The sequence below is a fragment of the Streptomyces glaucosporus genome (genome assembly GCF_039533345.1).
Lineage (GTDB): Bacteria > Actinomycetota > Actinomycetes > Streptomycetales > Streptomycetaceae > Streptomyces > Streptomyces glaucosporus.
Genome location: NZ_BAAATJ010000004.1, coordinates 113,875 through 169,451 on the forward strand (window position 1 = coordinate 113,875; position 55,577 = coordinate 169,451).

Annotated in this window: 50 protein-coding genes and 6 pseudogenes (2 of these 56 only partly in view); 20 read left to right on the top strand and 36 right to left on the bottom strand. The window is 74.7% G+C overall.

Annotated elements, in window-relative coordinates; genetic code table 11:
* The 9 genes in view from ABD358_RS06565 to ABD358_RS06605 are tightly spaced (at most 29 nt apart) and all read right to left on the bottom strand, a layout consistent with a single transcriptional unit that may run on beyond the window.
* Positions 1-141, bottom strand: the beginning of a protein-coding gene (locus tag ABD358_RS06565; protein ID WP_344629894.1) for a PIG-L deacetylase family protein. Its footprint begins 690 nt before the window's first position; 141 of the gene's 831 nt are visible here — the first part of the coding sequence; it begins with the start codon at positions 139-141; its stop codon lies off the left edge, out of view.
* Positions 142-170: 29 nt separating this feature from the next.
* Positions 171-1,451, bottom strand: a complete 1,281-nt coding sequence (locus ABD358_RS06570) for a glycosyltransferase family 4 protein (RefSeq protein WP_344629895.1) — start codon at positions 1,449-1,451, stop codon at positions 171-173.
* Positions 1,448-2,341 (bottom strand): sugar phosphate isomerase/epimerase family protein, encoded by an 894-nt coding sequence (locus ABD358_RS06575; protein WP_344629896.1) that lies wholly within the window; start codon positions 2,339-2,341, stop codon positions 1,448-1,450. The genes ABD358_RS06570 and ABD358_RS06575 overlap by 4 nt, the downstream gene beginning before the upstream one ends.
* The gene (locus ABD358_RS06580) at positions 2,338-3,813 is read right to left on the bottom strand and encodes a YcaO-like family protein (protein WP_344629897.1); all 1,476 of its coding nucleotides are present in this window, start codon (positions 3,811-3,813) and stop codon (positions 2,338-2,340) included. The genes ABD358_RS06575 and ABD358_RS06580 overlap by 4 nt, the downstream gene beginning before the upstream one ends.
* A complete protein-coding gene (locus ABD358_RS06585) occupies positions 3,810-4,637 on the bottom strand; it encodes an MBL fold metallo-hydrolase (protein ID WP_344629898.1) in 828 nt (275 codons plus the stop codon). Before ABD358_RS06585 ends, ABD358_RS06580 begins: the two co-directional genes overlap by 4 nt.
* Complete coding sequence (locus tag ABD358_RS06590; protein WP_344629899.1) at positions 4,634-5,839, bottom strand: Gfo/Idh/MocA family protein; 1,206 nt, start codon at positions 5,837-5,839, stop codon at positions 4,634-4,636. Before ABD358_RS06590 ends, ABD358_RS06585 begins: the two co-directional genes overlap by 4 nt.
* A complete protein-coding gene (locus ABD358_RS06595; protein ID WP_344629900.1) occupies positions 5,836-7,029 on the bottom strand; it encodes a class I SAM-dependent methyltransferase in 1,194 nt (397 codons plus the stop codon). Before ABD358_RS06595 ends, ABD358_RS06590 begins: the two co-directional genes overlap by 4 nt.
* Entirely contained in the window at positions 7,026-8,006 is a 981-nt protein-coding gene (locus ABD358_RS06600; protein ID WP_344629901.1) for a hypothetical protein, read from the bottom strand. The genes ABD358_RS06595 and ABD358_RS06600 overlap by 4 nt, the downstream gene beginning before the upstream one ends.
* Positions 8,003-9,247: an inositol-3-phosphate synthase gene (locus tag ABD358_RS06605; protein WP_344629902.1), complete on the bottom strand. Its 1,245-nt coding sequence runs from the start codon at positions 9,245-9,247 to the stop codon at positions 8,003-8,005. The genes ABD358_RS06600 and ABD358_RS06605 overlap by 4 nt, the downstream gene beginning before the upstream one ends.
* A gap of 835 nt (positions 9,248-10,082) precedes the next feature.
* Here ABD358_RS06605 and ABD358_RS06610 point away from each other — a divergent pair.
* Complete coding sequence (locus ABD358_RS06610) at positions 10,083-11,048, top strand: AraC family transcriptional regulator (protein WP_344629903.1); 966 nt, start codon at positions 10,083-10,085, stop codon at positions 11,046-11,048.
* 419 nt (positions 11,049-11,467) lie between these two features.
* Entirely contained in the window at positions 11,468-12,085 is a 618-nt protein-coding gene (locus ABD358_RS06615) for an NAD(P)H-dependent oxidoreductase (protein ID WP_344629904.1), read from the top strand.
* A 173-nt stretch (positions 12,086-12,258) separates the two neighbouring features.
* Here ABD358_RS06615 and ABD358_RS06620 read toward each other — a convergent pair whose 3' ends face one another.
* From ABD358_RS06620 to ABD358_RS06630, 3 genes are all read right to left on the bottom strand, one after another.
* Positions 12,259-12,459, bottom strand: coding sequence for a hypothetical protein (locus ABD358_RS06620; RefSeq protein WP_344629905.1), 201 nt, complete (start codon positions 12,457-12,459; stop codon positions 12,259-12,261).
* 373 nt (positions 12,460-12,832) lie between these two features.
* Positions 12,833-15,250 (bottom strand): ABC transporter permease, encoded by a 2,418-nt coding sequence (locus tag ABD358_RS06625; RefSeq protein WP_344629906.1) that lies wholly within the window; start codon positions 15,248-15,250, stop codon positions 12,833-12,835.
* A complete protein-coding gene (locus tag ABD358_RS06630; RefSeq protein ID WP_344629907.1) occupies positions 15,247-15,939 on the bottom strand; it encodes an ABC transporter ATP-binding protein in 693 nt (230 codons plus the stop codon). Before ABD358_RS06630 ends, ABD358_RS06625 begins: the two co-directional genes overlap by 4 nt.
* Before the next feature lie 220 nt (positions 15,940-16,159).
* Here ABD358_RS06630 and ABD358_RS06635 point away from each other — a divergent pair, with 220 nt between their 5' ends.
* The 3 genes and pseudogenes from ABD358_RS06635 to ABD358_RS06645 form a co-directional block, all read left to right on the top strand.
* Positions 16,160-17,458: a sensor histidine kinase gene (locus tag ABD358_RS06635; protein ID WP_344629908.1), complete on the top strand. Its 1,299-nt coding sequence runs from the start codon at positions 16,160-16,162 to the stop codon at positions 17,456-17,458.
* Positions 17,455-18,141, top strand: a complete 687-nt coding sequence (locus ABD358_RS06640; protein ID WP_344629909.1) for a response regulator — start codon at positions 17,455-17,457, stop codon at positions 18,139-18,141. Before ABD358_RS06635 ends, ABD358_RS06640 begins: the two co-directional genes overlap by 4 nt.
* A 43-nt stretch (positions 18,142-18,184) precedes the next feature.
* Positions 18,185-18,628, top strand: a pseudogene (locus tag ABD358_RS06645) (transposase family protein); the annotation flags it as partial.
* Between the two features lie 53 nt (positions 18,629-18,681).
* On the opposite strand, the gene ABD358_RS06650 reads toward ABD358_RS06645, so the two are convergent.
* The 4 genes and pseudogenes from ABD358_RS06650 to ABD358_RS06670 form a co-directional block, all read right to left on the bottom strand.
* A complete protein-coding gene (locus tag ABD358_RS06650) occupies positions 18,682-19,170 on the bottom strand; it encodes a GNAT family N-acetyltransferase (protein ID WP_344629910.1) in 489 nt (162 codons plus the stop codon).
* A 126-nt stretch (positions 19,171-19,296) separates the two neighbouring features.
* Positions 19,297-19,713, bottom strand: a pseudogene (locus tag ABD358_RS06655) (transposase); the annotation flags it as partial.
* Positions 19,714-20,001: 288 nt separating this feature from the next.
* A pseudogene (locus tag ABD358_RS06665) lies at positions 20,002-20,297 on the bottom strand (hypothetical protein); the annotation flags it as partial.
* Between the two features lie 88 nt (positions 20,298-20,385).
* Complete coding sequence (locus ABD358_RS06670) at positions 20,386-20,778, bottom strand: MerR family transcriptional regulator (RefSeq protein ID WP_344629911.1); 393 nt, start codon at positions 20,776-20,778, stop codon at positions 20,386-20,388.
* Positions 20,779-21,125: 347 nt separating this feature from the next.
* On the opposite strand from ABD358_RS06670, the gene ABD358_RS06675 reads away from it, so the two are divergent.
* The gene (locus tag ABD358_RS06675; protein ID WP_344629912.1) at positions 21,126-21,920 is read left to right on the top strand and encodes an alpha/beta fold hydrolase; all 795 of its coding nucleotides are present in this window, start codon (positions 21,126-21,128) and stop codon (positions 21,918-21,920) included.
* Between the two features lie 80 nt (positions 21,921-22,000).
* Here the strand turns inward: ABD358_RS06675 and ABD358_RS06680 are convergent, their stop codons facing one another.
* Positions 22,001-23,893, bottom strand: a complete 1,893-nt coding sequence (locus tag ABD358_RS06680) for an SMI1/KNR4 family protein (protein ID WP_344629913.1) — start codon at positions 23,891-23,893, stop codon at positions 22,001-22,003.
* Positions 23,894-24,078: 185 nt separating this feature from the next.
* The gene (locus ABD358_RS06685) at positions 24,079-24,666 is read right to left on the bottom strand and encodes a TetR/AcrR family transcriptional regulator (RefSeq protein ID WP_344629914.1); all 588 of its coding nucleotides are present in this window, start codon (positions 24,664-24,666) and stop codon (positions 24,079-24,081) included.
* A gap of 70 nt (positions 24,667-24,736) precedes the next feature.
* On the opposite strand from ABD358_RS06685, the gene ABD358_RS06690 reads away from it, so the two are divergent.
* Positions 24,737-25,630: an NADP-dependent oxidoreductase gene (locus ABD358_RS06690; RefSeq protein ID WP_344629915.1), complete on the top strand. Its 894-nt coding sequence runs from the start codon at positions 24,737-24,739 to the stop codon at positions 25,628-25,630.
* Positions 25,631-26,002: 372 nt separating this feature from the next.
* On the opposite strand, the gene ABD358_RS06695 is transcribed toward ABD358_RS06690, so the two are convergent.
* From ABD358_RS06695 to ABD358_RS06705, 3 genes are all read right to left on the bottom strand, one after another.
* The gene (locus tag ABD358_RS06695; protein ID WP_344629916.1) at positions 26,003-26,407 is read right to left on the bottom strand and encodes a VOC family protein; all 405 of its coding nucleotides are present in this window, start codon (positions 26,405-26,407) and stop codon (positions 26,003-26,005) included.
* A gap of 237 nt (positions 26,408-26,644) precedes the next feature.
* Positions 26,645-27,643: a type I glyceraldehyde-3-phosphate dehydrogenase gene (gene gap, locus ABD358_RS06700; RefSeq protein ID WP_344629917.1), complete on the bottom strand. Its 999-nt coding sequence runs from the start codon at positions 27,641-27,643 to the stop codon at positions 26,645-26,647.
* Positions 27,644-27,742: 99 nt separating this feature from the next.
* Entirely contained in the window at positions 27,743-28,699 is a 957-nt protein-coding gene (locus ABD358_RS06705; RefSeq protein ID WP_344629918.1) for a GlxA family transcriptional regulator, read from the bottom strand.
* A 138-nt stretch (positions 28,700-28,837) separates the two neighbouring features.
* On the opposite strand from ABD358_RS06705, the gene ABD358_RS06710 reads away from it, so the two are divergent.
* From ABD358_RS06710 to ABD358_RS06720, 3 genes are all read left to right on the top strand, one after another.
* Complete coding sequence (locus tag ABD358_RS06710) at positions 28,838-29,782, top strand: RNA polymerase sigma-70 factor (RefSeq protein ID WP_344629919.1); 945 nt, start codon at positions 28,838-28,840, stop codon at positions 29,780-29,782.
* 148 nt (positions 29,783-29,930) lie between these two features.
* Positions 29,931-31,130 carry an NAD(P)/FAD-dependent oxidoreductase gene (locus tag ABD358_RS06715; RefSeq protein WP_344629920.1) on the top strand — a complete coding sequence of 400 codons (1,200 nt, stop codon included), beginning with the start codon at positions 29,931-29,933 and terminating at the stop codon, positions 31,128-31,130.
* Between the two features lie 138 nt (positions 31,131-31,268).
* Positions 31,269-31,913: a TetR/AcrR family transcriptional regulator gene (locus ABD358_RS06720; RefSeq protein WP_344629921.1), complete on the top strand. Its 645-nt coding sequence runs from the start codon at positions 31,269-31,271 to the stop codon at positions 31,911-31,913.
* Positions 31,914-31,925: 12 nt separating this feature from the next.
* On the opposite strand, the pseudogene ABD358_RS06725 reads toward ABD358_RS06720, so the two are convergent.
* Positions 31,926-32,078: pseudogene (locus tag ABD358_RS06725) on the bottom strand (SMP-30/gluconolactonase/LRE family protein); the annotation flags it as partial.
* Positions 32,079-32,198: 120 nt separating this feature from the next.
* Positions 32,199-33,260, bottom strand: a complete 1,062-nt coding sequence (locus tag ABD358_RS06730) for an SDR family NAD(P)-dependent oxidoreductase (protein ID WP_344629922.1) — start codon at positions 33,258-33,260, stop codon at positions 32,199-32,201.
* A gap of 198 nt (positions 33,261-33,458) precedes the next feature.
* On the opposite strand from ABD358_RS06730, the gene ABD358_RS06735 reads away from it, so the two are divergent.
* The 3 genes from ABD358_RS06735 to ABD358_RS06745 all read left to right on the top strand — a co-directional run bounded on the left by ABD358_RS06735 (position 33,459) and on the right by ABD358_RS06745 (position 37,103).
* Positions 33,459-35,273, top strand: coding sequence for a flavin-containing monooxygenase (locus ABD358_RS06735; protein WP_344629923.1), 1,815 nt, complete (start codon positions 33,459-33,461; stop codon positions 35,271-35,273).
* 114 nt (positions 35,274-35,387) lie between these two features.
* Positions 35,388-36,056: a HEAT repeat domain-containing protein gene (locus ABD358_RS06740; protein WP_344629924.1), complete on the top strand. Its 669-nt coding sequence runs from the start codon at positions 35,388-35,390 to the stop codon at positions 36,054-36,056.
* 6 nt (positions 36,057-36,062) lie between these two features.
* The gene (locus ABD358_RS06745) at positions 36,063-37,103 is read left to right on the top strand and encodes a MerR family transcriptional regulator (protein WP_344629925.1); all 1,041 of its coding nucleotides are present in this window, start codon (positions 36,063-36,065) and stop codon (positions 37,101-37,103) included.
* Between the two features lie 44 nt (positions 37,104-37,147).
* Here the strand turns inward: ABD358_RS06745 and ABD358_RS28390 are convergent.
* The 4 genes and pseudogenes from ABD358_RS28390 to ABD358_RS06755 form a co-directional block, all read right to left on the bottom strand.
* A pseudogene (locus ABD358_RS28390) lies at positions 37,148-37,279 on the bottom strand (hypothetical protein); the annotation flags it as partial.
* A 138-nt stretch (positions 37,280-37,417) separates the two neighbouring features.
* Positions 37,418-37,684: a DUF6545 domain-containing protein gene (locus ABD358_RS28395; protein WP_425576268.1), complete on the bottom strand. Its 267-nt coding sequence runs from the start codon at positions 37,682-37,684 to the stop codon at positions 37,418-37,420.
* A 769-nt stretch (positions 37,685-38,453) separates the two neighbouring features.
* On the bottom strand, positions 38,454-38,909 hold the full coding sequence (locus ABD358_RS06750; protein WP_344629926.1) for a helix-turn-helix domain-containing protein: 456 nt from the start codon (positions 38,907-38,909) through the stop codon (positions 38,454-38,456).
* A 1,065-nt stretch (positions 38,910-39,974) separates the two neighbouring features.
* Complete coding sequence (locus ABD358_RS06755; RefSeq protein ID WP_344629927.1) at positions 39,975-41,993, bottom strand: serine/threonine-protein kinase; 2,019 nt, start codon at positions 41,991-41,993, stop codon at positions 39,975-39,977.
* 116 nt (positions 41,994-42,109) lie between these two features.
* On the opposite strand from ABD358_RS06755, the pseudogene ABD358_RS06760 reads away from it, so the two are divergent.
* Positions 42,110-42,262, top strand: a pseudogene (locus ABD358_RS06760) (response regulator transcription factor); the annotation flags it as partial.
* A gap of 231 nt (positions 42,263-42,493) precedes the next feature.
* Positions 42,494-43,060, top strand: coding sequence for an AMIN-like domain-containing (lipo)protein (locus ABD358_RS06765; RefSeq protein ID WP_344629928.1), 567 nt, complete (start codon positions 42,494-42,496; stop codon positions 43,058-43,060).
* A 129-nt stretch (positions 43,061-43,189) separates the two neighbouring features.
* Here ABD358_RS06765 and ABD358_RS06770 read toward each other — a convergent pair whose 3' ends face one another.
* Positions 43,190-43,726, bottom strand: coding sequence for a DUF4396 domain-containing protein (locus tag ABD358_RS06770; RefSeq protein WP_344629929.1), 537 nt, complete (start codon positions 43,724-43,726; stop codon positions 43,190-43,192).
* A 656-nt stretch (positions 43,727-44,382) separates the two neighbouring features.
* Between ABD358_RS06770 and ABD358_RS06775 the strand changes: the two genes are divergently transcribed.
* Positions 44,383-45,000, top strand: coding sequence for a TOPRIM nucleotidyl transferase/hydrolase domain-containing protein (locus ABD358_RS06775; protein ID WP_344629930.1), 618 nt, complete (start codon positions 44,383-44,385; stop codon positions 44,998-45,000).
* Positions 45,001-45,480: 480 nt separating this feature from the next.
* Here ABD358_RS06775 and ABD358_RS06780 read toward each other — a convergent pair whose 3' ends face one another.
* Positions 45,481-45,984 (bottom strand): hypothetical protein, encoded by a 504-nt coding sequence (locus ABD358_RS06780; protein ID WP_344629931.1) that lies wholly within the window; start codon positions 45,982-45,984, stop codon positions 45,481-45,483.
* Between the two features lie 142 nt (positions 45,985-46,126).
* On the opposite strand from ABD358_RS06780, the gene ABD358_RS06785 reads away from it, so the two are divergent.
* Both ABD358_RS06785 and ABD358_RS06790 read left to right on the top strand, forming a co-directional pair.
* On the top strand, positions 46,127-47,098 hold the full coding sequence (locus tag ABD358_RS06785; RefSeq protein ID WP_344629932.1) for a pentapeptide repeat-containing protein: 972 nt from the start codon (positions 46,127-46,129) through the stop codon (positions 47,096-47,098).
* 483 nt (positions 47,099-47,581) lie between these two features.
* Positions 47,582-48,250 (top strand): pyridoxine/pyridoxamine 5'-phosphate oxidase, encoded by a 669-nt coding sequence (locus tag ABD358_RS06790; RefSeq protein WP_344629933.1) that lies wholly within the window; start codon positions 47,582-47,584, stop codon positions 48,248-48,250.
* Between the two features lie 192 nt (positions 48,251-48,442).
* On the opposite strand, the gene ABD358_RS06795 is transcribed toward ABD358_RS06790, so the two are convergent.
* Positions 48,443-49,180: a VOC family protein gene (locus tag ABD358_RS06795; protein ID WP_344629934.1), complete on the bottom strand. Its 738-nt coding sequence runs from the start codon at positions 49,178-49,180 to the stop codon at positions 48,443-48,445.
* Between the two features lie 260 nt (positions 49,181-49,440).
* Complete coding sequence (locus tag ABD358_RS06800; protein WP_344629935.1) at positions 49,441-50,874, bottom strand: MFS transporter; 1,434 nt, start codon at positions 50,872-50,874, stop codon at positions 49,441-49,443.
* A 325-nt stretch (positions 50,875-51,199) separates the two neighbouring features.
* Between ABD358_RS06800 and ABD358_RS06805 the strand changes: the two genes are divergently transcribed.
* A complete protein-coding gene (locus ABD358_RS06805; RefSeq protein ID WP_425576265.1) occupies positions 51,200-52,006 on the top strand; it encodes a nucleotidyltransferase domain-containing protein in 807 nt (268 codons plus the stop codon).
* 239 nt (positions 52,007-52,245) lie between these two features.
* On the opposite strand, the gene ABD358_RS06810 is transcribed toward ABD358_RS06805, so the two are convergent.
* From ABD358_RS06810 to rpmG, 5 genes are all read right to left on the bottom strand, one after another.
* Positions 52,246-53,073, bottom strand: coding sequence for a glycoside hydrolase domain-containing protein (locus tag ABD358_RS06810; protein WP_344629937.1), 828 nt, complete (start codon positions 53,071-53,073; stop codon positions 52,246-52,248).
* A gap of 316 nt (positions 53,074-53,389) precedes the next feature.
* Positions 53,390-53,626 (bottom strand): 30S ribosomal protein S18, encoded by a 237-nt coding sequence (gene rpsR, locus ABD358_RS06815; RefSeq protein ID WP_344629938.1) that lies wholly within the window; start codon positions 53,624-53,626, stop codon positions 53,390-53,392.
* 53 nt (positions 53,627-53,679) lie between these two features.
* On the bottom strand, positions 53,680-54,831 hold the full coding sequence (locus tag ABD358_RS06820) for a CobW family GTP-binding protein (protein WP_344629939.1): 1,152 nt from the start codon (positions 54,829-54,831) through the stop codon (positions 53,680-53,682).
* Entirely contained in the window at positions 54,831-55,085 is a 255-nt protein-coding gene (locus ABD358_RS06825; protein WP_344629940.1) for a type B 50S ribosomal protein L31, read from the bottom strand. Before ABD358_RS06825 ends, ABD358_RS06820 begins: the two co-directional genes overlap by 1 nt.
* Before the next feature lie 30 nt (positions 55,086-55,115).
* Positions 55,116-55,280: a 50S ribosomal protein L33 gene (gene rpmG / locus ABD358_RS06830; RefSeq protein ID WP_344629941.1), complete on the bottom strand. Its 165-nt coding sequence runs from the start codon at positions 55,278-55,280 to the stop codon at positions 55,116-55,118.
* A gap of 68 nt (positions 55,281-55,348) precedes the next feature.
* Between rpmG and rpmB the strand changes: the two genes are divergently transcribed.
* A protein-coding gene (gene rpmB, locus ABD358_RS06835; protein ID WP_344629942.1) for a 50S ribosomal protein L28 crosses the window boundary here: on the top strand, positions 55,349-55,577 show its 5' portion. The gene runs 8 nt beyond the window's last position; the window shows 229 of its 237 coding nt (coding positions 1-229); its start codon is at positions 55,349-55,351; the stop codon falls past the right edge of the window.

The window sequence follows — 55,577 nt, forward strand, 5'->3', positions numbered from 1 at the left end:
GGACAGCGCGAAGGGGCACGGGTCGTCGACCGAGGCCGTGAAGCAGGTGACGACCCGCACCGACCAGCCCGCCCGGACCAGGACGGCCAGGACGCCCCCGGCGGAGAAGACCGCGTCGTCCAGGTGGGGGCTGACGGCCACGGCCGTACGGGCGCCCGGGGGCCGCGCGGTCACAGCAGGTGGGGGTCGCGGCGGAACCGGCAGGACAGGTCCACGGCGGGGCCGGCCGTCCCGCCGGCCGGAGCCGGACCGGGCCGGCCCCCGGCGGACCACGCGGCGCGCACCTCCTCGTACACGGCGCCGATGCGCGCGGCGGCCACCGGCCACGACCACCGGGACCGCACCTGCTCCAGCGCCGCCTCCGCGAGGCGGTGCCGCAGCGGCGCGTCGTCGAGCATCCGCCCGATCACCCCGGCCAGCGCGCCGGGGTCGCGCGGCGGCGCGAGGAGGCCGTTGACGCCGTCCCGCACGCAGTCCACCACCCCCACCACGCGGGTGGAGACCACCGGAAGCCCGCAGGCCATCGCCTCCAGGATGGTGTTGGAGAACCCCTCGGCCCAGGTGGGGGTGGCGAAGACGTCCCCCCGCCGGTAGACGGCGGGGGCGTCGTGGTAGCCGGTGGGGCCCAGCACCTCCACCGCCCCGGCCAGGTCCGCCTGCCGCGCCCGGCGGGTCAGCCGGTCCAGGTCGGGCCCGGCGCCGGAGACCAGCAGCCGCAGCCGCCTGCCGCCGGCCAGGAGCAGCCGCACCGCCTCCAGCAGGTCCAGCACGCCTTTGCGGACGTCGATCCGGCCGTGGTACAGCAGCGTCGGAGGATCGCCGACCGCTCCCGGACGCCTGCCGGGCCGGGGCCGGAACAGCCCGGTGTCGGTGGCTCCGGGGACCACCGTGAAGCGCTCCACCGGCACCCGGTGGCGGGCGGCGACCTCGGCGGCGAAGGAGGCCGAGCCGATCAGCAGGGCGGGGGCGTCCCGCAGGACCCGCCGGACCGCCGCGCGGTGCGTGGCGCAGCAGGTGCCGACCCAGTGGCCGTCGCCGCCCTGGACGGAGACCACGGCCGGGACGCCCAGCAGCTCCGACGCCTCCAGCGCGGCCAGCCCCGGCGGATATCCGTACTGGGCGTGGAGCACGTCCAGCGGCTCGCGCGCGTGGAGGCCGGCGACCGCGTCGCGGAGCGCGGCGACGTCGGCCTCGAAGTCCGCGGGCCGCCCGTCGGCGACGGCCTGCTCACCCAGGGACTCCAGCGCCACCAGGCGCACGCCCTTTGGGACCCGCTCGGGCGGGGGAGGCCCGCCGCCGTAGACGGCGCGGCCCCGCGGGTCGCCGCGGTACTGGGACACCAGGGTGACGTCGTGCCCCGCGGCCGCCAGGGCCCGCAGCAGGTTCTCCGCGTAGGCGCTCATCCCCGACACGGCCGGCCAGTAGCGCCGCGAGACGAAGCAGATCCTCATCGCACCTCCTCCGGTTCGGGCGCCCCGCCGGCCCCGGCCCGCTCGGCGTTCCGCAGCGCCTCCAGCGCCGCGGGCACCAGGACGTCGGCGCGGTGCGCGTCGCGGGACAGCTCCAGGCTCACCAGCCCGCGGTACCGCACGGCGCGCAGGGCGCCGAGGACGGCGGGCAGGTCCATGTCGCCCTCGCCGGGGGCGCGGTGCTCGTGCCGGCCGTACGGCATGTCCTCCACGGCCACCGCCCCCAGGTCCCGGGCGTGGTCCAGCACCGCCTGACGCGGCGTCAGCCCGCCCGCGACCAGGCAGTGGCCGGTGTCCAGCGCCAGCCGCAGGCCGGGGACGAGGGCGGCCAGCCGGGACCAGCCGGCGCAGTCCTCCACGAGCATGCCCGGCTCGGGCTCGAAGGCCGCCGTCACGCCCCGCTCGGCCGCGTACGCCACGACGGCCCGCACCCCGTCCACCAGATGCCGCCAGGCCGTCCCGCCCGGAGAGGTGTCCGTGCCGGGAGCCGGCACGCCCGCCCAGAACGAGACCGCCTCGCTGCCCAGGTCGGCGGCGATGTCCGCGCACAGCCGCAGGAACGCCAGCCGGCGGGCCCGGCCGGCCGGATCGGGGCTGATCAGGGTCGGTTCGTGCTTGCGCCTCGGGTCGAGGAGGAACCGCGCCCCGGTCTCCACCGTGCTGCCCAGCCCCAGCCGGTCCAGCCGGCGGGCCAGCGCGGCGGTGCGGGCGGCCAGGCGCGGCGCGAAGGGGTCGTGGTGGGCGACGTCCACGGTGAGCGCGACGCCGTCGTACCCGGAGTCCGCCAGCAGGGCCAGCGCATCCGTCAGGCGGTGCGAGGTGAGGCCGTTGGTGTTGTAGGCGTACCGCAGGCCGTCCGCCGGGGCGCTCACCGGGCCGCCCCCGCGGCCGCGCGGGCCACCGCGTGGCGGTCCGGTTCGCGGTAGAGCGGGTACAGCGCCCCCACCGCCTCCCGCGCGGCCCGGACGTCGAACCAGGCCGGTCCGCCGAGCCGTTCGCGGGCCCCGGCGGTGAGGTGGACCGGCAGCGCCCCGGGACGGGGGGCCGGGCCGGTCCCGGCCAGGGGGCTCCCGCGCTCCATCAGCCGCCGCACCCCGCGCTCCCCGATCCGCGCGTAGGACATGGTCTCCACCTCCATGCCGGGGACGATCGCCTTGACCGCGTACGCCCCCGGTCCGCCCGCCTCGACCACCAGCACGTCGAAGTCCGCGAGCCGCCGCAGCAGGTCCGCCAGGAGGGCGGCGGGGTCGTCCAGCGAGCCCGGCGCCACGGTCGGCAGGCCGGAGAAGGGCACGGTGGAGCGCCGCGCCAGCACGGCGGGCTCCAGCAGCGCCAGCAGGCTCCGGCGGTCCATGGCGGCCCAGGAGGCCATGGCCCGCAGGGCGCGCGGCTCCTGCTCCGCCGGGGGCGAGGCCAGCTCGCGGTCGAGGTAACCGGCCGGGGCTATCCGCGCCACGGTCTCCAGCGGACTGTGGAAGAACACCTTCCGCGCCCGGGAGGAGACGTACTCCAGCACCGCCTTGCGCAGCGCCGCCTCCCGGTCGGGGTGGGCGGCCTCCCCGCAGGCGGTCAGGGCCAGCGGCGGGGCCGCGGGATCGGCGTCGACGCCGACGACGTGGACGTCGGCCATCCCGAACTGCGTGGAGGCCAGCTTGGGCAGCACGCGGACGCCCAGCTCCCGCAGCCGCCCGAGCACCGAGACGGTGACCGGGTCGGCGACCTCGTCCGGCTCGATCACCACCCCCTGGTCCATCGCGCGGTGCGCGGTGGCGTTGCCGTCGCGCTGGAGGATCTCCAGCAGCGCGTGGGACAGGGCCCGCTCGGGGGTGTCCCCGGCGCCCAGCCCGTTGGTGACCGGGGTGGTCAGCAGGCCCCCCGGCGGGGGAGCCCAGGGCAAGTCGCTCCCGCAGGCGGCGGCGAACTCGGCGGGCACCAGCACCTCCTCGCCGGTGCGGTACCGCCGTGCGGGCACCCAGTCCAGGGGACGCTCGGGGCCGTAGTCCGCGCCGGCCGGCAGGACCAGGGAGACCGGGTCGGCGACCCGGTCCCGGCCGCGCTCGCGCACCAGCTCCGCGTAGGAGGCCCGGCGGCGCTCGGCGCGGGCCAGGTGCCGCGCCAGCAGGACCTCCTCGGCGAGCTCGCCGTACGCCCCGACGCGGGCCCGGCCGAGGTCGGCCCCGTACCCGCAGGCGCCCTTGCGGACGCCGTCCGGGCCGAGGTGGTCGGCGGAGACCACCGGGAGGCCGGTGCGGTCGGCGGCGGAGATGTCGAAGTCGTCCTGCTCCCCGGGCGCCAGCGCGGCGCGGTAGGCGCTCACCGCCGGGGGCGTTCCGGCGGCGCTCACCGCGCGGCTCCCAGCGGGAGGGCGTCCGTGGTGGGCCGCCCGGACAGCCGGCGGTCGAACAGCCGCACCACGTCCGCGGTGGTCACCGGGGCGGCGAACTCGAAGGGGGTGGCGACCGCCTCGAACTCCAGCTCCCCGATCACCGCGCGGTAGCGGCGCACCTCGTCGTGGGAGAGCGGGACGCGGGCGTGGTACGCCTTGTGGCAGGACAGCGCGCGGGGGGTGGTGCCGTCCAGGTCGACCTTGAGGGCGTCGCCGCAGAAGAGGATCCCCCGGCGCGCGTCGTGGAGGACGCAGTGGCCGTCGAAGTGGCCGCCGGTGCGGTACACCGTCAGCCCCGGGGCCAGCTCCAGGGCCTCGTCGACCGGCCAGGTCACCCGGAACGCCTTGGTCCACTCCAGGTCCCGCGTGCCGACGGCGACCACCGGGGGGTCGAAGTACCGCTGGAGCTGCCACAGGGCCCCGTAGCCGTGCACGTGGCTGGAGCCCAGCCGGGCGATGCCGCCGAGCCGTTCGATCTCGGCCAGCGCGTCGGGCGGGTAGTAGGGCGCGGCCTCCCAGGCGACGTTGCCCGCCTCCGACCCGATCAGCCAGCCCGTCGAGCCCAGCCCGAAGGACGGGACGGCGGAGAACCCGGTGACGCCGGGGACGGGCTGGTGCCAGTCGGCGGTGAGGAGGGCGCCGACGGCCTTCTCCTCCAGCAGGTTCCAGCCGTCCTCCGGCAGCGCGTTGCGCACGTCGGTGCAGACCGGGCAGGCGGGCGGGGTGCCGAACCACCGCTGCCAGTGGCCGCAGTGGGCGCAGGCGTACATGCTCAGGGTCATCGTCGGCCCTCCTTGACGGTGAAGCCCCCTCCGGTGGTGAAGCCGTCCCCGGCGGTGGGACCCTCCCCGGCGGCGAAGGGGGTCCGGCCGGCGTCCGGCGGCTGGGCGGAGCCGGCGGGAGCGGCCCCGCCGCCCGCCGCCGCCTCCAGCAGCAGCCGGTGCAGCGCCAGGTCGCGCCGCAGCGGCCACGGCCAGGCCCGCTCCGGCGCGGCGCCGGAGCGCGCCGCGGCCACGGCGGCGGAGAACCCGCGGACCTGCCCGGTGAAGGGCGAGGTGCCGGTGTCGAACGGCACGGGCACGCGCCGCCCGGTGTCCGCGCGGGTGAGCCACACCGCGCCTCCGGCGTCCTGCCCGAGGGTGTCGGTCGCGGTCAGCAGCCCGCGGGTGCCGACGACCTCCAGCCGGCGGCGGGGCAGCGCGTCGGGGGTGTTGTAGGCGACGTGGAGGCCGACCAGGACCCCGCCGCCGGTCCGGCCGGCCAGCACCGCGCCGTCGTCGACCGGATAGGGGTGCACCCGGTGCTGCGCCAGCGCCGCCAGGTGCGTCACGTCGTCCCCGCCGAGCAGCACCCCCACCAGGTCGAGTCCGTGCGGGGCCAGGTCGAGCAGGGCGCCGCCGCCGGCCCGCGCCGGGTCGGCGCGCCAGTTGTCGCAGGGGCCGCCGTCCGGCGACCAGACGGGCGGCAGCCAGCAGCAGTAGGTGATCCGCACCGCGGTGACCGCGCCCAGCCCGCCGGAGGCCACCACGTCCCGCACGGCCCGGTGGGCCGGATGGAACCGCTGGTCGTAGGCGGTGGCCGCGAGGACCCCAGCGCGCTCGCAGGCGGCGACCAGGCGCTCGGCGTCGGCGAGTCCGGCGGCGAGCGGCTTCTCGCACAGCACCGCCGCCCCCGCCGCCGCGGCGGCCTCGGCCACGGGGCGGTGGGCGTGGTTGGGCGTGGCGACGTACACCGCGTCGGGCCGGTGCTCGGCCAGCAGCGCGGCCAGGCCGGGGGCGACCCGGACGCCGGGCGCCCGGGCGGCCAGCCGCGCGGCGGCGGCCGGATCGGTGTCGGTGACGGCGACCAGACGGGGGGCCGCGGCACCCGAGCGCCCCCGGGCGGCCGCCAGCAGCCCGGGCAGGAAGTGGTCGCGGGCGACCCAGCCGCACCCGGCGATCGCCCACCGGCAGACGGCCGCGGCGGCCGGCGTGCCCGCGTTCACCACCGCTCCGGCAGGTCCAGGAGCACCCTGCGGCGGGCCAGTCCGGCCACCTCGGGCGTCAGGCGTCCGGCCCGCGCGTCCGCGAGCAGGCCGGGGGAGAGGTCCACGCGCTCCGGCAGGTAGGCGGCGGCGCCCGGCCCGTACTCGTCCCGCCAGCGCGGGCCCGGCCAGTGCAGCAGGCCGTCGCGGTAGAGGGGGTTGGGCCGCAGGGGCCGCCCCGGGACGGGCCGGGCCGGGGACGGCAGGGCGTGTCCGGGCGGCGGGGGCGGGCCGCAGACCAGGGCGAGGGCCTCGCAGCGCGCCAGGTCCTCCGCCGGACGCGGACGGGGGGCGGCGCCGTCCAGCAGGGCGCGGGTCAGGTCGGCGTCGTCGTAGCAGACGGCCCCCGGCAGCAGCGAGAGCCAGCCGGCCGGGTCCAGCGGCAGTCCGGCGCCCGGCCCGGGGACCAGGGCGTTGTGGCAGTGGCCCAGGACGACCGGGCCGCCCCCGGCGTACTCCAGGGCGCGGTCCACCACCTCCTGTTTGCGGGGCAGGAAGTACAGCGCGTCGTGGCAGGCCACATAGGCCGGCCCGCGCGGGCGCAGCGGCCACGGGGCGGTCAGGTCGGCGCACACCAGCCGCGCCCCGGGCGCGACGAACCGCCGGGCCAGCCACAGCTTGGCGAAGACCACGTCGACGCCGGTCAGGTCCCGGTGCCCGCGCAGCGCCAGCTCCCGCAGCAGGTGCCCGGCGCCGCAGGCCAGCTCCAGCACCGGCCGGCGGCCGGGGGAGTGGCGGTCGGTCAGGGCGAGGACGGCCAGCCAGGTCGGGTCGCTCCACCGGTGGAGGAAGTAGTCCCCGACCCGGCCCATGCCCAGCAGCGCCACCGCCTCGCGCAGGGTGGCCGCCCCCAGCGCGGCGCGCAGCGCGCCGGGGGGCGGGACCGGGCCGTCCCACCAGTCGTCGGTGTCGGCGAGGAGGACGACCGCGGCGCCGGCCGGGTCGCCCTCCCCGACGCGGCGCACGGCCCGCTCGCGCAGCTCCTCCCGGCCGGCGCGCAGCCAGGGGATGCCCGCCACGACGGGCCAGAGCCGCTCGCCGTCGGACAGCAGCCCGGGCCCGTGCGGCCGCAGTGGGGCCCCGTTGACCGGGCTGACCAGGTCGGTCACGGACGTCCCGGCCGCCGCGCGGGCCGCCGCCGGGCTGCTCACGCCGCCTCCGCCGCGTCCAGCACGGCCCGGTGGAAGCCGGACACCGCGCAGGGGTGCACCAGGTCCAGGTCGTCCAGGGCCTGTTCGGCGGTGAAGGCGGCGGCCCGCGCGTGGTGGCGGACCTGCAGCACCCGGTCGAGGACGTCGGCGGCGTGGAAGGCCCGGGCGGCCGGGTGCGCGGCCTCCTCCCGCAGGGCGAGCAGCCCGGTCAGCCGCGAGGCGAGGACGCCGGGCAGAGCCGTGAGCTGACGCTCCGTCAGGCGCGAGGTGATGCCCGGCAGATGCTCGCCCAGCAGCTCCTCCCCGGCGAAGCCCGCGTCGGGCAGCACCGCGTTGTGCAGGTGGTGGGCCAGGCCGAGCAGGAAGGCGTCGGCAGGGTCGGCGCCGAACGCCCCGGCCAGCAGCCCGCCGTAGACGGCGACCGCCCAGCAGTGGTCGCCGTGGCTCTCGGGCGGCTCCACCATCAGCCGCGGACGCCCGGGCCGGGTGGCTCCCGCCCTCGGCTGGGCGCACAGGGCCGCCGCGAACGCCGGGGCCAGGGCGTCGTGGGGTTCCGCCGCGGCCAGCCGCGGCAGCGCCTCCCGCAGCCGGCCGAGGGTCGCCGCGTCCAGCCGGCCCGCGTGCTGCCCGACCGAGCGGGCCAGCACGTCCGCCGCCTCGGAGGCCGTCAGCCCGCACCGCCGCAGCACCGGGCCGTCCACGCCCGCCAGGCGCGCCCCGGCCACGGCGGCGGCGCACTCGTGGTCGGCGACCCGGCCCGGGTCGGCGCCCCGGGCCAGCGCCGCCCACGACCGCAGGAAGGCCCGCTCCGCCATCGAGGCGCCGCTGTCGGCCGTCCGGACCCGCTTGAGGTCGCCGACCTCGCGCAGCAGGGGGACGGCCGCCCGCAGGGCGTCGCGCGGCACCCCGTGCGAGGCGCGCGGGGCGTGCTGGACGTGCTGGGCCCGCCGCGCCGGGCGGGGAGCGGCCCGCGTCACGGCCGCCCGCCCTGCGCCGCCCGGCCGTCCAGCCAGTCCAGCAGGGCACGCTCCTGCCGGTGCAGGGCGTGCTCCGGGACGCGCCCGCCGGCGGTCATGGGGGCCTTGAAGAAGAACCCGAACTGCTCCTGCACCCCGCGCTCCCCGCGCCGCCGCGCCTCCGCCAGCAGCCGGACCAGCTCCAGCACCAGCGGGGCGGCCAGGACGGAGTCCCGGCACAGGAAGTCGATCTTCATCTGCATCCGGCGGCCGAGGAAGCCGACCAGATCGATGTTGTCCCACGCCTCCTTCTGGTCGCCGCGCGGCCGGTAGTACTCGATGCGCACCACGTGGTCCTCGACCGGGTAGCCGAGCACCGCGTCCAGCACCGACTCCTTGGCGGCCGTCTTGCTGGCCAGCGAGCCGGGGTCCTCCAGCGCCCGGCCGTCGCGGTTGCCCAGCAGGTTGGTGGAGTACCAGCCCTCCACCCGCAGCGCCCGCGACCGCAGGGCCGGGGCGAGCACCGTCTTGACCATGGTCTGCCCGGTCTTGCCGTCCTTGCCGGCGATCGGCACGCCCTGCCGCTCGGCCAGCAGCGTCAGGGCCGGCACGTCGGCTCCGACGCTCGGGGTGAAGTTCACGTACGCCATGCCCTCCCGCAGCGCCGCGTAGGCGTAGAGCATGGCGGGGGTGATCGCCTCGCTCCCGCCGTCCAGCGCGGCCTCGAACGCCTCCGGGGAGGCCAGGGACGGCGACGCCGGGTCCGGCTGCCGCTCGGTCGAGGCGAGGTTGACCACGACCACCTCGTCCAGCTCCCGCTCGGCCCGGAAGCGCCGCAGGTCCTCCCGGAGCCGGTCGGTCTGCTCGCGCAGGCCGCCGGACGGCACGACGTTGGCGCCGGTGACCCTGCGGCAGTAGTCCGGATCGGCCACGGCGGGCCAGGGCCGCAGCCGCTGGAGCCGGGGCGCCACGGCCTCGATCTGGGCCGGCTCCAGCACCTGGTGGAGATGGGCGGCCTTGGCCAGGTCGTCGGGGGAGACGTCCCAGCCGCCGAACACCAGCGCCTCGTAGGGCACCAGGTCCGTGCGTGCCGCCAGCGGAAGCCCGTCCTGGCCGCAGGCGCCGAGCCTGAGCAGTTCCACTCCGGCCACGGCGGTCGTGGCCACCGCGCCGCCCAGCCCCACGACGGCCACACCCAGCCGGTCCAGCGGTTCGTCCCCGCTCCTGCGGCGGGAGGGGCGCTTCCCGGTCAGCGCGTTCATCGCTCTCTCCGTTCGACTCGCACGGCGGCCGGGACCGGGGCCCTGGCGACACAGAGGAACCCGGTCGGCGGCCCCCGCGGCTCCGCGAAAGCTGTCGCGCGCGGCGGTGCGGTCGCACCGCCACACACGTCACCAGGTTCGGCGCGGCCGCGGGGCGGCGCATCCGCAGAGGAACACCACGATCCGGAGGTTTCGCCCCCGCCGTGCGGTGGTTGCGCGCCGGTGCGCGGGCCGTACGCCCGCCGCGCCGCGCACCGGACCGGCCGGACGGGACGGCCGAACGAGTGATTCCCCGGACCGGGCCGGTGCGCGGAACGGCCGTGCACCGCGGCCGTTCCGCCCGTCCGCGGCCGGACGCCGGGCGGATGCGGGTTCTTCCCGCACGCCCTCTTCGGAACCGCAAGTGCACACGGCACGCGGATCGCACCGGAGCCGGATGTCCGTGTTCAACGGTTCCACCGCCCTCCGTCCGCCCGCAGCTCAGCGAGCGACACGCTGTTTCCGCTGCTCGGACGGCCTGGCGGTCGTCCTCCGCGGCTTCCGTCGTCCGGCCGGTCAGCTCGGCGGGAATCCCGGCGCCGCCGGGGGCCTTGAGGCGACTCGGCCGGCGGACTGTGACGATGGGCGCGGCTTGCGTTCATCGGAATTCATGCGCTTTTGGCTCGTTGTCGGGTGCCGCGCAGCAGCACCCGGGCGGCGACGCGGTGACCGGTCCGCGCCGACCGCGTCGGGAGCGGGTGGTGTTGCCGCTCGTGACACCCGCACTGAAGCGCCGACCAGGACGGAACCATGGGCGAAGAACTGAAACGCCCGCGTGACCGCCTACCATCGGCCCGTGGACGCCTTCGAAGACATGTTCCGTAGTGTGCGGGCCCGGGGGTCGTTGTTCGGCAGTTCCACCGTGACCGCGCCCTGGGCGTTGCGGTTCGTCGACGGGGCGCCGCTGACGCTCTGCACCGTGCTCAGGGGATCCGGGTGGATTCTTCCGGAGGGGCGCCCGCCCGAGCACCTCGCCGCCGGTGAAACGTTGATCCTGCGGGGCCCCGCGCCGTTCTCCTTCGTCGACGAGGTCGGCACCGCGGCCGAGCCGATCGAGTGCGGGGAGCACTGCGCGACGCCTGATCAAGGCGGGACCTACCATCGGCTCGGCTGGCGCGACACTGCTCCCGGCGACTCAACGCGCGCGACGACGCTGATCACCGGCGCCTACCCCGTACGGGGCGAGATCGGCCGGCAACTGCTCGACGCGGTGCCCGACGTCCTGCGCATCGCGGGCGACGGCACCGTCGGCGCTGTGCAGGCCCTCCTGGCCGCGGAGGTCGCCGTCGATGCCCCGGGCCAGCAGATCGTGCTCGACCGGCTGCTGGACTGGATGCTGGTGTGCTCCCTGCGTGACTGGTTCGACCGGCCCGGCGGTGACCCGCCGGCCTGGTACTCCGCACACCGCGATCCAGTCGTCGGCCCCGCCCTGAGGCTGCTGCACGACGAACCGGCCAGGTCGTGGACGGTCGCCTCCCTGGCCGGCAGGGTCGGAGTGTCACGCGCCACCCTCGCCAAACGCTTCGCCGGCCTGGTTGGCGAGCCGCCGCTGACCTACCTCACCCGCCGGCGAATGATGATCGCAGCCGACCTCATGCGGGAACGGAAGACGGCGACCCTCGCTGAGATCGCCCGCGAGGTCGGCTACTCGGACGCCTTCGGCTTCAGCACCGCGTTCAAACGCATCCGCGGCGTCAACCCGACGGAGTTCCGCCGTGAACTCGTCCAACCCCTCGACAGGTCCCGTGCCGTAGACGCATAGACAGGTTTCTCGGCTTCTCGGCCATGGAATCCGAAGGCCGGGTCGTATTGCCTGGACGTCATGAACGACGATGTCCGTCTCATCCTCGGTGCGACAGGCGGAACGGGCCGCAGGGTCGCCGCCCGGCCACGGCAGGGCGGCGCACCAGCGCGTGCCGTCCCGCGATCCAGCAGGGTCCGGTTCGACCGGTCCGAGGCCAGCACGTGGCAGGCGGTCCCGCAGGACGCCGTCGTCGCCCACGTGATGCCCCCGCCGGATCCCGATCGGGTGCGTCGGTCCGTGGCACAGGCCGCCTCCGCCGGAGTGCGACGCCCGGCCCCGCACCCGGGGCCGGGCGTCGACCGCGTGACCACGTACTCAGCGCCACGTCACCCCCTTCGGGATCACACGTCGTACTCCACGGACAAGGAAGCACTGGGATGAACACCGACCACAGGCCGCGGACCCTGCTGATCACCGCCAACCCGGACCCTCGGTCCCTGACGCACCACGTGTCGGCCAGACTCGAAGCGGCCCTGCGCCCCCTGCCGGTCGAAGTGGCCGACCTGCACCAGGAGCGGTTCGACCCCAGGTACAACGCGGCGGATCGCCGCGCATACCACGAGAGCGGCAACTATCCACCCGACGTCGTCCGTGAGCACCGTCGTCTGGAGCGAGCCACTGACGTCGTTCTGATCTTCCCCGTGTACTGGTGGTCGATGCCGGCACTGCTGAAGGGGTGGATCGATCGGGTTTTCGTCAACGGCTGGGCCTTCGAGTACTCCGCGGACTCGGGCCTGCGTCCCAAGCTGCAGCAGCTCACGACGCATCTTCTGCCCATCGCCGGCAGCGATGTCAGCCTGTTCGAGCGGCATGGGTACGAGAAGGCGCTGCGCACACAGATCGAGCACGGCATCGTCGACTACTGCGGAAGCCGCCGCGGCGCCACCGCCTTCGTCTTCGAGTCCGAACTGCCGCACCCCGCGGCCACAGCGGAGAATGTCGAGCGCGCCGTGAGCACCATCAGCGCGGCTGTTCGGAATCCCGCACGCGTATGACGGCAGGCCGAGCACCGCCCTTTCGGTACGCGATCGGGACCGAGGGGGTGACATGGTCCGGCCGTACTTCCGGGCCTTCGAGGGACGTCGGCGGGAGCGCGCCGCGTGAGCGGGGAAGCCGGGAGCCCCTGTCCCCCGAAGACGGGGGACAGGGGCTCTGCCGTGTCCGGGGCTCACTCGGGCGGCGGGAGCGGCCGGCCCTCGATCGCCGCGCGTACGTGCTCGGGGGTCAGATTCTCCGAACCGTACTTCTCGCCCCATGCCCTGATCCGGCCGAGGGGAGAGGCAGGGTCGGGCGGCTCTTCGCTCAGTTCCGCCCCAAGGACCATCGCGCCGAAGCGGGCCCCCACTTCTTGCGGGCTCATGTCGTCCATGTCGTGCACGGTAGGCCAAAGCCCTGACACCCGGTGGTCGGCTGCACGGCGAATCGGGCGCAACAAACAGGGATCATTCTCCGCATATGAGAGCGAGGGCGGTTCCGTCCTCCGGCCCAACGGGTGAGCAGCATCACGGCCACAGACCTGCTGCTCCCGGCTGTGGTGAACAGTCGGAACGCCGCACCACCGACACCGGTCCCCGGCCGGGCCGGTCACCGCCGGGGCGCGGCCCGCGTCAGCCTTCCGGCACCGGCTGCCGGGTCGGCGTGGCGGTGCCGGCCGGGCCGGCGCCGATGATCGTGTCGAGCATGCCCCGCGACGCCCGCAGGTCCTCGATCGCGCGTGCGATGCGCTCGCGCTCCGCCGGGCGCTACTCGGTGCGCAGCGCCGTGGCCGTACGGGTCCCGGCCGCCCAGCCGGCCGGGACCAGCGCGCCCAGCACCGCGATCACGACCCCGCCCAAGCCCGGCAGGAGCAGGTGAACAGGCTCGTACACGTCGAGGACCGACGGAGGCAGACCGGTGCCCACGGCACGCCCCATCACCGGCATGACGAGGCCGTGCAGCGCGTACCCCGCCGGCACGCCGATCAGCCCGCCGATCACGCCGATCGCGGTCACCGAGGAGAGCACGAGGCTCATGGTCTGCCGTGGCGACATGCCGATCGCCTTGCAGACGCCCAGGTCGTGAATGCGTTCCCGGGTGTCCAGGACCACGGAGTTGAGTACGCCGAGGCCGGCCACGGAGACCAGCATGAGGGTGAGCAGCATCGCCATCGCGGACATGATGAGGATGACGCCCTCCTGCCCCGAGGGGGCGTTGGTCGTGGCGTCGCCGCCCAGCGGCCGTACGGCCGCGGCGACCTTCCGGGCGTACTCGTCGGCGGAGACGCCGGACTTCACCTCGACGAGGAAGGTGCTGGGCTCGGCCGACGGGAAGTCGGCCATGTCCGCGTGGATCTCCAGCGCGCTGCCCGAGGTGTCGAAGGACTCGCCCACGATCCGCAGGTTCGCCGTCTCCTTCTCGTAGGTCACCCGCACCGTGTCACCGACCTCGGTGCTGGTCCTTTCCAGGAAGCGCGTGGGCACCACGACCTGCCCCGTACCGGTGATCCAGCGCCCGGAAAGCAGCTCGTGACTGCCGGGGCGTGAATCGCCCTCGTAGAGGCCGGCCCGAACCGGGCCGGAGACCCCGGCCACGGCGACCTCGACCCGGGTCTTGCCGTAGTACGACCTGGTGCCCGCCTGCGACGTGATGGCGGACCGCACCTTCGCCGGGTCGGCGACCCTGGGTTCGGACGGGCTCGCCACGCCGCCGCCCGCGGGGGGCGGACTTGCCACACCGCCCCCCACAGGAGGAGGCGGAGGGGGAGCGACGTTGTTCGGCCTGGTGGTCGTGACCGTGACCGCGGCACGGCTCTCGGGGTCCTGCGAGGTGCCGACCGCGGTGAGGGACGAGGTCAGCCCGACCGCGAAGGTCGCCGCGACCGTACCGAACGCCACCGCGAGCAGCATCGCCAGGGCGCGGACCGGACGTGTGAAGGGGGTGGCGAGACCGTAGGTCACCGGTCGCGGCAGCGGCAGCCGTCCCATCACCCGGTGCGCCCACTGGCCGCGCCCCGTGCGCGGCGACCGGCCGACCGCGATGGCTTCGACCGTGCGCAGTCGTCCGGCCCGCAGTGCGGGAATCAGCGCCGCGAGCCCCACGACGACCAGGGCGGCGGCAGGCACCGTGACGTCCACCCACCAGGCCACCGAAAGCGAGACGGTGCCGTACACCGCCTCGGTGTCCGCCAGCAGCGGCACTGCCAGGAGGTTTCCCAGGACGACCCCCAGGGCGATGCCGGCACCGGCCGGAATCAGCGCCTGGGCCACGTAGGCGCGTACGACCTCGCGCGGGGTGAAGCCGATGGCCTTGAGAATGCCGATCCTGCGCAGGCTGGTGCCGACCGCACCACTGATCACACTGCTGACGATGATCACCGACATCACGATGCCGAGCACGCCGAAAGCCATCACGAACGGGACGGTCGCCGCCGCGCCCTGCTCCGCGGCGCGTTTGGTGTCCAGCCAGGACTGGGCGCCCAGCAGCGCCTCGGACCCCACGGAGGCGGCAAGCTTCTTCCGGCCGGCGAGGATCTGCTCCCGCGTGCTCGCGGAACCGAGGCGGTAGAGCATCTGGCTCGTGACCGGGCCGCCCTCCGGCGCCAGCGCGTCGACCTGCGCGGGGATCGTCCAGGCATCGGCGGTCCTGCCGGCCGAGACCGCGAAGCCGACGACCGAGAGGGTCGGGGCGTTCGTGGTGTCCGAGGCCTTCAGGGTGGCGCCGATCCCGGTGGCGGGCCCCTCGAACGACGCGGCGAGCACGATCTCGCCCGGCTTCCGCGCCCACCGGCCGGACGTCAGGTCCACGCGGTCCACGTCACCGTCCGGACCGGACCGCCCGACCAGGGTCAGCGTCGGCATCCGGAAGCCCGTCTGATCCACCGGGCGGAACGCCGTGGACGGGTACGGCCCCGAACTCGCGGTGACGCCGGCCAGCTTTCCGGTCGCCGCCAGCCGCGCCGCACTCGCCTTGGCCGGATCGAACTGGGCGGTGATGTGCGCGCCCCGCTGCTTCTCGAAGGCGTGGTCGAAGGGAGCGGCCGCGGCGACCATCAGCGCCCCGGCGACCACGGCCGACGCCACGGCCATCATCGTGGCCACGGCGATCACCACTGTCCGCACCCGCCGCCGGCCCACCCCGGAGCGTACGACCCGGCCCAGCGCGCCGGTGCCGAACAGGCTCATCGGACGGCCCGCGCACACGTGTCGAGGGCGACGTGACCGTCGACCAGGTGAACCGTGCGGCTCGCGCATGCCTCCGCCAGCGCCGGGTCGTGCGTCACCAGCACGATGGTCTGTCCGGCGCGGTGCAGCTCCATCAGCAGATCGCGGATGTCGTGGCCCGAGGCGGTGTCGAGCGCGCCGGTGGGCTCGTCGGCGAGCAGCAGCGCGGGCCGGTTGACCAGGGCCCGGGCGACCGCGACCCGCTGGCGTTCGCCTCCGGACAGTCGGCCCGGGTAGGAGCGGGCGTGCTTCTGGATGCCCAGCATTTCCATGAGCTCACCCGCGCGGGCTGCGGCCTCGCGGCGACTGGTACCGGTCAGCTGGGCCGGGAGCTGGATGTTGTCGGTGACGGTGAGGTCGTCGAGAAGATTGAAGAACTGGAAGGCCATGCCGATGTGCTCGCGGCGGAACTTGGCGAGGGCGTGCTCGCTCAGCCGGTCGATCCGTCGCCCGGCCACGGTCACGGCGCCTTCGGTCGGCTTGTCCAAGCCGGCGACGAGGTTGAGCAGCGTGGACTTGCCGCTGCCGGAAGGGCCCGTCACGGCAAGGGCCTCACCCTTGGCGACGCTGAGCGTGAGCGGTCCGAGCGCCGGCGCGCCGGCGCTGTCGTAGCGCTTCACCACACCCTCCAGTTCGATCACCTGGTGCATATGAGTTGTCCGTCCTTGCGGTCGCGAGAGGCACATGACGTTGCCGGTCCTGCGAACCTAGAGGCGCCGTGTACGGGGCGCGTCGGCCGCGGAACCGGCATCAGGCCCTTCCCGCGGAGGAATCGGCCGCGGAGTCATCCCCGAGGAGTAGGCCTCCGGGGCAATGCCCTGGCCGGACAGGTGGACGCGGGCCGGGCGGAGAGCGCAGCACAATGCACGGGTGGAGACGGAGGACCGGCGCAGCCGGCATCAGCAACTCGTCGAGGCGCTACGCCCGGAGGCGAAGGCCGCCCCGCTGTCCCGCCGAGCGGTGCGCGCCGACGTGGTGCTGGCGGTCGTACTGACCGCCATCGCCCTGTTCGTGGCGGTGCGCTGTCCCGGCGACGGGCCGGTGGGCATCAATCCGCCTGTGGTGGACGCCGGGACCGGGGTCCCGGCCCCGCCCTCGCCGCCCGACCCCGGCCTGGTGCCCGTGGAGGAGGAACCCTCCTCCGTGCCCTGGGCCCTGGTCGTCCTGTCGACGCTGCCGCTGGCAGCCCGGCGGCGGCATCCGCTGGCCTCGTTCGTGGTGGTGCTGGGCGCGGCACTGGCGATCGGCGGCTCCGCCTCCTGGATCACCCTCCTGGCCTGTGTCATCGGCGCCTACAGCGCCGTCGTGCACAGCCGTTGCCGGACAACGGCGATCGCCGTCCTGGTGATCGCCGCCGCGCTGTCCGGTTTCGCTTTCCGCGACGCGGAACCCGTGCTCCCCGGATGGTCCAGCCCGGGGTTCGTGCTCCTGGTGGCAGGGATGCTGGCCAGCCTCGTCCGCTTTCTGCAACTGCGGCTGGCCTCCAGCCGGGACCGGGTGGCGGAGCTGCAGGCCGCTCAGGAGGAGGCCACGCGCCGGGCCGTCGAAGAGGAGCGTGCCCGCATCGCCGCCGAACTGCACGACGTCGTGACCCACAATGTGAGCGTGATGGTGATCCAGGCCGGCGCGGCCCGCAAGGTGATGGACACGGCGCCCGAGCAGTCGAAGGAGGCGCTGCTGGCCGTCGAGGCGGGCGGCCGGGCCGCCATGGCCGAACTCCGCCATGTGATGGGCCTGCTGGCCGCCCCGGACCACGAGAGGCCCGACAGCCTGGAGCCCCAGCCGGGGCTCGCACAGCTCGACGCGCTCGTCGCACGAGTACGCGCCGCCGGCACACCCGTGAGCGTCGAGGTGTCCCTGCCGCCGGATCCGCTGCCACCGGGGGTGGACCTCGCGGCGTACCGCGTCGTGCAGGAGGCGCTGACCAACACGATCAAACACGCGCGCGGCGCGCAGGCGTCCGTCGCCATCCGCCACACCGACGACTGCCTGGAGATCGAGATCACCGACACCGGTGGCACCGAGGGCCTCCCGCCGGTGCAGAGCAACGGCCGTGGCCACTTGGGGCTGCGCGAGCGATTGGCCGTCTACCGGGGCGAGCTGACGGCCGGACCGGTGCCGACCGGCGGCTACCGGGTGACGGCCCGCATCCCGCGGAGCGCGGTATGACCGCGGACCGGCCGCCTCTGCGCGCCGTCATCGCCGACGATCAAGCCCTCGTACGCACCGGTTTCAAGATGATCCTGGCCGCGGACGGCATCGAGGTGACGGCCGAGGCCGCCAACGGGGCCGAGGCTGTCGCAGCGGTCCGCCGCACGCGGCCCGATGTCGTCCTCATGGACATCCGGATGCCGGAGATGGACGGCATCGAGGCCACCAGACGCATCGTCGGCGACGCCGGCCCGGACGGAACGCGGGTCGTCATCCTCACCACATACGACCTCGACCAGTACGTCTACGCCGCGCTCACGGCCGGCGCCAGCGGCTTCCTGCTCAAGGACGTCACCCCCGAACATCTGGTCTCCGCCGTGCGCATGGTGCGGACCGGCGACGCTCTCCTCGCGCCCACGATCACCCGTCGGCTGATCGAGCGCTTCGCCCGCCACGACGAACCGCAGACCATCGCCCCGCACCGCGATCTGTCCGGCCTGACCCCGCGCGAGCTGGAGGTGCTCCGCCTGCTCGCGACGGGCCTCAGCAATGCCGAAATCGCCTCCCGGCTGTTCCTGAGCCCGACCACGGTCAAGAGCCACGTCGGCCGCATCCTGTCGAAGCTGGACCTGCGCGATCGTGTCCAGGCCGTCGTCTTCGCCTACGAGACGGGACTGATCACCCCGGGCCGGGGCGCCTGAAGGCTGTCCCGTAACCGCCGGCCACAAGTGAGACGATCTTGGTGTGGCTGGTGTGATCACGGCGTCTGATCCGTCCTGGAGAGCTCCGTTCACGGGACTGTCCCCCCGGTCCTTCGGTGCGTTGGTCAGGGCGCTGCCGTCGGGAGGAGGCGGGTGTGGCCCGTTCGGGGCGGCCCTGGTCACTGCCGCTGGAGGGCCGGGTGCTGCTGGTGGTCGCGTACTGGCGCACAAACCGCACGCTGCGGCAGTTAGCCCCGCTGTTCGGGGTGTCGAAGTCTGCAGCCGCTCGGATCGTCCGCTGCACCGGCCCGCTGATCGCGCTCAAGGCTCGCCAACGGGTCCGCAGGGGCACCGTTCTGATCGTGGACGGCACCTTGGTGCCCACCCGCGACCGCAACATCGCCCAACAGTCCAAGAACTACCGGTACTCCCCAATCACCAGATCGTGCTGGACGCTGCCAGTGCTCTGACCGGGAAGGTTCGCCGGAACGGCGGTGGTCTGCCCCAGGCGGTTTCCCCGGAGTGGATCAAGCCTGCTGGTCACGCCCGGCGAAGTGCCTTCACCATGATCTGTTCCCTGGTCGTCCCATCGGGCAGCACGTCGCCGGGCTCTCCCGTGGCCGTGAACCCGTTGCGCCGGTAGAGGGCGATGGCGGGTTCGTTGCCCGGGAGCACCGCGAGCTTCAAGGCTGCTCCGCCCGATCCCAGAGCCCAGATCTCAACTGCCTTAAGCAGTCGGTTGCCGATTCCACGGCCTCGCGCCTCAGAGCTGACCCAGACGGACCTCAACTCCCTGATATCAGCGGCGCCGGGAAGGCCGCTGGCCATGCCAACGGCGTGCCCATCCAGCAGTGCAGCCACGTGGTAGGCGCCGGGAAGCTCCAGGCGGGCACGCCAGCGTTCTTCTTCACCTCTGTCCCAGTCGGCGAGCCGGACTTTGAATGCGTTCGGCGCATCGGTCAGCGCCGCAAGGCGGAGTGTGCGCCACAACGGCCAGTCGTCTGTCGTGAGAACCCGCAGAGTCACCATGCCGGCGAGTCTTTCGCCGTGCGACCGGATAGGTCCACCGTGATCGCGCCCGACCCGGTGCGCGTCCCTCTCGTCGCTCCGTCAAGCGTGGCAGCAATGCCCGACAACGTTAGCCGAGTTGTTCGATCACGAGGCGAGGGCTGGTCTGCCGCCCCAGCGGATGCCCTTTTCGCTGCGGATCCGGGCGCGTTCGCGGCGCTGAGCCGCGAGGACATCGGGGTGGCGGGCGTTCACATCGCGCCATCGCAGGTAGGCGTGGAGAGCCCGGGTCTGTGCGGTGTGGTTGGGGTGGTGGGAGTTGGCGATGGTGAACTGGCGCAGCGGGCCGAAGTGGGCCTCGATGGGATTGGCCCGGGACGCGTAGGTGGGAGTGAAGCCCAGCTCGACGCGGTTCTTCTTTGCCCAGCGCCGGATCTTTTCGCCCTTGTGGGCGGACAGGTTGTCCAGGATGACGTAGATCGGGGCGCCATCCGGGCGAGCCGCGCGGATCGACCTCAGCGCGGCCAGGGTGTTGTCGGCTCCCTTGCTGTGCCGGTTGGCGCCCCGTCGGTCAACCTGCGCACACGGACAGGCTCAGCCACCACACCCCCAACGGTCGGATCAGACGTCTTCGGACATCCAACCGCTGAAACCGCCGACCCGGCGAACCTTCCCGGTCAGAGCGCTAGCAGCTTGGTCGTCGCCGTGAGCCGGCCCGGCGGATCATGGGCGGAGGCATAAGCGGATCGCTGCTGCGGTGACCGTGCCGTGGAAGACGTAGGACCGTCTGTCATACCGGGGCGCGACCGCGCGGGAGTTCTTGAGACGGCTGATGGTCCGCTCGACCTCGTTGCTCTGGGAGAAGCAGACGACCTTGCCGTCCGGCGCGTGGGCGGGCATCCCGTACCAGGGCTTCGGCGCGAGGTCCGGGGCGCAGGCCGTGGCGACGGCATGGACGCGCTCGGCCATGGCCCGGTCCGAGTCCCGCATCTCGGCGATCTCCGCGAGCACGTCCCGCTCCGCCCGCGCCGTCTTGTCCGCGCGCGAGCCGCGGCGCGCGGACGCCTTCAGCTCCCGGGCGCGGCCCTTCATCGCGGCCGCTCCTCGGCCGTGAGCCCCTCGTGCGTGCTGTTCCCGCCGCTGTCCATGACCGGCTCCCCCCGGCTCCCCCCTTGCGGTCCCGGTGCGCGAGGTCCTGGGAGGGGGCCTGGTCCGGCCGCCGGGGCGCGGCCCGCGTCAGCCTTCCGGCACCGGCTGCCGGGTCGGCGTGGCGGTGCCGGCCGGGCCGGCGCCGATGATCGTGTCGAGCATGCCCTGCGACGCCCGCAGGTCCTCGATCGCGCGTGCGATGCGCTCGCGCTCTTGGCGCAGTTCCGCCACTAGGCCGGGACACACGGGCGCGAGGCCCGGGCCGTCGTCGCGGACGCACGGCAGGACCCGGGCGATGGTGGCGGTCGTCAGGCCGGCCGCGAGCAGGGTGCGGATGTGCCGGACCGTGTCCACGTCGGCGTCGCTGTAGACCCGGTAGCCGCTCGGCAGCCTCGCCGGGGTGAGCAGGCCCTGCTCCTCGTAGTAGCGCAGCAGCCGCTCGCTCACCCCGGTGCGGTCGGCCATCTCCTTGATGCGCATGTGATCTGCACCTCACCGCCTTGACTCTCACACCAATGTGAGACTTTAGCGTTCCGGACATGACCACCGGCCCCGTGCCCTCGGCGACCGAGGTTCCCTTTCCGGCCGATCCGCGCCGGGCGGCCACCCGCCGCACGCGTGCCCGCCGTGGGCACCACCGTGCGGGTCACGGCCGGGCCGCTGCCGCAGCGGCCCGGCCCGCACTGCCCACCGCCGGCCGCCGAGCCGTCGGCGCCGCGTCCGGCGCGGCACCGTGACCCCGGCCGCAACCGCCCGCGGACACCGCACCGCCGCAACCACCGCCCGGCGGTGACCCTCCGCTGCCCGAAACCGAAGGAGAGGAAGACATGTCCACCGTCCTGCCCACGTCCAGCCTCGGCCGCGTGGTGCGCGGCAGCGGCCCGGGTCTGCTGCTCGCCCACGGCGCCGGCGGAGGGATCGACGCCAACTACGGTCCCGTCATGGACGCGCTGGCCGCACGGCACACCGTCGTCGGACCGGACTACCCGGGCACCGGCCGCACCGAGCGCTCCGACACACCGCTCACCCTCGACGCCCTGGCCGACGAACTGGTCGCCACCGCCGTCGAGGAGGGTCTGGAGACCTTCGCCGTCGCCGGGTACTCGCTGGGCAGCACGGTCGCCGTCCGGGCCGCCACCCGCCACCCCGACCGCGTCACCGCCCTGGTCCTCACCGCGGGCTTCGCCCGTCCCAACCCGCGGCTCCTGCTGGCGGTCCGGCTGTGGCGCGACCTGCTCCGCGCGGGCGACCCGGAGCGCCTGGCCGGTTTCCTGTGCCTGCTGGGTCTCGGCTCCCCGGCCCTGGACGCCATGGCCCAGGACGACCTCGACACCGCCGTCGGGACCACCGCCGCCACCATCCCGCCCGGCACACCGGAACACCTCGACCTGCTCGTCGACCACGCCGACGTCCGGGCCGACCTCCCCGCGCTCGCCGTGCCGACGCTCGTCGTCTCCACCACGCTCGACCAGCTCGTCACCCCGTACCACCACCGGCAGCTCGCCGACGCCATCCCCGGGGCGCGCTACGCCGAGATCGCGACCGGACATCTCCCGTTCGTCGAGCGGCCCGGGGAGTGGGCCGCCCTGATCTGCGACTTCCTCCGCGACGTCCACGTCTGACGGCGGCCCGCCCCGCCGGGCCGACAGCGGCCCGGCGGGGCGCACGGGGAACACCGTCCGTCCGCCGGGCCCGCGGCTTCTCATCCCAGCTGGAGCACCGCGTACCTCTCGCCGTCTCTCGGCGGCCGTGTCCAGGAGCGGGTGGTGAACGTGTGCAGCCGCCCGTTGACGACGGCGTGGCGCGGAAGGGAGACCCCGAACTCCGCGGCCACCGCCTCCAGCAGCGGCCGTTCCGCCTCGGCGGCGTCCCCCGGGGCGTGGAAGAACCGGTCCGGGTCCAGCGCCTGCGGTATCTCCCCGTTCCGGCGGACCTCTCCGTCCGCGAAGGTGAACGCGTACCGTTCGGCGCCGTCCTGCGCCACCGACAGGTGGAAGAAGGGTTCCCCGTACCACGACCTCAGGCCGCTCCACACCACCACCGCGCGGGTACCCGCGCAGGCGGCGGCGGCCGGGGAGAGGAGCCGCTGCCGGTTGAACGGGGCGGGGTCGCCGTCGAAGGCGAAGCTCCACCCGTTCCCGGCCCGGCCGACCGCCACGAGCGCCCTGTCGTCGAGGGACGAGAACACGATCCGGCCGTCCAGCATCCTGCTGCGCGCCTCCCAGAAGGTCAGGGGCTCGCTGAGCGCCGCGTCCTGCCCGTCCGCGAGGCGCGCGGGCAGTTCCTCGGGCCCCACCCCTTCCACCAGGACGAACCGGTACGTCGTGCGGTTGCCGCCCGGATCCGGCTCCGCCAGCCACGCCAGGCCGCCCGGATCGAGCCCGGCCGCCGGCTCCGGCGCCTCGCCCGTCCGCCCGCCCCTCGGCGTGGACAGCAGCTCGCGGCCCCGCTCCGGGGTCAGCAGCGGCCCGAGCAGGGGGTCGGCCACCCACCCGAGTGGTACCAGGTGATCCGGCCCCAGCGGCTCCCACAGCGGCAGCGCGTCCATCAGGGCCCGCCACGCCCCGTCGGTGTCCCCCCACCGCGCCAGTTCCCGCGCCCGGTCGACCGCCTCCCCGAACAATCCCCCCGCCGTGTAGCGGTACGTGCCGTTCCGCACCTGGTCGAGCATCGTGCGGGTCAGCGCGACCACCTCGTCGTCGGCGTCGCGCAGGTAGAGCATCAGTGTGGAGTCGCTCCGGTACGAGTGGGCCGCGTGCTCGGCCACCACCGGCGGCAGCAGCTCGGGCGCGTACCGCGGGTCCGTCACCAGGCCCTCGAAGTACACCCCGGAGGTCTGCCCGAGCAGGCGGCGTATCTGGTCGTCCAGCCCGGCGGCCCGCGGACTGCCGTACCTCTCGGCCTCGTCCAGCGCCTCCCGGGCCCGTTCCCAGCCGCCGCGCAGCGCCTCCCGCCGGGCCTCCTCCAGCAGCGCGTCCGACTTCCGCGTCGTGTCGTCGGCGGACGCCGGCCCTCCACCGCCCCGGTGCGCCCGCAGGCTGTGGAACTCTCGGTGCATCTCCCGCATGAACTCCAGGAAGTTCGCGTGCCGCTCCGGTGGCGCGGCCCGCCAACTCGCCCACGTGTACACGGCCCACTCGCCGTCCTCGTCCACGTCCTCGGGGTCCATCAGGACGTGGACGGAGTCGGACTCCACGTCGAGTTGCAGCCCGCGCCGCCAGATGTCCGCCTCCCACCGCTCCTCGGGCCCGGCGTCCTCGTCCAGGTGCTCCTCGGCCATGTCCGCGAGTTCCGACTCGTTCTCGTGCCAGCGTGCGTCCTCGGTCCCCGCCAGCAGCCGCACGAATCCGCCCGCGTGCCGCCACCCGTCGCTGACCTTGAGGAACTCCCGGTACGACGGGGGCATCCGCCGGCCGAGGCGCTCCTCCATGGCCGCGATCCGCTCCTTTGGCGCGGGCGGGAACCCCAGCCACCGCGCCTGCCGCGCGGCCTCGTCGTCCTCGTCCCGCACCTCACCGCCCGTCAGGGAGTCCGCCCACTCACCGCTCCATCCGCGCAGGAAGGACCGCCAGTCGAAAGCCGTGGTGTCCGTCATGCGCCCGATGCTGTCACCCGCCACCGACAGTGCCCTCCGCGCCGGCCCGGGGGCGGCGCCAGAGGAACGGGGAACGGAGAACGGGGGGGCGGGCCGAACGCCGCGCCCGGGAGTCGGGACGGTCCCGGCCGGCGGGACGGGGCTCCCCGTCCCGGCCGGCCCCGTCCTGCCCGGGGAACGGTTCCTCACGCGCGCCGGGGAGGGCCGGCGGCCTCCCAGGCGGCCTCGATCATCCGGAAGACCTCGTCCACCGCGGCCTCCGGATCGTCCGCCTCACGGGCCAGCGAGTAGGCGTCGGCCGCGAACCTCGCGATCGCCCGGCAGGCCGTCGTGGGCCGCGGCAGGCCGAGGTCGTCGGCGATGGCCGCCGCCAGCGACTCCGCGTGGCGCAGCCGCACCGACTGCTCGTACTCCCGCAGGGCGGGGGATTCGTCGACCATGCGCCAGACCGGGGCGGCCTCGTCCGTCGTGCAGTGCCGCACCAGGGCGTGGATCTCGCGGCGCAGCGCGGGGACGAGCGGCTCGTCCGGCGCCCGGCCCGTGACCGCCTGCGTGAGGCGCTGCTCGAAGTTCTCGTCCTGCTCGAACACCAGGGCCTCTTTCGAGGCGAAGTGGGAGAAGACCGTGGTGACGGCCACATCGGCCTCGGCGGCCACGTCGCGGATGCCCACCGCGTCGTACCCGCGCTCCAGGAAGAGCCGCAGGGCGGTGTCGGCGATCTTCCGGCGGGTTGCGGCCTTCTTGCGTTCACGGCGTCCGGGCTGCACGGTCATGTGCTCACGCTACCAAATGCAAAAGTGGAACCGTTTTCGAAAACTAACTGTTAGTGTTACGGTCGGCGGCATGAAGAAGGTGAGCTTCGCCGAGTTCGGCGGTCCGGACGTTCTGCGACTCATAGACGCCGAGGAGCCCCACGCGGGCCCCGGCCAGGTGCGCATCGCCGTGCGGGCGGCGGGCGTGAACCCCGTCGACTGGAGGATCCGTGAAGGCCAGATGCAGGAGATCAGCCCGATCGAGCTGCCCACCGGAGTCGGGCAGGACGCCTCCGGGGTGGTGGACGAGATCGGCGAGGGCGTCGAAGGGGTCGAGATCGGCGACCACGTGTTCGGCGGGGGGTCGAGCACCTACGCCGAGTTCGCCGTGCTGTCGGCCTGGGCCCGCATGCCCGAGGGCCTGACGTTCGAAGAGGCGGCCGGCTACCCCTCCGTGATGGAGACCGCGCTGCGCGTCATCCGCGAGGTCGGTGTGCGGCCCGGGCAGACGCTGCTGGTCAGCGGGGCGTCCGGGGGAGTCGGGTCGGCGGTGCTGCAGATCGCCCGAGACCGCGGCATCACGGTGATCGGTACGGCCGGGGCCGGGAACCAGGACTATCTGCGCGGCCTGGGCGCCCTCGCCACGACGTACGGCGAGGGCTGGGCCGAGCGGGTGCGGCGGCTCGGCCGTGTCGACGCGGCGCTCGACCTGGCCGGCTCGGGTGTGATCCGCGAACTCGTCGAGCTGACCGGCGATCCGCGGAAGGTGGTCTCCATCGCCGACCTCGGCGCACCGGAGTTCGGCGCCCGGTTCTCCAACGTGGCCGGGAGCATGACGGAGGCGCTCGCCGAGGCCGCCCGTCTCATCTCGCGGGGAAGGCTCCGCATCCCGGTCGCGAAGTCGTACACGCTCGCCGGGGCCGCGGCGGCGCACATCGACAGCCGGGCCGGTCACACGCGCGGGCGCCGGGTCGTGGTCGTCTGAGCCGTTTCCCGCGCGGTCGCGCGGCCCGGCGAACCACGCCCCTCGAACAGCGGCGTCCGCGCGGCCCGACCGCGACACCGACGGTGGTCGGCGGCCCGCCGGCAACGCGCGGGACCCGCACGGCCGCGGCCCGCTCCGGCAGCGCCCGCCCCGCGGGCCGCCCGCCCCGTCGTGGCGGACGCTCCCGGCCGCCATGACGGGACCACCGCCCGGCTCCGGAACGGGACCCGGCGGTGCCTGGAGCCGGTACGTCCCCGGCGATCGCACACGGTCACCGGCAGGCTGAACCGCGCGGGCAGCCCAAGGCGGTCGAGCCCCGCGACGGAGCGGCAGGTCAGGGCAGGCCGGGGACTGCCCCGGCCTGCCACCGCCTCACGGTGCCGTCGGCTGCTCCTGGTGGCTGCCGTAGGGCCGCGTGATGATCTCCATGCCGTGCCCGGCCGGATCCGTGAAGTACAGGCCGCGCCCACCGTGATGGTGGTTGATCTCTCCGGGCTGCTTCAGCTGCGGATCGGCGTAGTACGTGATCCCGGCCTGCCGGATACGCGCGAAGGCCGCGTCGAACTCCTCGTCGGAGACGAGGAACGCGTAGTGCTGCGTGACGATCGACTCCGCCGGAATGGCGGCGAAGTCCAAGGTGACCCCGTTGCCGGTGGACACGGGAATGAACGGGCCCCACTCGGTCCCGACCTCGAGTCCCAGGATGTGCGCCAGGAACTCGGCCGACTCCCGGTTGTCCCGCGCATGGACGATGGTGTGATTCAACTCGACTGACATGTGTGGAATGCCTCCGTAAGGCACCTCACGGCACCTCCATGCCTCACCCAGCCGGTGACCGACACGCGATGCGTGCCCGTGAGCCTAGACAGCGGCGCCCACGCCGTCGAGGCGTCTTCCGGGGAAGGGAACCTTTTCGGCCACTGAGCGCCACCCGTTGCCGGGCCGGGCCGGGAACGGGCGACGGTCGGACACGCGGGGCGTCCGGCCGGACGCCCGGACGGTGCGCGGCGCGGCTCAGTGCGCGGCGAGGAGTTCGAGCGTGTCGATCACGCGGTTGGAGAAGCCCCACTCGTTGTCGTACCAGGCCACCACCTTGACGTGGCGGCCGTCGACCCGGGTGAGGGCCGAGTCGAAGATCGACGAGGCCGGATTGCCGGTGATGTCGGACGACACCAGCGGGTCCTCCGAGTACTCCAGGATGCCGGCGAGCGGCCCCTCCGCCGCGGCGCGGTACGCCGCCAGCACGTCGTCGCGCGTCACCTCGCGGGCGACGGTCGTGTTGAGTTCGACGATCGAGCCCACCGGAACCGGCACGCGGATCGAGTCGCCCGACAGCTTTCCGTCCAGGTTCGGCAGCACCAGGCCGATCGCCTTGGCGGCGCCCGTCGTGGTCGGCACGATGTTGACGGCGGCGGCGCGGGCGCGCCGGGCGTCGCGGTGCGGACCGTCCTGCAGGTTCTGCTCCTGCGTGTAGGCGTGCACCGTCGTCATGAAGCCGTGCTCGATGCCGGCGAGTTCGTCCAGCACCGCGGCCAGCGGCGCGAGCGCGTTGGTCGTGCAGGAGGCGTTCGAGACGATGGTGTGCGCGGCCGGGTCGTAGGCGTCGGTGTTGACGCCGAAGGCGAGGGTGACGTCGGCGCCGTCCGACGGCGCGCCGACGAGCACTCTCCGGGCGCCCGCGTCGAGGTGCGCGCGGGCGGCCTTGGCCGACGTGAACCGGCCGGTCGCCTCCAGCACGACGTCCACACCGAGTTCGCCCCACGGCAGCCGCGCCGGCTCGCGCTCGGCGAGGACCGCGATGCGGCGGCCGTCGACGACGAGGGCGTCCCCGTCGGCGGTCACCGGGCGGCCGAGCCGGCCGGCCGTCGTGTCGTAGGCGAGCAGCCGGGCGAGGGCGGCGGGCTCCGCGAGGTCGTTGACGGCGACGACCTCCAGGCCACTGTCGCGTTCGAGCAGCGCGCGCAGCACATTGCGTCCGATGCGGCCGAAACCGTTGATGGCGATGCGAGTCATGGGCGGTGTCCTTTCTGCCGCCACCAGCGTCGCGCGCCGCGCCCGCCCGTGACCGCGGCGCGAGCGCCACGGTTCGCAAGGATCGTGCCAGGCGGCCGGCTACGTGCCCCGGGTGAAGGCGCGCCGGTACTCGCTCGGGGTGGTGCCGAGGATGCGCTGGAAGTGCAGCCGCAGGTTCGCGCCGGTGCCCAGGCCGACGTCGGCGGCGATCTGCTCGACGCTCCGCTCCGAACGCTCCAGCAGCTCCCGGGCCGCGTCGACGCGGGCGCGCATGACCCACTGCATCGGCGTGTACCCCGTGTCCTCGACGAAGCGCCGCGAGAACGTGCGCGGCGAGACCGCCGCGTGCCGGGCGAGGTCCTTCAGGGTGAGGGGCTCGCCGAGCCGGCGCAGCGCCCACTCGCGGGTGGCGGCGAACCGCTCGCCGAGCGGCTCGGGCACGCTGCGCGGCACGAACTGCGCCTGCCCGCCGCTGCGGTAGGGGGCCGCGACCAGCCGCCGGGCCGCGTGGTTGGACGCGGCCACCCCGAGGTCGCCGCGGAGGACGTGCAGGCACAGGTCGATGCCCGAGGCGGCGCCGGCCGACGTCAGCACACTGCCCTCGTCGACGAACAGGACGTTCTCGTCGACCCGGACCAGCGGATGCTTCGCCGCGAGCGCCCGCGCGTAGTGCCAGTGCGTCGTGGCGCGCCTGCCGTCGAGCAGGCCGGTGGCGGCGAGCGCGAAGGCGCCCGTGGAGATGGCGGCGAGGCGCGCGCCCCGGCCGTGGGCGGTGAGCAGCGCGTCGACGACGGCCGGCGGCGGGTCGTCGCGGTCCGGGAACCGGTAGCCGGGGATGAAGACGAGGTCGGCCCACGCGAGCGCGTCCAGGCCGTGGGCGACGTGGTAGGACAGGCCGTCGCCGCCGGTCACCAGACCGGGCGCCGCGCCGCACACCCGCACCTCGTACGGCATGCTCGCCCGGGTCGTGAACACCTGCGCGGGGATGCCCACGTCGAGCGGTTTGGCGCCCTCGAGCACGAGGACGGCGACGCGGCGCAGACGGGGGGACGGCACGGGGGACAGGGTACGAGGGGCGCGCGGCGCGGGCCTTCCCCCCTCCGCGCCGGCCGCGGTCCCGGCCCCGCCCTCCCCGGCGGCCCGTCGTGCACCCGCGTCCCGCCGGCCGCGCACGGGCTCGTTAGGATCCGGGTCATGCCGCTGACCGCGAAGGACGTGGACCGGTTCGAGGCCGCGAGGCCCCGCCTGGGGGCCATCGCGTACCGCCTCCTCGGTTCCGCGAGCGAGGCCGAGGACGCCGTGCAGGAGACCTTCCTGCGCTGGCAGGCCGCCGACGCCGAGCGCATCGAGGTCCCCGAGGCCTGGCTGACGAAGGTGCTCACCAACCTGTGCCTCAACCAGCTCGCCTCGGCCCGCGCGCGGCGCGAGACCTATGTGGGCCAGTGGCTCCCCGAACCGCTGCTCGCCGGGGACCCGATGCTCGGCCCGGCCGACACCGCCGAGCAGCGCGAGTCGGTCTCGTACGCGGTCCTCACCCTCATGGAGCGGCTGTCGCCCAACGAGCGGGCGGTGTACGTGCTGCGGGAGGCCTTCGACTACTCGCACCGGGAGATCGCCGGGATCCTCGGCCTCACCGAGGCCGCCAGCCAGCAGCTCCTCCACCGCGCCAGGAAGCACATCGCGGACGGCCGGGCCCGCGCCGAGATCGACGAGGCCGCCGCCCGGCGGATCGCCGAGGAGTTCCTGGCGGCCGCCACCAGCGGGAGGACCGAGCCGCTCGTGCGGCTGCTCACGGCCGACGCCGTCTCGGTCGGCGACGGCGGCGGGAAGGTCCCGGCCCGCGCCAGGCCGTTCGAGGGCGCTCTCGCGGTGGCGAAGTTCGTGCGGGGCCTGTTCAAGCCCGCACCGGCCAAGCGCGCCCTGGTCGGAGGCTCGCCCGAGGTCCACATCACGACCGCCAACGGCGGCCCCGCCGTCGTGGCGGTCGTCGACGGCCGGGTCGTCGGCGTCATGTGCCTGGAGGTCACCGCCGGGGGCATCGCCGCGATCCGCAACCAGGTCAACCCCGACAAGCTCGGACGCGCGACCGAGGTGTGGGCCGCCGGCGATCACGGGGAGCCCCTGTTCCGCGCCTTCTGACCGCGACCGGAAGCGCTCCCGGACCCGGGCTCCCGGACCCGGTGGGAGCACTTCCGGCCGCGGTGTGAGCCGCGTCACACCGCGCTCCTGTCAGGAAACGGCGCGCCGCCCGGTTCAAGGGGCGGAACCGCGCAGACAGGAGCAGAGAATGAAGCACCGCATCATCGTCCTCGGCGCCGGATACACCGGAGCCGTCGCGGCCGGTCGTCTCGCCAGGCGGCTGCACCGCGACGACGTCGCCATCACCCTCGTCAACGCCGAGCCCGACTTCGTCGAGCGCGTCCGGCTGCACCAGCTCGCGGCCGGCCAGGACCTGAGGCCGCGGCCCCTCGGCGAGATGTTCGCGGGCACCGGCGTCGAGCTGAGGCTCGCGAGGGTCACCGGCGTCGACGCCGACCGCAGGACCGTGACCGTCGAGGACGCGGACGGCGGCGCCGGGGAGCTGGAGTACGACACCCTCGTGTACGCCCTCGGCAGCGGCTGGAGCGACCAGGGCGTCCCCGGCGCCGCCGAGCACGCCCACGAGCTCGCGAGCCGGCCCGGGGCGCTCCGGCTGCGCGAGCGCCTGGCCGGCCTGGACGCCGGCCAGGCCGTGGCCGTCGTCGGCGGCGGCCTCACCGGCCTGGAGGCCACCGCCGAGATCGCCCAGGCCCGCCCGGACCTGGCCGTCGCCCTCGTCACCCGCGGCGGTCTCGGCGACTGGCTCTCGGACAGGGGCCGCGCCCATCTGCGGAAGGTCTTCGGCGGGCTCGGCGTCACCGTGCACGAGCACGCCGCCGTCACCGCCGTCGGGGCCGACCGCGTCACCACCGCCGACGGCAGGACCGTCCCGGCCGCGGTCACCGTGTGGACCACCGGCTTCGCGGTCCACCCGATCGCGCGGGCCACCACCCTGGAGACCGGCGCCACGGGGCAGATCGTGGTCGACGGGACCATGCGCTCGGTCTCGCACCCGGACGTGTACGCCATCGGCGACGCGGCCATGGCGACGGGTCCCGGCGGCAGGCCGCTGCGGATGTCGTGCGCCACGGGTGTCCCCACCGCCTGGCAGGCCGCCGACGCCATCGCGGCACGCCTGACCGGCGGGAAGCTCCCCAGCACACCGCTGCGCTACTTCAACCAGTGCGTCTCGCTGGGCCGCGGGGAGGGCCTGATCCAGTACGTCACCGCCGACGACCGGTCCGTCCGCGCGGCCCTGACCGGCCGGTTCGCCGCCGTCTACAAGGAGCTGGTCTGCAAGGGCGCGGCCTGGGGCGTCGCCCACCCGACCCTCGGCCTGCCGGTCCGCCGCCGCCGCGTCGTACGGGAGGCGGCGCGGACGGGCCGGGCCGTCGGGACCGCGGCCTGACCGGTGCGGCGGAGCGGGCGCCCGCGACCCGGGGCGCCCCTCCACCGCCGGCCCGGGGATCCGGCCCGCGCCCGGACGGGCGGCGAGCTGCCGGGCGGGCGCGCCGCGCGCCCGTACCACCCGTACTACGCTGCCAGGATGACCAACCCCACCGGGCCACAGGATCCGCGGCCGGCCGCCCGGGACGCGTCCGCCGCGCAAAGCGGCCGCGGCGGCACGGCCGGGTCCGGCCGCCCCGCCAACGAGGGGCCGCGGGCCGCGGCCCGCAACCGGGCCGCCCTCGTCGCCGCCGCCCGCGAGGTCTTCGCCGAGCAGGGGCTGAACGCCCCGCTGTCCGCCGTCGCACGCCGCGCCGGGGTGGGCCAGGGCAGTCTCTACCGGCACTTCGCCGACCGGGTCGCGCTGGCCTCCGCGGTCCTGGACGAGAACGTCCGGCATATCGAGGAGGCGGCCGCCGAGCCGGGCGCGGATCTGGAGAGCCTCCTGGGCGTGGTCACCTGGCAGCTGACCCGCTCGACGGCCTTCGTCGACCTGCTGCGCCTGCACGCCGACGAGTACGCCCGCACGCTGGCCGGACGCGTCCGGAGCGTCCTGGCCGGGCACCTGCCCGCCGGGCACCGCCTGTCCGCCGACGACGTGATGCTCGCCGTCGCGATGGTCTCCGGCGTCGTCGCCGGCGGCCCCACCCCGGCGGAGCGGGAGCGCCTGGCCCTGGCGGCCTGGCGTCTGCTCGGCATCGGGGTGGGGCCGGTGCGGCCGGCCGGGACGGCCGACGGGGTGTGACCGGGGCGGCCGTCAGCCGCCGTTGGACTGGCGGATGCCCTTGCCCGGCGCGGTGAACCGGTAGACGTAACCGCCGTCGGGGCCGCTGACGGTCATGTACGCCGTCCTGCCGCCCGGGGTGATCGCGACGTTGGTCGCCGACTCCAGGCCCTTGGCGTCCTCCGGTCCGGACGCGGGGGTGTGCGGAAGACGTGCGGGGGCGCGCTCCCGGCCGTGGCGCCGGGCGCGCGGGGCCGGGTTCCCCCGGCCGCGGCGACCGGCCGGAGGGACCCGGCCGGCGGGACGTCAGGCGGCCGACCAGCCGCCGTCGGAGGGCAGGATCGCGCCGTTGATGTTCACCGCGTCCCTGCTGAGCAGGAACGTGATCGAGGCGGCCAGCTCCTCGGCCGTGGCCAGGCCGGGGATCGCCACGCGCATCCGCGCGGTGCGGGACGAGCCGTACGGGGCGGCGCCGGGCACCTGGATGCCGGTGGCCACCGCGCCCGGGGCGACGGCGTTGACCTGCACGCCCGTGCCCGCGTACTGGTAGGCCGAGGACTTCGTCAGGCCCACCAGGGCGTGCTTGGAGGTGGTGTAGGCGGCGCCGGCCGCCGAGCCGCGCAGGGCGGCCTCGGAGACGACGTTGACGATCCGGCCGCCGCCCGCGGCGAGCATGCCGGGGACGACGGCGCGCATCAGGCGCATGGGGCCGTCGACGTTGACGCGCATGACGCGCTCCCAGATCCGGTCGTCGACCTCGTGCACGGCGGCGTCGTCGTCCATCACGCCCGCGACGTTCGCCAGGGCGTCCACACGGCCGCCCGCGGCGGCCAGGACGGCGTCGGCGGACTCGGGCGCGGTGATGTCGGCGGCGACGGTCACGACGTTCCCGCCCAGCTCGGCGGCGAGCGCCGCGAGGCCGTCGGCGGAGACGTCGACGGCGACCACGCGCCCGCCCTCGCGCACCACCCGGGAGGCGACGGCCCTGCCGATGCCGGAGGCGGCGCCGGTGACGACGGCGGTCTGGCCGTCGAAGCGGCCGGGCGTGACCTGCTCGGTCCACGGCTCGGGGGCGCCGACCCCGGCGCCGGGGCCGGGTTCCCCGGCCGGGGCGGCGCCGGCCGGGGGAGCGGTGGGCAGGCCCTCGGGGACCCGGCCGGTCTCGGCGGCGGTGACCAGCGCGTCCACGAGTTCGGGCGGGAACTTCCCGCCGGACATCTTCACGAGCTGCTCCAGCGGCAGGCCGAGGGCGGGGGCGAGGGCCTGCTCGCTCTGGCCCTGGGCGGCCGGCAGGCCGCGCAGGACCTGCCCGGCGACGGGGTCCGCCAGCCAGTCGCGCAGCGGGGAGGCGGGGGTGAGGTTCGGCATCGGGGGCCTTTCGGGTCGCAGTGCTCGGGGTTCGGTGCCCGGGGCGGGGCCGCGTGGGCGGGGCTCCGCACCAGAACCGGACAACAGTGTCCGGCTACTGGGGTACGGTACCCGTGACCGTGCGGGACGCCCGGCGAGGGCACCGGCCACACCCCGCACGGCGCCCGGTGCACGTCCCCCACGAGAGGAATCCGCCGCATGACCCTGCCGCAGTGCGACAACCCGCCCACCCCCGAGGAGACCGCCGCCCTGCGCGAGCGCTACCGCGCCGAGCGGGAGCGCCGCGTACGCCCCGAGGGCCCCGGCCAGTACCGGGCCGCGGACGCGGAGTTCGGCTACTTCGCCGCCGACCCCCACACCGACGGGCCGGCGGAACGCGAACCGCTGCGCGACACGGTGGACGTCGCGATCGTCGGCGGCGGGTTCGGCGGGATCCTGGCGGGCGCGCGCCTGCGGCAGCGGGGCGTGGCGAAGGTGCGCGTCGTCGAGAAGGGCGGCGACTTCGGCGGCACCTGGTACTGGAACCGCTACCCGGGCATCCACTGCGACATCGAGTCGCACGTCTACCTGCCGATGCTCGACGAGACCGGCTACGTGCCCGAGTGGAAGTACGCCCCGGGCGAGGAGATCCGCCGGCACGCGGTGCGCATAGCCGAGCGCTCCGGCCTGTACGAGCACGCCCTGTTCTCCACCGCCGTCACCTCCCTGACCTGGGACGAGCCCGCCGAGCAGTGGGTGGTCGCCACCGACCGCGGCGACGAGTTCCGCGCCACCTACGTCATCACCGCCACCGGCACCCTCTCGGAGCCCAGACTCCCCGGCATCCCCGGCATCGAGGACTACCGGGGCCACACCTTCCACACCTCCCGCTGGGACTACGAGTACACCGGCGGCGGCCCCGAGGGCGGTATGACGGGCCTGGCGGGCAAGAGGGTCGGCGTCGTCGGCACCGGCGCCACCGGCGTGCAGGTCGTCCCGATGCTGGCCGAGGACGCCGGGCACCTGTACGTCTTCCAGCGCACCCCCTCCACCGTGGACGTGCGCGGCCAGCGGCGCACCACACCGCGGGAGGTCGGCGCGGACCGCCCGGGCTGGGCCGCCGAACGCCGCGAGAACTTCCTGCGGATCGTCTCAGGGGAGGACGCCGACCGGGACCTGGTGAACGACGGCTGGACGGCGTCGGCCGCCCTGCTGGAGAAGCTCCTGCCCAGCTTCCGCCGCGACGGCGAACCGGACTTCGAGGCCGCCTACGAGGCCGCCGACCACGCCACGATGAACCGGATCCGCGAGCGCGTGGCCGCCGAGGTCGCCGATCCCGCCACCGCCGCGGCCCTCCAGCCCTGGTACCGGTACGCGTGCAAGCGGCCCACGTTCTCCGACACGTACCTGCCCGCGTTCAACCGGGACAACGTCACCCTCGTGGACACCGCCGACACCCACGGCATCGAGCGGATGACCGAACGCGGCGTCGTCGTGGGCGGAGTGGAGTACGAGGTCGACTGCCTGATCTTCGCCACCGGCTTCTCCGTCGGCGTCTCCGGCATCACCTCCGGGAAGCTGCCCGTGACCGGCCGGGGCGGCGTCCAGCTCCTCCACGCGTGGGCGCGGCGGGGCCCGCGCACCCTCCACGGCTTCACCAGCAACGGGTTCCCCAACCTCGTCCAGATGGGCTCGCTGCAGAACGCCAGCAGCGTCAACTTCACGCACATCCTCGACGAGCAGGCCGTGCACGCCGCGGCCCTGGTCGCCGCCGCGGAGGAGAAGGGCGCCGTCATCGAGCCCACCCGCGAGGCCGAGGACGCCTGGCTCGCCGTCTGCGCGCAGGGCGCCCCCGACCACGAGTGGTTCCACGCCGAATGCACCCCCGGCTACTACAACCGCGAGGGCCGCGGCCGCCCGAACGGACCCACCGCCTACCCGCACGGAGCCGTCGCCTTCCACGACCTCCTGCGCCGCTGGCGCGAGGAGAGCATCGGCGAGGTCCTCCGGGCCAGGGCCGCCGCCCCGGCCTGACCCCGCGCGGCGGGAGCGGCGCCGCCCACCGCGCCCGGACGGGAGCACGGCGGGCGGCGCCGCTTGACCTTGACACGGTGGCAAGGTCTTCCCTGGGGCCGGGAGGTGGTCCCGATGACCATGCCGGAACAGGACACGGAAGCGATGCGAGCCCTCAGGGGGCTGGAGGACGGCGACCCGTCGGTGCGGCTGCGGGCCGCGCTGGCGGCCGGCACGGCCCCCGACCCGCGGTTCGTCGACAGGCTCGTCGAACGGTGCGCGGTCGAACCCGAGTTCCCCGTGCGCGAGATGCTCACCTGGGCACTCATCCGCCACCCGGCGTCGGCGACGGTCCCGCGGCTGCTCGGCGAACTCCGCTCGGAGCGGGCGCGGGCACGGAGCCAGGCGCTGCACACACTGTCCAAGACCGGGGACCGGCGGGCGTGGCCGGCGATCACCCGGGAGCTCCTGACCGACGCCGACGACGAGGTGGCGCGGGCCGCCTGGCGGGCGGCGGTCGCGCTCGTGCCCGAGGGGGAGGAGCCCGCGCTGGCCGCGGTGCTGTCGACGCAGCTCGGGCGCGGCGGACGCGAGACGCGGCTGAGCCTCAGCCGGGCGCTGATCGCGCTCGGCGAGGCGATCCTGCCGCTCCTGCGCGCCGCGGCGACCGACCCCGACCCCCGCGTGCGCGCGCACGCGGCGGCCACGGAACGGCTGCGGCGCGATCCGGATGCCGGATCCGAGTTCGCGATCGAGGAGGCGAAGCGCATCCTGGCCCTCGGTACGGACGGCCGGGAGGGATGACAGACGGTGTTGATCGGTGAGGTGGCACGGCGGTCCGGGGTCAGCGCCCGCATGCTCAGGCACTACGAGTCGCTGGGCCTGGTGCGGCCGACGGGCCGTACCGGCGCCGGCTACCGCGAGTACTCCGGCGAGGACATCCGGCGGATCTTCCACATCGAGAGCCTGCGGTCGCTGGGGCTGTCGCTGCGCGAGGTCGGGCGCGCCCTCGACGACCCCGCCTTCACGCCCTCGGAACTCGTCGGCGACCTCGTCCGCCGGACGCGGGAACGCATCGCGGCCGAGACGGAACTGCTCACCCGGCTCCACCGGATCGGCGCCGCGGAACCCGACGGCTGGGAGGACGTCCTCCGCACCGCCGCGCTCCTCCGGGCGCTGCGATCGGAGAGCGCCGGGAGGCGCCAGCGCGCGGCCCTGTTCTCGGGGTCCCCGGGGTCCCCGGGGTCCCCGGGGTCCCCGGCCGGAGGGGGGTCGGCGCCGGTGGAGGCACTGGTCGAGGCGGCGCTGAACGAGACGGACCCGAACGCCGCCGGAGCCCTCCGGTGGGCCCTGGCGCAGTCGGGCGGCGGCGGACTGGCGCTGCTGGCGGAGGGCCTTCGCTCACCGGTGGCCGAAGTGCGGAACCGTGCCGTCCGGGCCATCGCCGAGATCCCGGGGGACGAGGCGACCGCACTGCTGCGGGACGCCCTCGCCGACCCCGACACCGCGGTCCGCGGGTGCGCGGCCCTGGAGCTCGGGGCACGCGGAGCGGACGACGCGGTCCCGGCGCTCGTCGACATGGTCGTCGGGGGGACCAACGACGTCGACGCGGCCGACGCGCTGAGCGCGCTGGCGAGCCGTCCCGGGACGGCGGAGCGGATCGCCGCCGGGCTCGTCGACCGTCTCGCCCGCGGCGCCCTCGGGGCGTCCGCACGCCGGCGGCTGACACAGGCGCTCGCGGACATCCCCGGAGCCACGGCGGCACGCGCCCTCGCGGAGCTGTCGCACGACGAGGACCGCGCCGTCGCGCTCACCGCGGCCTACGTCCTGGGGATGCGCGGCGCACGGTGACGGGCCCGCCCGGCCCGGGAAGGGGCCGCCCCGGAGGCCGGCGGTCAGCCTCGGCCCAGCAGCCCGGCCAGGTGCGTGACGGTGCGGTCGGCCAGGTGGGGGCCGATGAGCTGGACGCTCAGCGGCAGCCCTTCGGGGGTCTCCCCCAGCGGGACGGTGGCCGCGGGCAGGCCCGCGACGCCGGCCGTCGACGGTGACGACCGCGTTGTACTCCGGGTGGCGCTCGATGCGGTCCAGGTGCGCGGTGGTCAGCTCGCGGCTGGAGACCCTGCCGCGGTTCAGCGCGTCCAGCTGCTCGGCTGCGGACAGACGCGTCAGGTCCATGAAGGGGAGGTGTCCTTTCCGGCGTCGGCGGTGGTGAAGTGGGCGGCGATGCGCAGCAGTGCGCGGACGTCGTCGTCCGGGGTGCGCAGCTCCTCGCGGGCTGTGGTGTCGGCGTACCCGGCCGGGTCCTGGGGGGTTTCGCCGGACCGGTGGGCGGCCAGCGCGGCGCGGAGCTGGTCGGCGGTGACGGCGGCGGCCAGTTCGGCGCGGCGAGCGGCGGGACCTTCGCCGGGCCTTCTCCGGCGGCAGCTCCCAATGGGCGAGGACGGCCGGCTGGAGCGCCAGCAGGGCCACCACGGAGCCGAAGGCGGCGAGGATGCCGGTGGGGGGGCGGCCGGTGAGGTCGTCCAGTACCCGCCAGACCGGCTCCAGCGACACCAGGGACGAGAGGGCGGAGAAGCCGTAGACCCCGGCGAGAGCGCTCAGGGCGCGGTCGCGGCGCAGGCGCCCGGGCGGCCAGAGCAGGAGCAGGAAGCCGGCGGCGGCCAGGGCCAGGCACATGGGGTGGAGGAGCTGCTGCACGGTCTACCTCCCCGGGACGCAGCAGCGTCTGTGCCACGCGGTCGGCGGGGCGGCGGGCAGGGCGGCGGTGGACGTGCTGCTGGAGGTAGGAGCCGATCAGCTCGGCTTCCTGCTCGTCGCGGTGCTCGTAGTCGGTGCGGCCCGGCATCGTCCGCACCACCGCCGGGTCGAGCGTGGGCAACAGCCGGGCGGTGACGGGATCCGCCGGCCCGGACGTCGCCCCTCCCCGGTGGTCGCGCAGGATGTGCCCCAGTTCGTGCGCGATGATGTGGTCCTGGTGGAACAGGCCGGTCTCCGGGTGGACGAAGACGTAGTCGGCGCCGGCGGTCCGGATCCACATGCCGCTCAGGCCCCGGCCGGTGCCCGCGACGGCGGGCAGCAGGCGGATGGGGCGGCCGGTCCGCTCCTCGACGGCGGGCATCAGGTCCCGGACGCTGTCCGCCGGTGGCAGGCCGAGGCCGCGGACGAAGCGGCGGCTGTCCCGCTGGGGGAAGTCCCCGATCCTCATGGGCTGTCCTCCGTGGCCTCACCGCCGGATTCGGAGTCCAGGCCCTCGCGGTGGCGGATCTCCTCGATGGCGGCCAGGACCTGCTCCAGGCTCTGGGGCGACAGGCCGGCGACCCGGGTGGCGACCCGCTGCACCCCGCTGTCGCGCAACTGCCGGACGATCTCCAGTTCCGCGTCGACCCGTGCGGCGGTGGTGTCGTCGAAGAAGTAGCCGACGGGCACGCCGAAGAAGCCCGCGAGGGTCTCCAGCTGTCTCCGGGAGGGGTTGGCGGCCCGTCCCGTGCGCAGTTTCCACAGGTAGACGTGGGAGACGGTCTCGCCGCCGCGTTTCCGCAGCAGGTCGGCGACCTCCTGGTTCGAGTACGGTCCCCGGTCCGGTGGGTGCACCGTCTCGAACAGGTGGTTCAGGCGTGCGGCGAAGGTGTCCATCGGCTCCGTGGGTTCTGCGGGCACGGCGCTCTCCTGGGATCCCGTCACGGTGAGTTGACGCTGCGTGTCCGGTGCGCCAGATTCGTCGTCGGGAACATTAACTTTAGTTAATCGACTGCTCCGGTCGGCTCGCCTGCCAGCGGCAGCACCGGCCGACGGGGACACGCCGGCGCCCGGCGTGCGGACGCCGCACGGACCGGTCGTCCCGGCCATCCGCTCGCCGTCCGACTCCGTGCCCCGTGAGGACTCGGGCCGGCATACCGTCGGCCACGGTCGCCGGCGAGGCCCGACCAGGCTCGAACACCACGCGCCCGCGCGGGACCTGTCACGCTCCCGGCGCCGTCCGCGTTCCCCCGCGCTCCCTCGCGCTCCCCCGCATCCCCTCCGCGGACGCGGAGCCGGCCGGCTGCGGCCCTGCGCGATCGGGAGCGAAGTGATGCAGATCACCCTGAACAGGGGCAAGCCGGGGAACACCCGGCGGTGCTTTCCGGTTGAACCGACCGTGGGCGCGGATGGGACAGTGTCCCCGGGCCTCACCTATGGCCCACAGGGACGATCGTTCGGCTGAAGCCCTGTGGAGCCCCTCGCCGAGAGGCGACCGCCATCCGCGCCCACCACCGACCGCCCCGACCGTGATTCCCCCGTCCGGTCGGGGCTCTCCTCGTTCCCCGTCCGTCCGCCGTCCGTCCGCGGCACGGCGACGGGTCGCGCTTGACCGCGGGAACGCTCGGATCCGTGGCGTGCCGCCCCGCACGCAGGCGGACGGCATCGAGCGGACCACGACTCGGGCGGGGCCGGAGCACCGGCGCGGGGAACCGGAGCCGACTGCGCGACCCGAGGGCGCGATCCCGGACATCGAGGGCATCGCGGACGAGGGGTCCGGGCGGGAGACGAGAACTGGCCCTCCGGAACGGTGAAGAGCCCCGGACGGCCGGGGCGCGGGAGCGCCCGGGGCAAGCCGAACGGGACGGTCTGTGTGCACGGAATCCGGCAATCGGTCGTCCGAAGGGGCGACACCACCGTGGTGGACCTCGTCGTCGATCCGGACGACTGAGCCGGCAATCGCCCGGCTGGACGCCCGCGCGGCGGCTACCGGGCGCGCACGAGCGCACCCGGTTCGCTGCCCTCGTCCCACATCTGCCACATGAGGAGTCCTCCGTCGTCGGACGGCTCGATGACCGTGCTGCCGCTCGCCCATCGCTCGCAGGCGTCGGCGCCCTCGCTGTCGTCGTCGAGGCTGAGCTCCTGCGGGCCGTAGCCGAGGCCGTCGTTGACGGTGCTCAGGGTCTGGAGGTACTGGCAGCCGGCCCAGCCCCCGGTGGTGACGACCTGGCTGCCGACCCGGCCCTGCTCGATGGTGAGGAACCTGCCGGTGCGGTTGTTCTCCAGGTCGATGAACTCCCATGTGCCGAGGTACTCCTCGGGGACGGGGGCCGGGCCGCTCGCGGCCCGGACGAGTTCGAGGGTGGTGCCGCCGCCGGTCCACTCGACCGAATCGCCGGACCGCAGCTCCACCTTCTGCCCGGACGGGGGCTCCCCGCACTCCTCCCGGCCCTCGCCCTCGACCGTCCGCTCGACGGTCCAGCGCGCCTCTCCCAGGGTGATCGAGTCCCCGTCGACCGAGCGGAGGGAACTGCGGGCCTGGCACAGGGAGAAGTAGCCGAGCCGGGTGTAGGACGCGAGCGGCTGGCCCCGCGCGCCCGCCTTCAGCTCGATCCGCACGCGCGGTGGGCGGGCCATCCCGTCGTCGGTCCGCACCGTCCCCTCCCAGGCGCCCACCAGTGCCTCGGGCATCCGCGCCGCGCCGGCGGCCTGCGAGGCGGAGCGGGACGGGGAGGCGGAGCGGGAGGACCGGGGCGATTCCGACGGGGACGCCGAACCGGTCGCCGCGGCCGTGCCCGTGGTGCCCTCCGCCCCCGGCGGCTCGTTCCCGCCGGAGCCCCCGTCCGGCCGCAGGACGACGAACACGACCGCCGCCGCGAGCAGCGCCAGCGTCGCCCCGAGGGCGGTGAGGCGCCGCCGTGCCGGGGAGGGCCCGGTCTCGCCGCCGGGTGCGGCCCCGGAATCGGGTGCGGCCCCGGCAGCGGCCCCGGCACCGGAACCGGCCCCGGACGCGGAACCGGAATCGGGACCGGTTTCGGGGGCGGGCGCCGGGCCGGCGCCGGGCCCGTCCGGCGGCCGGGGGGTGTCGACGACCGTGGGCTCCGGTCCGTCCACGTCCAGCAGGTGCGACGCGTGACTGCCGAGCTCGGCGAGCAGTTCGGCGGGCAGCCAGGCCGCCGCGGAGGCGCCGGACGTGCGCGTGCGCTCGGCCAGCTCCTCCGCGGAGGGCCGGTCGCCGGGTTCCTTCGCCAGGCAGGGGCGCACGAGGTCGGCGAGTTCCCCGGGCAGTCCGCCCAGGTCGGGTTCGTCGTGGGCGACGCGGTACATCAGGGCGTGCGGGCCGATCCCGGGAGGGCCGAAGGGCATGCGGCCGGTCGCCGCGTAGGCCAGCACGGAGCCGAGGGAGAAGACGTCGGAGGCCGTGGTGACGCGCTCGCCCCGGACCTGCTCCGGCGACATGAACCCCGGCGACCCGATCACCGCGCCGGTCCGCGTGAGCCCGCCGCCGGTGGCGGTGTCCAGGGCGCGGGCGATGCCGAAGTCGATGACGCGCGGCCCGTCGGCCGTGAGCAGGATGTTGGAGGGCTTGAGGTCGCGGTGCACCAGCCCGGCGCCGTGGACGGAGGCCAGCGCGAGGGCCAGCCGGTGGGCCAGGGCCCGCACCGACGCGGGCGGCAGCGGCCCGTACCCCTCGCCCACGACCGACTGCAACGAGGGCCCGGCGACGTACGCGGTCGCCACCCACGGCACCTCGGCCCCGGTGTCCGCGTCCAGCACGGCCGCGGTCCACTCCCCGCCTACCCTCCGCGCGGCCTCCACCTCCCGCGCGAACCGCTCGCGGAACTCGCCCTGCCGCGCCAGCTCCCTCCGTACCAGCTTGACCGCGACGATCCGCCCGCCCGGCGACCGCCCGAGGAAGACGTCTCCCATCCCGCCCGCTCCGAGCCGGCCGAGCAGCCGGTACGCGCCTATGTGCGACGGATCGCCCGGGGACAGTGCACGCATGGCAACGGATCCTCGCACAGCACCGCGCCGGACACAGCCGCATCGCGGGGACCGGCCCGCGTCCCGCGCGCCGCCGCGGCGGGGAGGCCGACCCCCGCTGCGGCAGGATCACGGGCGTGAGCGACCCCGCCATCCGCGTACTCATAGCGGACGACCAGGAGATGATCCGCACCGGGTTCCGCCTGATCCTCGACACCCGGCCGGGGATCGAGGTGGTCGGGGAAGCGGCCGACGGCGTCGAGTGCGTCGAACTGGCCCGCGGACTGCGGATGTTCTCCAGGACCACGTCGGCCTGCTCGGGCGCGGTCTCCCTGATCGCCCTGGCTCTGCGGGCGTCCGGGGCGCGCAGGTAGCAGCCGAGCGCGACCGCGCCGCCGCGTTCCCGTCGCCCCGGCACGAGGGCCCCGGGGCGACGATCACCGTTCCGTACGCAACCGCGGGGTCCGGAAACGTGTCCCACAGGAGACAGTCACATCCGATTCTTCCGGGGGGACAAGATCATGCGACGGTTGGGAACGGCTGCCGCGGCACTGGTGCTGGCGGGTGCCGGGTTGATGGGCACGGCCGGCACGGCCGGAGCCGTGGACGCACGGGCGGAGCAGGCCGACACGGCCTGCGCGACCGGCTGGGGCAGCGGCGTGAAGTCGGCCGACGCCTTGCGGGGCGAGCCGCTGAGGAACATCAGGACCGGTTCGGGAACGTGCTACGACCGCATGGTCTTCGACCTCGGCGGTGAGGAGCGGGCCGGCTACCACGTCGGCTACGTCGACGTCTTCCACCAGGACGGTTCGAGCGATCGGATACCGGTCAAGGGCGGCGCCATCCTCCAGATCCACGTGACCGCGCCCAGCTACGACCCCGAGACGGGCGAGCCGGCCTACGAGGCGACGGTCGGGCAGCCCCTTCCGGGGGTGGACATCACCGGGTACAGGACGTTCAGGGACACGAGGTTCGGGGCGAGCTTCGAGGGGCAGACCCAGGTCGGCCTGGGCGTACGGGCCAGGCTGCCGTTCCGGGTGTTCCAGATCGACAGCCGTCTGGTCGTGGACGTCGCGCACACCTGGTGACACCGCACGCCCCCGGCGGGTTCACGGCCTGCCCGCGAACCCGCCGGAGGACGGGAGTCCGACGCAGAAGCCCGGCGGCACCGCCATGGTGCCGCCGGGCTTCTGCGTCGGGGGACGGCGCGCTCCGGCTCAGTGGTGGGCGTGGACGACGGCGTGGCCCTTGCCGCGTCCGATCATCCACTTGTTGACCGGGGTGGTGACCAGGAACGCGACGGCGAAGCCGCCCAGCAGCGCCGACCAGAACAGCCCGTCGGACAGATGGGCGTCCATCGCGCCGGGGGTGAGGGCGATGATGGCGTTGTCGACCAGCTCCATCACGGCGATGGAGACGGTGTCGGCGGCGAGCGCCACCTTGATCGCGGCTTTCGGCGACAGTCCGGCGCGCACCACCGCGACGAGGGTGAACGAGTAGCCGAAGAGGAACGCCAGCGCGATCGCCAGGAGCATGGTGGGCACGTTGTCCCACAGCAGGGCGGTGCCGATGACCATGCCGAGGATCTCGCCGACGGCGCAGCCGGTCAGGCAGTGCAGCGTCGCCCTGACGGCCGTCGACCAGGACGCTCCGGGCGCGTGCCCGCCGCGGCGGGCGTGACCGCTGAGGTCGGCGTGGTCGGCGTGGTCGGCGTGGTGGTGCGCGGTGCCGGTGTGGTGAGTGCTGCGGTCCATGGCCGTTCTTCTCTCTCCGTCCGGTGCGGTCCGTCGGGGGCCCCACACCATGAACCATATACCCCCTAGGGGTATTCCGCCAGGGTGGTCCGCGTCCGGGGCGGGCGGTGAGGGCGGCCCGGACGCGGTCGGTGCCCGCGCGGCGGACCGGGGCCGGATGCGGCCCCCTGGTTCTCGTGACGGAAGACCAGGGCCTCCCGGCGTCGTCGACGTACAGCTCCGCGGGACCGAGCAGCACATCGTGGTTGCCGGTGAGGTCCCGCCGACGTCCGAACAGCAGATACGCCTCGCGCAACGCCGCCGGCAGTCGCAGACCCAGCCTCTCCTCGGCGGCGTCGAGATCGGCTTCCGCCCATCCGTCGTCGCGTCCCAGGGCGGCGCCGGTCCAGTGGGCGGCGAAGCCCCGGATGAAGGCCCATGCACCACTGCGGTCCTCGACGCCCCTGGCGAGCGATGCGGCGAGATCGAACCCTTGTGTCATGCCGGGACGGTATCCGTCCCGCACATCGGACCTCTTCGCGCCCCGGCACGCCGACCGGGCGTTCCCGGAAGCCGGCAACGCCCGGGCCGTCGGGCCCCGGTCCTGCTCACCGCCGGCCGAGGTGCCGGGGGAGAACTCCCTGTCGCGGCGGCCGGGAAAGGCGGAGACTCGTCCCATGGCTGACATGGGGGCGTTCCGGGAAGCGGTCATCGCGTGGGCGGCCGGCGGCCCCGGCGGCCCGGCGCGCGAGCTGGCCGCGCGGCTGCCCGTCCGGACGGCCGTCCTGCTCGAAGGGCTGAGCGACGTGGCGGCGGTCCACGCGCTGGCCGCGCGCCGCGGCCGGGACCTGGCGGCTGAAGGAGTCTGCGTCCTGCCGATGGGCGGCGCGATGAGCGTCGGACGCTTCGCCCGCATCCTCGGGCCGTCCGGCCTGGGCCTGCGCCTGACGGGACTGTGCGACGAGAGGGAACGCGGCTACTACGCCCGGGCCCTGGAGCAGGCCGGTGCGGCAGGGCAGGGGTTCTTCGTCTGCGCGGCGGACCTGGAGGACGAGCTCATCCGCGCACTGGGCGTGGCACGGGTGACGGAACTCGTCCGGACGGAGGGCGACCTGCGCGCCCTGCAGACCTTCCTGCGCCAGCCCGCACAGCGGGGCCGCCCCGCACCGCAGCAGTTGCGGCGCTTCCTCGGCACGAAGAAGGGACGCAAGATCCACTACGGTCGCGTCCTCGTCGAAGCCCTCGACCCGGATCGCATACCCGCCCCGCTCGACGGCCTGCTCGCCGGCCTCTGACCGCGCCGACCGGCGTCGGGCCCGGCGTGCGGGGCGGGTGTGCGGGGCCCGGACACCGCCCCACGCGGTCGCGGGACCGGCCGCTCGCCACTGCCGTCCGGCCGCGCCCAGGGGCTCCCGGACGCAGGCGTTCGGGGCATCCGGGGCGCTCGCGACCACCCCGGCGCCCGAGCCGTTGGAGCAAGCAGAAGGCCCCGCCCCCGGCGAGCGGGAGCGGGGCCTTGATCGAGCGCCGGGCAGGCCTTGCACCTGCATCTCCCCGCAGGAAGCGGGGCGTCTTTCCTTGGACCACCAACGCGCGGTGCCAGCCGAACAGTTCGGTGGCGCGTGCAGGATCATCTTACCGCAACTTCCGCCGGAGGCGCGCCCGGTGGGGACCGCCGGCCGGCGAGCGGCACGGACGCGCCGCGGAACCGGTGCCGGCCGGGTAGGGGAGGCCGCCGCGGGCCCCGCCCCGGACAGGGCGGTCCGCGGACGCGGTCACCGCAGTGCGCCGTTGCGTCTGCCCTCGTCGAGCAGGGCCCGCACCAGGGCGGGCTTCGTTCCCGGCGCCACGAACCACAAGGGCTCGGCGGAGTGCCTCCTCGCGATCTCGACGCGGTGGGCGGCCGCGACGAAGCCCACCATCGCCAGCTGCCGTACTTCCGTCACGTCGCTCCACGCCACGGAGTCGCGCACCCTGCCGAACCTGTCGGTGACGGCCACACCGCCCCAACACAGGTAGCACCTGTTCACACCGAGCCGGGCGGTCAGCCGGCGCCAGCCGGACCTCAGGGCGTACACCCCGGCCACCACGGCCGTCGTGACGGCGATCTTGAGGGCGGCGTCGTCGGGCGGGTCGACGACCGCGGCGCCGATCAGGACGGCCCAGAACAGCAGCAGGAACCCCCGCATCACCTGCGCCACAGAGCCCGTCACCGGGTCGACGACGCCGTGGTCGCCGCGGATCTCGCCGAGCCCCGGCCCGGCCACTCTGCCTCGCACGGACGATCCCACGGCTCCCCCCTCGGCCCGGCCCGGTCCCACGACGTGTGGTCGGCAGAACGGACATACCCGCACCGCGGGCGGGCCGAACCCGGCCGCGGGATACACTGACCGGCTGCCTTTCGACAGGAGATCACGCCCGGTGTCCCAGAATCCTCAGACCACGTCCGACGGAAAGGGCCGTTCCGGTCTGCGGGCCGACTGCGCGAACTGCTTCGGTCTGTGCTGTGTGGCGCTCCCGTTCGCCGCGTCGGCGGATTTCGCGATCGACAGGGACGCCGGCACGCCCTGCCCCAACCTCCAGCAGGACTTCCGCTGCGGCATCCACGCCCGCCTGCGGGACAAGGGTTTCCCGGGCTGCACCGTCTTCGACTGCTTCGGCGCCGGGCAGAAGGTCTCCCAGCTCACCTTCGCCGGCCGCGACTGGCGCGGCGATCCCGGCACCGCCCGGCGGATGTTCGACGTGTTCGACGTCATGCGCCCGCTCCAGGAACTGCTCTGGTACCTCACGGACGCGCTCGCCCAGCGGGCGGCGCGCTCACTGCGCGACGAGCTGGCCAGGGCGCGGGACGAGGTCGAGCGCCTCACCCAGGGCAGCCCCGAGGAGCTCGCCGGGCTGGACGTGCCGGCGCTGCGCGGCGAGGTCAACGAACTGCTGCTGAGAGCGGGCGAGTTGGTGCGTTCCCAGGTCAGGGGGCGCGGGCCGGGCCACCGGGGGGCCGATCTGATGGGCGCCAGGCTGCGCGGCGCGGACCTGAGGGGCGCCGACCTGCGCGGCGCCTACCTGATCGGCGCGGACCTGCGGGGCGCCGACCTGCGGTGGTCCGAACTGATCGGGGCGGACTTCAGGGGCGCCGACCTGCGAGGCGCCGACCTCACGGGGAGCGTCTTCCTCACCCAGCCGCAGGTGAACGCGGCCAGGGGGGACGCCGCCACCAGGCTGCCCCCGGGAATCGAGCGGCCCTCGCACTGGCCCGCCGGCCGAACCCCCCTCCAGGGGGAGGACCGGCCGGGCGGGGGCCGGGGCGGTCCGGCCCGGAGCCGGGCTCCCCGGCGCGACGCGGCGCCCCGCCGGGAGCCCACCGGCCGCAGGCCCCGGGGCGGGCGGTCCTGAGAGGGCGTCCGGCGCGGGCACGGGTCCGGCCGCCGGGGACGCAGGCGACCGATCCGGGCGTGCGGCCCGGGACCGAGTGCACCGAGACGGTGACGCCGCCGCCCAGGGAGAGGGCCTCGCCGCCCCTGGCGAGCAGGGAGGGCTCCATCTCGCCGGAGACGACGGCCTGCGCGGCGGCCGTCGCCTTCGCCCCGCCCTCGGGACCGCCCAGGTGCCGGCCCCGTCCCGCGGGGTACTCGTCCACGTGGGCCCGCCATGAGCGGAGCATCGGCGCGTCGGCCTCGTGGATCACCACCCGGGCGTGCCGGCCGGTGAGCTCCCACAGGGCGTGGGCCCCGGCGGGCGTCGGGGAGACGGTTCCCGTACGGCCGCGCAGGGAAGGCATTCGGACCGGCGCGTCCCTGGAATCGGCTTCCTCCGGGAGAGCACGTGCCGTCCGGAGCGCATCCGGGACAGTCCGACGGAAGGGCAGGAATCCGAGGCATGACCGAGGCGATACGCGACAGGCTCAGGGGGATTCCCGTCTTCGCGCACGCGGGACACGTCGGAGCGGAGGACTTCGAGGACTCCGGACTGCCCGAGAACCCCGTGCCGGTGGTGGCCGAGTGGATCCTCGCGGCACATGCGGCCGGGCAGCCGGAACCGCACGCGATGAGCCTGTGCACGGTCGACGCCCAAGGGATCCCGTCGAGCCGGGTCCTGCTGGTGAAGGACGTCGACGCCGACCGTCTGTTCTTCGCCACCCCGGCCGACAGCCGCAAGGGGACGGACATCGCGTCGAACCCGCACGTCGCCGCCCACTTCTACTGGCCCGTCACCGGCCGGCAGGTGCGGATCACGGGGACGGCCTCCGCCCAGGACCGGGACGCCTCCGAACGCGACTTCGCCGAGCGCGGACGCGGCTCCCGGCTCTCCGCCCACCTGCACCGGCCGGGCCCGCTGCCCGACCGCCGGACCGCGCTGGAGGAGTTCCGGCGCCTCGACGCGCTCCATCCGGACCGGGTGCCGTGCCCGCCGAGCTGGACGCTCTACGCGATCACCCCCACCGAGGTGGAGTTCTGGGAAGCCGGCACGGACCGCGTCCACCACCGTGTGCGGTACCGCAGGGACACGGCCGGGGACGCCTGGCGGCACGAACTGCTGTGGCCCTGAGGACGGGAGACACCCCTGGCCGGTGCGGTCCGGCCAGCCCACGACGGACCGCTCGTGGGCGCCCCGGCGTCCGATGACGCGCGCCGGACCGCCGGGGACGCCGTCCCGTCCCCGGCGGCATTCGCCGGCGCCACGCGGCCTCCGCCGCCGACCCGTGGACGGCCGGAGCCGGGCCGGAGCCGCTGTTCGAGGTCAGCGAGGGGTGAGGAGGCAGAACTCGTTGCCTTCCGGGTCGGCCAGAATCGTCCAGTGGAGCGCGGACTGGTCGATCCCCGGGTCGGTGGCGCCCAGGGCGCGCAGCCGGGCCTCCTCGGCCGCCATGTCGTCATCCGGATAGGGGGCGATGTCGAGGTGCACACGGTTCCACACGCTCTTGGTGTCGGGGGTGCGGAGGAACTCCAGGTACGGGCCGACGCCCTTGGCGGAGCGCAGGGTCGCGTGGTCGTCGGTCACCTCGTGCAGCGTCCAGTCCAGCGCCTCGCCCCAGAACCGGGCCATCGCCCGCGGGTCGGCGCAGTCGACCACCACCGCGGCGATCGGCCCGGTGTCCCGGTGGGCCTCCCGGGGCTCCAGGACGCAGAACTCGTTGCCCTCCGGATCGGCCAGCACCGTCCACGGCACGTCGCCCTGGCCCACGTCGGCGGGCGTCGCCCCGAGGTCCTTCAGACGCGCGACCAGCTCCGCCTGATGGGCGGTCGAGGTGGTGGCCAGATCGAGGTGCACCCGGTTCTTCACCGTTTTGGGTTCCGGGCGGGTGACGATGTCGATGCAGACGGCCGCGGGGTCGGGGTAGGCGAAGCCCACGGGTTCGAGGTTGGTCACACCGGGCGCCTCGCTGTCGACACCCCAGCCGAGTGCCTCCGCCCAGAACCGGCCGAGCGCGGAGTCGTCCCGGGCCTTCATGTTGATCTGCACGAGTCTTGTGGCCATGCGCGGATCCTAGAAGCCGCCGCCGGCCCGGGCCGTCATTATCGGACATGCGCTCGACCCGGTGTCGGTCATGGCCGCCCCCGCCGGGACCGCACGAGCCCTTGCGGACGAACCGCCCCCCCCGGTGCGGTGCGGGCCGGGGAGGGATCACCGGATTCCGCCGTCGCGTCCGGGGCCGGGACACGCCCGGCCCCGGACGCGACGGCGCCCGCGGCCTGTCGAGGCCGCGGGCACCGGATGGTCGCCGGGACGGGTCCGCGTCAGGCGGACGGGGTCTCGGCGGGGGACGCCGGGGCCTCGCCCTCGTCCAGGGCGACGTCCTTGGTCTCCTTGCCGATGAGGAGGGCGGCCAGGGTGAGGACGGCCATCACGGAGAGGTAGACGCCGACCAGCCACGGGGAGCCGTCGCCGGTCTCCCAGAGGGCGACCGCGACGAAGGGGGCGACGGCCGCGCCGAGGATGGAGCTGACGTTGTAGGAGACGCCGGAGCCGGTGTAGCGGACGCTGGTCGGGAAGAGCTCCGGGAGCAGCGCGCCCATCGGGCCGAACGTCATGCCCATCAGGGTGAAGCCGAGGACCAGCCACAGGACCACGCCGAGCGTGCCCAGGCCGATCAGCGGCACCCAGACCAGGCCGAAGACGACGATGCCGGCGGTGACCCAGGCGAGGGTCTTGCGGCGGCCGTACTTGTCCGCGAGCGGGCCGGAGACCAGGGTGAACACGGCGAAGAACAGCACACCGAAGATCATCATCAGGACGAAGGAGGTGTAGCTGTAGCCGAGGCCCGGGACGTCCGCGTCCTCGGGGGTGCGGCCGTAGCTCAGCGAGAACGTCGTCATCAGGTAGAAGAGGACGTACGTCGCCAGCATCGCGAAGGTGCCGAGGATCAGCTGCTTCCAGTGGTGGCGGAAGACGGTGGCCAGCGGCAGCTTGCGGACCCTGCCGGTCTCCTGCGTCTTCGCGAAGACCTGCGACTCGGCCAGGCGCATCCGCACCCACAGGCCGATCGCGACCATGACGGCCGAGAACAGGAACGGGAGCCGCCAGCCCCAGCTCAGGAAGGCCTCGGAGGGCTGCGAGGGGTCGGCGCCCGCCTCGGAGGGCAGCAGCGCGCCGATGATCAGGAAGAGGCCGTTGCCGAGGATGAACCCGAGCGGGGCCCCCAGCTGCGGGAACGTGCCCCACAGCGCGCGCTTCCCGGCGGGGGCGTTCTCGGTGGCGACCAGGGCCGCGCCGCTCCACTCGCCGCCCAGCGCGAAGCCCTGCGCGAGCCGCATCAGCACCAGCAGCGCCGTGGCGATCCAGCCGGCCTGCGCATAGGTGGGCAGGACGCCGATCAGGAAGGTGGCGATGCCCATCGTGAGCAGCGAGGCCACCAGGGTGCCCTTGCGGCCGATGCGGTCGCCGAGGTGGCCGAAGACGATCGCGCCGATCGGGCGGGCGACCATCGCCGCGCCGAAGACCGCGAAGGAGGAGAGCAGGGCCGTGGTCGGGTCGCTGCTGGGGAAGAAGAGCGTCGGGAAGACCAGGACCGCGGCGGTCGCGTAGATGTAGAAGTCGTAGAACTCGATCGTCGTGCCGATGAGGCTGGCGACCAGGACGCGGGACCGGGAGTTGACGGGCGCGGCCCCGGCCGGGGACTGCGACGGGGACTGGGGCTGTGCCTGGGCGGACCCGGCGGGAGGAGCGGACATTTCTGGAACTTTCCCACGAGGGTGACGTTCGGCCGCCGACGTGGAGGGCCGACGGTCCCGCTCGGCGGCGCAGGTCCCCCTCGTGGCAAGGCCGCGCGGCCGGTGCGGGCGCCGCAACGATCTCATGTATCTCACAACTTGATTAGAGGTCGTCCAGAATGTGGAACTATGGACGGTGATCGGCGGGGAGGCGCCGGCCCTCGCGGGGGAAGGACGCCCACCGCCCGAGCCCCGCGCTCCCGCCCCGCGCCGTCCCGGCGGTGACGCGGACGCCCCCGCGGGGAGGCGCGCCGTGCGAACCGGGCGCTGCCGGACACGAGGGGAAATGATCCGCACGCCGACCACCGGCGTGCTTGGATTTCCGTCCGTGCCCGCATACGACGAAGAGTTCCTCGCCCATGTCGCGAACCGACTCGCGTCGCTGCCCCACGTGGAGGCGGTCGCACTGGGCGGCTCACGAGCCACCGGCACCCACAGGCCCGACAGCGACTGGGACTTCGCCGTCTACTACCGCGGAGCGTTCTCGCCCGAGAGCCTGCGCGCCCTCGGGTGGCCGGGAGAGATCACCGAAATCGGCGGGTGGGGCGGCGGCGTGTTCAACGGTGGCGCCTGGCTCACAGTCGACGGCCGGCGCATCGACGTGCACTACCGCGACCTCGACGACGTCGAGCACCGGCTCGCCGAAGCACGCGAAGGGCGCTTCCGCGTCGAAAGGCTGCTGTTCCACCTCGCCGGCATTCCGACCTACATCGTCGTCGCCGAACTCGCCGTCAACCGGGTCCTCCACGGCGACCTGCCGCGTCCCGGCTACCCCGACGCACTGCGGCGTCACGCCCCCGAACGCTGGTGGGGCGACGCCCGGCACACCCTCTCCTACGCCCGTGCCGCCCACGCCGAACGCGGACATCTCGCCGACTGCGCCGGTGCGATCGCCGTCGCCGCCTGCCAGACGGCTCATGCGGTCATGGCAGCCCGCGCCCAGTGGGTCACCAACGAGAAGACGCTCCTCGAACGAGCCGGCCTCCGGAACCTCGACCGCGTCCTCGGCGACCTGACTCCGCGGCCGGACGTCCTGACCGCCGCTGTCGACGAAGCGACGGACCTGTTGCAGAGGGCGGTCGACGAAGCATGACACCGCCGGCTCCGGCGAGCGCCGGGCCCTTTCCGCCGGCCGCCTGCCTCTTCGGGACCACTTCGCGTCCGCGGCGGCGCAAGGGAACCTTCCGGACGCCGCGCGGCCTCCAGCGCGCCCGGCCGTTCCCGGCGCGCGCCACCGGCGTCCCGGGGCGGCCGGGCACCGGCGTCCTCGCGGATCCCCGCGCGGCCGTCCCGGCAGGCCCGGCACCGCGGTGCCGGGCCTGCCGGGCGTGATCACCCGATGATGGCCACGGGGGCGTCCCAGGCGTTGCGGTCGACGGTGATGGTGTGGCCGCCGCGGGTCTCCCTGCTGTTGACCATGTACTGGTGGCCGCGGCTGTGGGGAGTGAACAGCTTGGGGTCCCAGGGCCAGTCCGCGGTGGTCGTGTTCTTCTTGTCCCACAGCGCGTACCAGAGGTTGCCCGGCAGGTCCGTCCGGTCCTTGGCCGTGGCGATGGCCTTGGCGCTGGAGCTGCTGAAGCCGTAAAGCCCAGCGCGGTAGGTCTTGGCCCGCAGGGTCCTGGTGAAGGAGCGCACGTACGTCAGAGTGGCGTCGTTGCACGCCTTGTTCGTGATGTCGTACGACTCCATGTTGAGGTAAATGGGGCTGCCGGGCTTCATGCCGAGCGCGGAGGCCTTGGCGATCGCGTCCTCGGCGTTGCTCTTGCCGATGGCGGCTGCCGTGGTGGCGGTGAACCTCTCCGGGTTCCTGCTCGTCTGGCAGGGAGGCTGGGCGCCGACGTAGAGCGGGATGAGCTTGTAGCCGAGGGAGCTGACCGACTTCACCCAGGACGCGGTGAGGTTGGGCTGGGCGCAGCCGCGGTTCCTGCCGCCGACGTACACGGCGACGGCGCCGTAGAAGCCGGTGTCCCAGGACCTCATCGCGGCCAGCGAGGGCGCGGTGCAGGTGTCGAACGCGCGGCCGGTGTAGGTCTTCTGCGCGGGCCAGACAGTGGCCGCCGTCGAGGTCTGCGCGGTGATCCCGGCGCCCGCGACCACGGCGGCCCCGGCCACTCCCCAGGCGATGTACCTGCGCTTTTTGGACTGCCGGTGCTGGGCCATGTCCCCACCCCATTCAGGTCGCGGCCCGGGGCCGCGGTCGGCGTACCCCTCCCCGGAGGCCGCGTGTGCGGAGGGGCGCCGTGCGCAGTGCGGTCGCAGTGCGCGGTCGCAGTGCTCGGTGCCGCTCGCGGCGGCGTGGTACGGCTCCGATGGCCGGAGCGCTCCGCACCATACCCGAGCCCCGCGCCCCGGCCACCGGCCGGTGCGCCGATCCGGCCGGACTCCGCCCACCCCGCCCGCGTCGGCCGGGCGGACGACGCCCCGGTCCAGCCGTGCGGGCCCGCGCCCCGGCCGCCCCCGCCCGCGGGGGCGGCGGCTACCGGCTCGCGTAGGGCAGCAGGGCCATCTCGCGGGCGTTCTTGATCGCGCGGGCGAGCAGGCGCTGCTGCTGGACGGTGACGCGGGTGACGCGGCGGCTGCGGATCTTGCCGCGGTCGGAGATGAACTTCCGCAGCAGGTCGGTGTCCTTGTAGTCGATGTAGTCGATTCCGGCGGCGTCCAGGGGGTTGGGACGGGGCTTGGCCTGCTTGCGGGGGTCGGGGCGGCGGGGCATGGGGTTCCTCGGTTCTCGTGTGTCGGTTCTCGTGTGCCGGGTGCCGGACCGGTTCAGGCGGGGTCCAGCAGGGGGTCGAAGGCGGCCGGGAGACGCCTCCACGCCTCGGGCCCGGCGGCGTACTCGGCGTCGGTGAGCAGGCAGGAGTCGAGCAGCCGCACCAGGCCCTCGCGGTCCAGGCCGGGGGAGGTGAAGACGAGGTGCTGGCAGCGGTCGCCGTGTTCGGGGTGCCAGTCCAGCGCGGCGGCCGTCCTGCGGACGGGGTCGACCATCTCCCAGGCCGCGTCGGGCAGTGACGCCAGCCAGGGGCCGGCGTTCTCGACGCAGAGCGCGCCGCCGGCGCAGTCCCAGGCCAGCAGGGTGTCGGGGCGGTCGGCGAGCCAGAACCGGCCCCGGCTGCGGGCGGCGGCGCAGGCGAGGTCCTCCAGGGCTTGGTGGAGCCGCTCGGGGTGGAAGGGGCGGTGGCGGCGCCAGACGAGGGTGGCCACCCCGGCCTCGTCCGCCTCCTGGGGCAGCCGGGTGCAGGCCGGGTGCTGCGCGGCGGCGGCCATGGCCGTGTCGAAACCGGCGAAGGCCGCCTCGGCCAGCTCGCCGGAGTCGGCCGGCACCCGCCGCGCGGTCGGGTGGAGCTGGGCCAGGAGGGCGTGGTCCTCCTCGTCGGCCTCCGGGTTGTCCACGACGGCGAGTACGGGCGCGTACTCGAGCTGCCGGGCCCAGGTGTCGGCGACGGTGCGCCGGTCGGAGGCGGCCGCGGCGAGGCCGGCGTCGGCCAGGTCGTCCCCGTTCGCCAGGCAGGGCAGGACGAGCGCGGGGTCGACGGCGGTGATCACGGCGGTGATCCGCAGCGCGTCGCCGCCGTGGGCGGCGATCACCTCGGCCATGCCCCTGGGCTCGACGGAGTCCCAGAGTTCGACGACGGCCAGCCGGACCGTGCCGGTGTCGGCGAGCCGCTCCAGTTCCGGGATCAGGTCCTCGCGGAGCGCGCAGCAGGCGCAGTCGTTGACCAGCGGCGTCTCGCCGGAGTCCAGCTCGCCGGAGGCGTCGCGGACGGTGCGCCGCACCATGCCCTCGGCCGCCGGGGCGAGGTCGTGGTGGAGGGCCACGCTGCCGGGCACGTCGCGCAGCAGCGCGGCGACGGCCTCGCGCCGGGCGTCGGCGTGGAGCCCGGCGACGATCGCGACGGGCATCGCCCGGGTCTCCGCCATCAGCGGGCCTCGCGCTTTCCGTAGCGGCGCTCGAAGCGTTCGACGCGGCCGGCGGTGTCCAGGACCCGCTGGGTGCCGGTGTAGAAGGGGTGGCTGGCCGAGGAGATCTCGACGTCGACGACGGGGTAGGTGTTGCCGTCCTCCCATTCGACGGTCTTGTCGCTGGTCATGGTGGAGCGGGTGAGGAAGGCGAAGCCGGCCGCCCGGTCGCGGAAGACGACGGGGCGGTACGGCGGGTGGATTCCGGGTCTCACGGTGGTGTCCCTCCGGTGGTGGGGTCGGGGTCAGCGCTCTTCGCGGAAGTCGACGTGCCGGCGGGCGACGGGGTCGTACTTGCGCAGGACCATCCGGTCGGGGTCGTTGCGGCGGTTCTTGCGGGTCACGTAGGTGTAGCCGGTCCCCGCGGTGGAGCGGAGCTTGATGACCGGGCGCAGTTCGTTGCGTGCCATGGCGGCTAGTATATGACAATGGTTTCCATTATCGAAAAGGGAGCCGTCCACCGAGAGGAAGGAACCCCGTGTCCGCCCACTGCCAGCTGACCGGCGCCAAGCCGGGCTTCGGCAACCGCATCTCCCACTCCCACCGGCGCACCTCCCGCCGGTTCGACCCCAACATCCAGCGGAAGCGGTACTGGCTGCCCAGCGAGGGCCGCCACGTCCGGCTCACCCTCAGCGCCAAGGCGATCAAGACCGTCGACGCCATCGGCATCGAGGCGGCCGTGGCCCGCATCCGCGCCCGGGGAGGGA

Coding starts and splice junctions, on each gene's coding strand:
- gap (WP_344629917.1), bottom strand. CDS start 27,643: ATGACTCGCATCGCCATCAACGGTTTCGGCCGCATCGGACGCAATGTG.
- ABD358_RS06680 (WP_344629913.1), bottom strand. CDS start 23,893: ATGACGGACACCACGGCTTTCGACTGGCGGTCCTTCCTGCGCGGATGG.
- ABD358_RS06670 (WP_344629911.1), bottom strand. CDS start 20,778: ATGCGCATCAAGGAGATGGCCGACCGCACCGGGGTGAGCGAGCGGCTG.
- ABD358_RS06790 (WP_344629933.1), top strand. CDS start 47,582: ATGACCGAGGCGATACGCGACAGGCTCAGGGGGATTCCCGTCTTCGCG.
- ABD358_RS06770 (WP_344629929.1), bottom strand. CDS start 43,726: ATGGACCGCAGCACTCACCACACCGGCACCGCGCACCACCACGCCGAC.
- ABD358_RS06605 (WP_344629902.1), bottom strand. CDS start 9,247: ATGAACGCGCTGACCGGGAAGCGCCCCTCCCGCCGCAGGAGCGGGGAC.
- ABD358_RS06640 (WP_344629909.1), top strand. CDS start 17,455: ATGACCGCGGACCGGCCGCCTCTGCGCGCCGTCATCGCCGACGATCAA.
- ABD358_RS06695 (WP_344629916.1), bottom strand. CDS start 26,407: ATGTCAGTCGAGTTGAATCACACCATCGTCCATGCGCGGGACAACCGG.
- ABD358_RS06820 (WP_344629939.1), bottom strand. CDS start 54,831: ATGGCGGAGACCCGGGCGATGCCCGTCGCGATCGTCGCCGGGCTCCAC.
- ABD358_RS06755 (WP_344629927.1), bottom strand. CDS start 41,993: ATGCGTGCACTGTCCCCGGGCGATCCGTCGCACATAGGCGCGTACCGG.
- ABD358_RS06810 (WP_344629937.1), bottom strand. CDS start 53,073: ATGGCCCAGCACCGGCAGTCCAAAAAGCGCAGGTACATCGCCTGGGGA.
- ABD358_RS06735 (WP_344629923.1), top strand. CDS start 33,459: ATGACCCTGCCGCAGTGCGACAACCCGCCCACCCCCGAGGAGACCGCC.
- ABD358_RS06765 (WP_344629928.1), top strand. CDS start 42,494: ATGCGACGGTTGGGAACGGCTGCCGCGGCACTGGTGCTGGCGGGTGCC.
- rpmG (WP_344629941.1), bottom strand. CDS start 55,280: ATGGCACGCAACGAACTGCGCCCGGTCATCAAGCTCCGCTCCACCGCG.
- ABD358_RS06720 (WP_344629921.1), top strand. CDS start 31,269: ATGACCAACCCCACCGGGCCACAGGATCCGCGGCCGGCCGCCCGGGAC.
- ABD358_RS06615 (WP_344629904.1), top strand. CDS start 11,468: ATGAACACCGACCACAGGCCGCGGACCCTGCTGATCACCGCCAACCCG.
- ABD358_RS06710 (WP_344629919.1), top strand. CDS start 28,838: ATGCCGCTGACCGCGAAGGACGTGGACCGGTTCGAGGCCGCGAGGCCC.
- ABD358_RS06740 (WP_344629924.1), top strand. CDS start 35,388: ATGACCATGCCGGAACAGGACACGGAAGCGATGCGAGCCCTCAGGGGG.
- ABD358_RS06715 (WP_344629920.1), top strand. CDS start 29,931: ATGAAGCACCGCATCATCGTCCTCGGCGCCGGATACACCGGAGCCGTC.
- ABD358_RS06805 (WP_425576265.1), top strand. CDS start 51,200: ATGATCCGCACGCCGACCACCGGCGTGCTTGGATTTCCGTCCGTGCCC.
- ABD358_RS06775 (WP_344629930.1), top strand. CDS start 44,383: ATGGCTGACATGGGGGCGTTCCGGGAAGCGGTCATCGCGTGGGCGGCC.
- ABD358_RS06585 (WP_344629898.1), bottom strand. CDS start 4,637: ATGACCCTGAGCATGTACGCCTGCGCCCACTGCGGCCACTGGCAGCGG.
- ABD358_RS06800 (WP_344629935.1), bottom strand. CDS start 50,874: ATGTCCGCTCCTCCCGCCGGGTCCGCCCAGGCACAGCCCCAGTCCCCG.
- ABD358_RS06730 (WP_344629922.1), bottom strand. CDS start 33,260: ATGCCGAACCTCACCCCCGCCTCCCCGCTGCGCGACTGGCTGGCGGAC.
- ABD358_RS06685 (WP_344629914.1), bottom strand. CDS start 24,666: ATGACCGTGCAGCCCGGACGCCGTGAACGCAAGAAGGCCGCAACCCGC.
- ABD358_RS06630 (WP_344629907.1), bottom strand. CDS start 15,939: ATGCACCAGGTGATCGAACTGGAGGGTGTGGTGAAGCGCTACGACAGC.
- ABD358_RS06690 (WP_344629915.1), top strand. CDS start 24,737: ATGAAGAAGGTGAGCTTCGCCGAGTTCGGCGGTCCGGACGTTCTGCGA.
- ABD358_RS06650 (WP_344629910.1), bottom strand. CDS start 19,170: ATGGTGACTCTGCGGGTTCTCACGACAGACGACTGGCCGTTGTGGCGC.
- ABD358_RS06625 (WP_344629906.1), bottom strand. CDS start 15,250: ATGAGCCTGTTCGGCACCGGCGCGCTGGGCCGGGTCGTACGCTCCGGG.
- ABD358_RS06570 (WP_344629895.1), bottom strand. CDS start 1,451: ATGAGGATCTGCTTCGTCTCGCGGCGCTACTGGCCGGCCGTGTCGGGG.
- rpsR (WP_344629938.1), bottom strand. CDS start 53,626: ATGCCCCGCCGCCCCGACCCCCGCAAGCAGGCCAAGCCCCGTCCCAAC.
- ABD358_RS06675 (WP_344629912.1), top strand. CDS start 21,126: ATGTCCACCGTCCTGCCCACGTCCAGCCTCGGCCGCGTGGTGCGCGGC.
- ABD358_RS06795 (WP_344629934.1), bottom strand. CDS start 49,180: ATGGCCACAAGACTCGTGCAGATCAACATGAAGGCCCGGGACGACTCC.
- ABD358_RS06620 (WP_344629905.1), bottom strand. CDS start 12,459: ATGGACGACATGAGCCCGCAAGAAGTGGGGGCCCGCTTCGGCGCGATG.